General features: G+C 70.1%; 38 protein-coding genes and 2 tRNA genes. 26 read left to right on the top strand and 14 right to left on the bottom strand.

Annotated features, from left to right (window positions below):
* Positions 1-117 precede the first annotated feature (117 nt).
* From ACIQMX_RS08900 to pepN, 4 genes are all read right to left on the bottom strand, one after another.
* Positions 118-1,146 (bottom strand): aspartate-semialdehyde dehydrogenase, encoded by a 1,029-nt coding sequence (locus ACIQMX_RS08900; protein ID WP_363065835.1) that lies wholly within the window; start codon positions 1,144-1,146, stop codon positions 118-120.
* 178 nt (positions 1,147-1,324) lie between these two features.
* On the bottom strand, positions 1,325-4,636 hold the full coding sequence (locus tag ACIQMX_RS08895; protein WP_402475949.1) for a S8 family serine peptidase: 3,312 nt from the start codon (positions 4,634-4,636) through the stop codon (positions 1,325-1,327).
* 186 nt (positions 4,637-4,822) lie between these two features.
* Positions 4,823-5,890 carry a hypothetical protein gene (locus ACIQMX_RS08890; protein WP_402475947.1) on the bottom strand — a complete coding sequence of 356 codons (1,068 nt, stop codon included), beginning with the start codon at positions 5,888-5,890 and terminating at the stop codon, positions 4,823-4,825.
* A 283-nt stretch (positions 5,891-6,173) separates the two neighbouring features.
* Entirely contained in the window at positions 6,174-8,771 is a 2,598-nt protein-coding gene (gene pepN, locus ACIQMX_RS08885) for an aminopeptidase N (protein ID WP_402475945.1), read from the bottom strand.
* A gap of 134 nt (positions 8,772-8,905) precedes the next feature.
* Between pepN and ACIQMX_RS08880 the strand changes: the two genes are divergently transcribed.
* Entirely contained in the window at positions 8,906-9,556 is a 651-nt protein-coding gene (locus ACIQMX_RS08880; protein WP_363065843.1) for a DsbA family protein, read from the top strand.
* Between the two features lie 50 nt (positions 9,557-9,606).
* Here the strand turns inward: ACIQMX_RS08880 and ACIQMX_RS08875 are convergent, their stop codons facing one another.
* From ACIQMX_RS08875 to ACIQMX_RS08865, 3 genes are all read right to left on the bottom strand, one after another.
* A complete protein-coding gene (locus ACIQMX_RS08875) occupies positions 9,607-10,140 on the bottom strand; it encodes a DUF4240 domain-containing protein (RefSeq protein ID WP_363065845.1) in 534 nt (177 codons plus the stop codon).
* A 187-nt stretch (positions 10,141-10,327) separates the two neighbouring features.
* Positions 10,328-10,969 (bottom strand): superoxide dismutase, encoded by a 642-nt coding sequence (locus ACIQMX_RS08870; protein WP_363065847.1) that lies wholly within the window; start codon positions 10,967-10,969, stop codon positions 10,328-10,330.
* A 179-nt stretch (positions 10,970-11,148) separates the two neighbouring features.
* Positions 11,149-12,570: an amino acid permease gene (locus ACIQMX_RS08865; protein WP_363065849.1), complete on the bottom strand. Its 1,422-nt coding sequence runs from the start codon at positions 12,568-12,570 to the stop codon at positions 11,149-11,151.
* Positions 12,571-12,960: 390 nt separating this feature from the next.
* Between ACIQMX_RS08865 and ACIQMX_RS08860 the strand changes: the two genes are divergently transcribed.
* Entirely contained in the window at positions 12,961-13,557 is a 597-nt protein-coding gene (locus tag ACIQMX_RS08860) for a biotin transporter BioY (RefSeq protein WP_148018696.1), read from the top strand.
* Here the strand turns inward: ACIQMX_RS08860 and ACIQMX_RS08855 are convergent.
* Together ACIQMX_RS08855 and ACIQMX_RS08850 are read right to left on the bottom strand one after the other, a co-directional pair.
* Positions 13,538-14,836: an FAD-binding oxidoreductase gene (locus tag ACIQMX_RS08855; protein ID WP_402475943.1), complete on the bottom strand. Its 1,299-nt coding sequence runs from the start codon at positions 14,834-14,836 to the stop codon at positions 13,538-13,540. The two genes, ACIQMX_RS08860 and ACIQMX_RS08855, sit on opposite strands and share 20 nt — an antisense overlap.
* Positions 14,837-14,922: 86 nt before the next feature.
* Positions 14,923-16,383 (bottom strand): amino acid permease, encoded by a 1,461-nt coding sequence (locus ACIQMX_RS08850; protein ID WP_402475941.1) that lies wholly within the window; start codon positions 16,381-16,383, stop codon positions 14,923-14,925.
* A 232-nt stretch (positions 16,384-16,615) separates the two neighbouring features.
* On the opposite strand from ACIQMX_RS08850, the gene ACIQMX_RS08845 reads away from it, so the two are divergent.
* Positions 16,616-17,104: a ribose-5-phosphate isomerase gene (locus ACIQMX_RS08845; protein WP_148018694.1), complete on the top strand. Its 489-nt coding sequence runs from the start codon at positions 16,616-16,618 to the stop codon at positions 17,102-17,104.
* A gap of 85 nt (positions 17,105-17,189) precedes the next feature.
* Complete coding sequence (locus ACIQMX_RS08840) at positions 17,190-17,999, top strand: DNA-formamidopyrimidine glycosylase family protein (protein WP_363065855.1); 810 nt, start codon at positions 17,190-17,192, stop codon at positions 17,997-17,999.
* A 73-nt stretch (positions 18,000-18,072) separates the two neighbouring features.
* Here ACIQMX_RS08840 and ACIQMX_RS08835 read toward each other — a convergent pair whose 3' ends face one another.
* Positions 18,073-19,305 carry a GNAT family N-acetyltransferase gene (locus ACIQMX_RS08835; RefSeq protein ID WP_363065857.1) on the bottom strand — a complete coding sequence of 411 codons (1,233 nt, stop codon included), beginning with the start codon at positions 19,303-19,305 and terminating at the stop codon, positions 18,073-18,075.
* Between the two features lie 105 nt (positions 19,306-19,410).
* Here ACIQMX_RS08835 and ACIQMX_RS08830 point away from each other — a divergent pair, with 105 nt between their 5' ends.
* Positions 19,411-20,556 (top strand): PP2C family protein-serine/threonine phosphatase, encoded by a 1,146-nt coding sequence (locus ACIQMX_RS08830; RefSeq protein WP_402475938.1) that lies wholly within the window; start codon positions 19,411-19,413, stop codon positions 20,554-20,556.
* Between the two features lie 57 nt (positions 20,557-20,613).
* Here the strand turns inward: ACIQMX_RS08830 and ACIQMX_RS08825 are convergent, their stop codons facing one another.
* A complete protein-coding gene (locus ACIQMX_RS08825; RefSeq protein WP_363066143.1) occupies positions 20,614-21,777 on the bottom strand; it encodes a cation:proton antiporter in 1,164 nt (387 codons plus the stop codon).
* Between the two features lie 165 nt (positions 21,778-21,942).
* Between ACIQMX_RS08825 and ACIQMX_RS08820 the strand changes: the two genes are divergently transcribed.
* Positions 21,943-22,428 carry an HD domain-containing protein gene (locus tag ACIQMX_RS08820; protein WP_363065860.1) on the top strand — a complete coding sequence of 162 codons (486 nt, stop codon included), beginning with the start codon at positions 21,943-21,945 and terminating at the stop codon, positions 22,426-22,428.
* A 78-nt stretch (positions 22,429-22,506) separates the two neighbouring features.
* Here the strand turns inward: ACIQMX_RS08820 and ACIQMX_RS08815 are convergent, their stop codons facing one another.
* On the bottom strand, positions 22,507-23,679 hold the full coding sequence (locus ACIQMX_RS08815) for an acyltransferase family protein (protein ID WP_363065862.1): 1,173 nt from the start codon (positions 23,677-23,679) through the stop codon (positions 22,507-22,509).
* Between the two features lie 489 nt (positions 23,680-24,168).
* Here ACIQMX_RS08815 and ACIQMX_RS08810 point away from each other — a divergent pair, with 489 nt between their 5' ends.
* Positions 24,169-24,363, top strand: coding sequence for a hypothetical protein (locus ACIQMX_RS08810; protein WP_363065864.1), 195 nt, complete (start codon positions 24,169-24,171; stop codon positions 24,361-24,363).
* Between the two features lie 120 nt (positions 24,364-24,483).
* On the opposite strand, the gene ACIQMX_RS08805 is transcribed toward ACIQMX_RS08810, so the two are convergent.
* Positions 24,484-24,557, bottom strand: a tRNA-Gly gene (locus ACIQMX_RS08805).
* A gap of 166 nt (positions 24,558-24,723) precedes the next feature.
* Between ACIQMX_RS08805 and ACIQMX_RS08800 the strand changes: the two genes are divergently transcribed.
* The 5 genes from ACIQMX_RS08800 to clpX all read left to right on the top strand — a co-directional run bounded on the left by ACIQMX_RS08800 (position 24,724) and on the right by clpX (position 29,427).
* A tRNA-Pro gene (locus ACIQMX_RS08800) sits at positions 24,724-24,800 on the top strand.
* 151 nt (positions 24,801-24,951) lie between these two features.
* Positions 24,952-26,340: a trigger factor gene (tig, locus tag ACIQMX_RS08795; protein WP_363065866.1), complete on the top strand. Its 1,389-nt coding sequence runs from the start codon at positions 24,952-24,954 to the stop codon at positions 26,338-26,340.
* A gap of 264 nt (positions 26,341-26,604) precedes the next feature.
* Positions 26,605-27,210 (top strand): ATP-dependent Clp protease proteolytic subunit, encoded by a 606-nt coding sequence (locus ACIQMX_RS08790; RefSeq protein WP_018551584.1) that lies wholly within the window; start codon positions 26,605-26,607, stop codon positions 27,208-27,210.
* A 78-nt stretch (positions 27,211-27,288) separates the two neighbouring features.
* Positions 27,289-27,972, top strand: coding sequence for an ATP-dependent Clp protease proteolytic subunit (locus ACIQMX_RS08785; RefSeq protein WP_124717721.1), 684 nt, complete (start codon positions 27,289-27,291; stop codon positions 27,970-27,972).
* Positions 27,973-28,128: 156 nt separating this feature from the next.
* Positions 28,129-29,427: an ATP-dependent Clp protease ATP-binding subunit ClpX gene (gene clpX, locus ACIQMX_RS08780; RefSeq protein ID WP_363065868.1), complete on the top strand. Its 1,299-nt coding sequence runs from the start codon at positions 28,129-28,131 to the stop codon at positions 29,425-29,427.
* 74 nt (positions 29,428-29,501) lie between these two features.
* Here clpX and ACIQMX_RS08775 read toward each other — a convergent pair whose 3' ends face one another.
* Positions 29,502-30,518: a hypothetical protein gene (locus tag ACIQMX_RS08775; protein ID WP_363065870.1), complete on the bottom strand. Its 1,017-nt coding sequence runs from the start codon at positions 30,516-30,518 to the stop codon at positions 29,502-29,504.
* A gap of 139 nt (positions 30,519-30,657) precedes the next feature.
* Between ACIQMX_RS08775 and ACIQMX_RS08770 the strand changes: the two genes are divergently transcribed.
* The 14 genes from ACIQMX_RS08770 to ACIQMX_RS08705 form a co-directional block, all read left to right on the top strand.
* Positions 30,658-33,279 carry a valine--tRNA ligase gene (locus ACIQMX_RS08770; protein WP_363065872.1) on the top strand — a complete coding sequence of 874 codons (2,622 nt, stop codon included), beginning with the start codon at positions 30,658-30,660 and terminating at the stop codon, positions 33,277-33,279.
* A gap of 110 nt (positions 33,280-33,389) precedes the next feature.
* The gene (locus ACIQMX_RS08765) at positions 33,390-34,913 is read left to right on the top strand and encodes a folylpolyglutamate synthase/dihydrofolate synthase family protein (RefSeq protein ID WP_363065874.1); all 1,524 of its coding nucleotides are present in this window, start codon (positions 33,390-33,392) and stop codon (positions 34,911-34,913) included.
* Positions 34,914-34,918: 5 nt separating this feature from the next.
* Positions 34,919-35,275 (top strand): DUF4233 domain-containing protein, encoded by a 357-nt coding sequence (locus ACIQMX_RS08760; protein ID WP_363065876.1) that lies wholly within the window; start codon positions 34,919-34,921, stop codon positions 35,273-35,275.
* 96 nt (positions 35,276-35,371) lie between these two features.
* The gene (gene ndk / locus ACIQMX_RS08755) at positions 35,372-35,785 is read left to right on the top strand and encodes a nucleoside-diphosphate kinase (RefSeq protein WP_018103190.1); all 414 of its coding nucleotides are present in this window, start codon (positions 35,372-35,374) and stop codon (positions 35,783-35,785) included.
* Positions 35,786-36,075: 290 nt separating this feature from the next.
* Complete coding sequence (locus ACIQMX_RS08750; RefSeq protein ID WP_007448937.1) at positions 36,076-37,095, top strand: rod shape-determining protein; 1,020 nt, start codon at positions 36,076-36,078, stop codon at positions 37,093-37,095.
* A gap of 99 nt (positions 37,096-37,194) precedes the next feature.
* Complete coding sequence (gene mreC / locus ACIQMX_RS08745; protein WP_363065879.1) at positions 37,195-38,247, top strand: rod shape-determining protein MreC; 1,053 nt, start codon at positions 37,195-37,197, stop codon at positions 38,245-38,247.
* A gap of 11 nt (positions 38,248-38,258) precedes the next feature.
* Positions 38,259-38,924, top strand: a complete 666-nt coding sequence (gene mreD, locus ACIQMX_RS08740; RefSeq protein WP_363065881.1) for a rod shape-determining protein MreD — start codon at positions 38,259-38,261, stop codon at positions 38,922-38,924.
* Between the two features lie 58 nt (positions 38,925-38,982).
* Positions 38,983-41,148, top strand: a complete 2,166-nt coding sequence (gene mrdA, locus ACIQMX_RS08735) for a penicillin-binding protein 2 (RefSeq protein WP_363065883.1) — start codon at positions 38,983-38,985, stop codon at positions 41,146-41,148.
* On the top strand, positions 41,148-42,338 hold the full coding sequence (gene rodA, locus ACIQMX_RS08730; protein ID WP_402475931.1) for a rod shape-determining protein RodA: 1,191 nt from the start codon (positions 41,148-41,150) through the stop codon (positions 42,336-42,338). Before mrdA ends, rodA begins: the two co-directional genes overlap by 1 nt.
* Positions 42,339-42,387: 49 nt before the next feature.
* Positions 42,388-43,917 (top strand): CHAD domain-containing protein, encoded by a 1,530-nt coding sequence (locus ACIQMX_RS08725; RefSeq protein ID WP_402475929.1) that lies wholly within the window; start codon positions 42,388-42,390, stop codon positions 43,915-43,917.
* 50 nt (positions 43,918-43,967) lie between these two features.
* Positions 43,968-45,893: a TIGR03960 family B12-binding radical SAM protein gene (locus tag ACIQMX_RS08720; RefSeq protein WP_363065889.1), complete on the top strand. Its 1,926-nt coding sequence runs from the start codon at positions 43,968-43,970 to the stop codon at positions 45,891-45,893.
* A 105-nt stretch (positions 45,894-45,998) separates the two neighbouring features.
* Complete coding sequence (locus ACIQMX_RS08715; RefSeq protein ID WP_402476491.1) at positions 45,999-47,189, top strand: hypothetical protein; 1,191 nt, start codon at positions 45,999-46,001, stop codon at positions 47,187-47,189.
* Positions 47,190-47,312: 123 nt separating this feature from the next.
* Positions 47,313-48,095, top strand: a complete 783-nt coding sequence (locus ACIQMX_RS08710) for a TIGR03936 family radical SAM-associated protein (protein WP_219569606.1) — start codon at positions 47,313-47,315, stop codon at positions 48,093-48,095.
* A 232-nt stretch (positions 48,096-48,327) separates the two neighbouring features.
* Positions 48,328-48,706: hypothetical protein (locus tag ACIQMX_RS08705; protein ID WP_402475927.1), on the top strand; the 379-nt coding region annotated here is incomplete at its 3' end.

Genomic DNA, 48,706 nt, shown 5'->3' with positions numbered 1-48,706 from the left:
CGCACGCCGCCCGGTTGCGGCCGCGCGCCGGGGGGGGGGGGGGGCCGGGGTGGGGGGGGGGGGGGCGGGGGGGGCGGGCCCCCCCCCCCCCCCACCCCCGCTGAAGGGCTGAGCGCGTCAGCCCTTCAGCTCCGCCGCCACCAGCTCCGCGATCTGCACCGCGTTCAGCGCGGCGCCCTTGCGCAGGTTGTCGTTGGAGACGAACAGCGCGAGGCCGTGCTCCACGGTCTCGTCGACCCGGATCCGCCCGACGAAGGACGCGTCCTGCCCGGCCGCCTGGAGCGGGGTGGGGATCTCCGAGAGCTCGACGCCGGGCGCGTCCTTCAGCAGCTCGTACGCGCGCTCCACGCTGATCGGGCGGTCGAACCGGGCGTTGACCTGGAGCGAGTGGCCGGAGAAGACCGGGACGCGCACACAGGTGCCGGACACCTTCAGCTCCGGGATCTCCAGGATCTTGCGGGACTCGTTGCGGAGCTTCTGCTCCTCGTCCGTCTCGAAGGACCCGTCGTCGACGATGGATCCGGCCAGCGGCAGCACGTTGAAGGCGATGGGGCGCTTGTAGACACCCGGCTCGGGGAAGTCGACGGCGCCGCCGTCGTGGGTCAGCTTGTCGGCGTCGGCGACGACCTTGGACGCCTGGCCGTGCAGCTCGGCGACGCCGGCCACGCCGGAGCCGGACACGGCCTGGTACGTGGCGACGGTCAGCGTCCGCAGACCGGCCTCGTCGTGCAGCGGGCGCAGCACGGGCATGGCGGCCATGGTGGTGCAGTTCGGGTTGGCGATGATGCCCTTGGGACGGTTCGCGACCGCGTGCGCGTTGACCTCGGAGACGACCAGCGGGACCTCGGGGTCCTTGCGCCAGGCGGAGGAGTTGTCGATCACGACGGCGCCCTGCGAGGCCACCTTCTCGGCGAGCGCCTTCGACGTCGAGCCACCGGCCGAGAACAGCACGATGTCCAGGCCCGTGTAGTCGGCCGTGGAGGCGTCCTCGACGGTGATGTCGGTGCCCTCGTAGGTGATCGTGGAGCCCGCGGAGCGCGCGGAGGCGAAGAGCCGCAGTTCGGCGACCGGGAACTTCCGCTCGGCCAGGATGCTGCGCATGACTGTGCCGACCTGACCGGTGGCGCCGACGATTCCGACCTTCACAGGAACTCCCTCAGACGTACGAACGGGCATGTTTGCCGCTTCATGATGCGTCTGTCCACGGCTTCCTTGTCCAATCCATTGTCCGGCCTGCGGACAGGTGGCGCGCAGCACAGTGGGGCGGGCGCCCGTTGAGCGCCCGCCCCACTGTCGTACGGATCACATGGTCACCGCGATGCGGTTACGGCGCGACCTTCTCGATCACGACGCTGCCGGTGCCCGCGGCGGTGCCGCGCGCGTTCACCAGCTGGACCTCGCCGAAGAACTGCCGGCCCGCGGGGGCCGCCCCGGCGACCGCGACCTCGGCACTGACCTCGGCGGAGGCGCCGGGGGCCAGGTTGACCGCCTTCGACTCGTCGACCTTGATCGTGCCGAGCGACGGCGAGTAGTACACGTCGCGGTAGTCGTACTCGGTGGTGCCGGCCGGGACGTCGTACCCGTCGATGACGACCGTGTACGTGCCCGCGGCGGGCTTCAGCAGGCTGACGGCCTCCTCGGAGCCGGCCGTGGTGGAGGAGCCCACCTCGGTCGCGCCCTTGTAGACGTACAGGTCGAGGTCGGCGTTGGCGTCCGAGGTGGACCCGATGGCGACGTCCAGCTTCTCGACGCCCTCACCGATGGTCACCTCCTTGACGTACTGGCCGCCCGTGGAGATCGACGGCCGCTCGACGTCGGCCGAGCCCAGCGAACCGCCCTTGAGCTTGCCCGCGAGGTCACTGGCGTTGTTGGTGACCGTCCAGTCCACCGCTGCCGGGGTGCCGATCTTCGCCTCGGCGATGGTCTGCACCGCCGGGTCGAAGGTCGCGCCCAGCAGCGAGATGTCCAGCTTGTACGGGTTGTCCAGCAGCGGCGACGTACGCCGTGCCTCGACCTCGATCTCCCAGACACCGGCCTGCGGGTCGGTGTACGAGCGCACGTCGGGGCGGCAGGTGTTGGCCGGGTTCTCGTAGTTCGGGTAGCAGAACGGCGTCCCGCTGTCCTCGACCGCGACACCGTACGGGTGGATGGAGATGAAGCGGGTCTGGCTGCCCGAGCGCAGGGCGCTCATGGCGACCTCAAGGGTCTTGGCGCCCTCCGGCACGGTCACGAAGTACGACGTGGTGCCGTTGCGCTGCACCGAGCCGGAGGCCGTGTAGGCGTAAGCCGGCTTCACGAGCTCCTTGGAGACGACGACCGTGGCGAGGATCTGCTGGTCCACGCCGGAGGTCTTCGCGTCGTCGACCTGCAGGATCGCGCTGTGCACGCCCGCGCTGCCCGGCTTCGCCTGGACCTTGACCGTGACCGGCTTGCCGAGCGGCAGGGAGACGGTCTTCGAGCCGGTGAGCTTGAAGGTGCCGTCGTTGTACTTCCACGACAGCTTGTGCTTGACGTCCTTGTCCGGGCCCGTGGTGCGGGTGACCGTGACGTCGTACGTCTTCTTCTGGCCGGCCTTGAGGCCGCCCTCGCGGTCGTACAGACCGGTGCCGAAGCCCGGGGTCTTCAGCGCGAAGTCGATCGCGGTGTCGACCGGGGCCTTGACCGTGTACTCGTGCGCCGGGGCGCCCTGCTTCTCGATCTGCTTCCAGGCGCCGACGATGTTGATCAGACCGGCACCCTGGGCGTGCGCGGGCACTCCCTTGATCTGGGTGGCGGTGCTGGTCAGCGCGGTGCGCAGGTCGGCCGGGGGCAGCTCGATGTGCTTCTGCTTCGCGGCGGACAGCAGCAGCGCGGTCGCGCCGGCGGCCTGCGGGGAGGCCATCGACGTGCCCTGGAGCATGGAGTAGCCGGCCGGGAGCGAGTAGCCCGACTCCTTGACCGGGCCGCCGGGCAGCCAGGTCTGCGTCGAGTTGATCGCCGCGCCGGGGGCCGTCAGGGTCGGCGTGAAGCCGCCGTCCTCACGCGGACCGCGCGAGGAGAACGGGAGCATGTCGTACTTCTTGGTGACGGCCGAGCCGTAGTTCGCGGCCCAGGTCTCCTTGGAGATGGACGCGCCGACCGAGATCACGTGGTCGGCGAGGCCGGGGTCACCGATGGTGTTGACGCCCGGACCGTCGTTGCCGGCCGAGATGACCAGCTGGACGCCGTAGATGTCGATGAGGCGCTTGTACAGCTCCGAGCGGGCGTTGTTGCCGTCGTTCAGCGGCGGCAGGCCGCCGATCGACATGTTGACGACGTCGACGCCGCGGTTCACGACGAGGTCGATCATGCCCTCGGTGAGCGCGATGTTGGTGCAGCCGCCGGACCAGGTGCAGGCGCGCGAGGAGACGATCTTCGCGCCGGGCGCGGCACCGTTCATCTTGCCGCCGAACAGGCCGTTCGCGGCGGTGATGCCCGCGACGTGCGTGCCGTGCTCGGACTCGATGACGCCGATGTTGACGTAGTCCGCGGTGTTGCCCGCCGCGTTGTACACGACGTTCTTGCGGTTCTCCACGACGAACGGGATGCGCTCGACGACGTCGGTGCGCGGGTCGTCCGTGCCGAAGTAGGAGACCTGGTGCTTCTCCTTGTACGGCAGGAGGACGGCGTCGTCGGAGAAGTCCGCGTTGTTGTTCAGGTCCACTCGGGTGGTGCCGGTGACCGGGTCGTACAGGACGGCCCACGAGTCGGTGGTGTCACCGTCCCGGTTGAGGTCGCCCGCCATGTCGCCGCCCCTGGTGACGGCCTCCTTGAACACGCTGATCCGGTACGAGCCCGCCGGGGCCGAGTACGTACGGCCGCCGTAGGTGAACGTCGGGCCGGACACGGCGTCCGTCATCCGCAGCCAGGTGCCGTCGCCGTCACTGACCGGGTCGGTGGCCGTCACCCAGTCGGTGACCTTGCGCTCACCGGTGGTGGTCTTCTGCAGCGCCGGGTGGCCGAGGTCGACACCCGAGTCGAGGATGCCGATGGTCACGCCGCGGCCGTCGGCCTTCGGGTGCTGCTTGACGAAGTCGACCGCGCCCGTCTCGAAGGACGGGTTGTACGGGTTCTCCGCCGGGGTGTTCTTCCCGGGCGCCGGGTAGGTCCCCGTCGACTTCACCGCGGCCCGGCTGCCGGTCGCCCGGTCGGCCGACGGCGTCGGGTCGTCCAGCACGATCTCCTGCTTGAGATCGATGCCGTGCACCGAGGACAGCTTCGAGGCCGCCTTGATGGTGGCCTCGGCCGCCGCGATGGGCACGGTGGCCCGCACGTAGCCGAGCTTGTCGTACGCCTGCCCGAGCACGGAGCCCTTGACGGCGTCCAGCTGCTCGGCGACCTGCTCGGTCGCACCGGGAGCGGTGGCGACCATCATCGTGATGTTCTTCTCGCCCTTGGCCTTGGCCTTGGTGAGAACGTCGGCGTCGGCCTTGCCGAGCTTGTCCGGCGTGCTGTCGCCCGCGGCGGTCTTGACGGGGGCGGGGGCCGGAGCGTCGACCGCGAAGACGGGGGCGGCGCCGGTGGCGGCCAGGGCGGCCACCAGTCCGGCGGCGGCCGCGACCCGGGCCACGCGTCTCGCCCCGGGTATGGAGCTGGGGGATTCGGAGGTCATCAGCATCCCTGTATGTGAAAGAGAGAGTCCGGAAATCGGTACCGGATGATCGCTCACCCTTTCGTAAATGACAGGGGTTTGTGGAGACTTGTGAGGGGCGAGTTACGGACATGGCGGACTTCCGCCAATGGTGCCGAAGCGTCATGCGGGATGAAGCGGTGCATACGTGACGGATGGAAGGGGTCCCGCGGCTCACCGGGGCAGGATCATCACGTACGCCACGGGCTCGCGGTCGGCCGCCGCCATCAACGCGGTCCGGACCACGGTCGCCTGCTGCTCCCGGGCGTCCCGCAGTTTTCCCGGCGTGAGGTGGACGACGGTGACGCCCAGCCGCTCCAGGTGCTCGCGCCGCGCGGCGTACGCGGACCACTCGGCCTCGTGCTCCCGCCGGCGGTGGTCGTCGTCGATCCGGCTGTGGCGCGGGGCCCTGGTGTCCAGTTCCACGGCCACCGCCTCCTCGGGCCAGTAGGCGTCGACCGCGCCCAGATGCGGGCCGCCGGGCAGCCGGAGATCCACGTTCCACAGGGGTTCCGGCAGACCGTGCGTCCGCACCATGTCGTACAGCCGCTCCTCCGCCAGCGCCCGGCCCTCGGCGAGCAACGAGTCCACGGCGTTCACCACCTGGGGCCGGTCGAGCACCTTGGCGCGGTTCAGCTCGCCCACCAGGACCGCAGGTTCGCAATGCCCGCCGCGAACCGCCTCGGTGAGCAGCCGGCGTACGGCATGCGCGTCCCCGAGCCCGACCACGGCGTCCGCGAGCGCGCGGGCCACCGGCGCCACCGGCAGGCCGTCCAGCTGCTCCGGCCGCGGCAGGTCGGAGCAGCGCACCAGGCGGACGTACCGGGCCGAGCGCAGCCGCCGGCCGCGGGGCACCAGGACGTCGATGCGGTCCGTGGCGACGGCGGGCGGCGCGGCGGCGAAGCCGTACAGCGAGAGCGCGGCGAGGCCGGTGATCATCGCCTCGCCGTAGCCGGGGTCCGCGCCCGGGGCCTGCGCCGGTACGGTCCGCCGCCCGGTGGCCGGGGGCCGTCCCGCGTACAGCAGGGCCGACCGCAGCCGCTCGTGACCGCTGAGCGGACCCGGGTGCAGGACGAAGACGCCGGGCAGTGCCTGCTGCCACGGACCGCCGGTCCGGCACTGCTCGGCGACCTGTGCGGGGGACACTCCGTGGGCCTTTAACTGGGCGGTGGACAACACGCGTTGACGGGCGGAGGAGGCGATGCGGAGGTGACAGGCAGGGAGCGGGGTGTTCGGGTTCATGCTCCGGTGTATCCCGCCCGGGGCCGGGACCTTAACCCCTGTTACAGGCCCGTCGACAATCCAGGACAACGCCGTCCTGAAGTACGGATGTTCGACTGCCGAAAAGGGTGGACCCGCCGGGGTTTATGAGCCGGTCACGGGGGGCGCACCGCGGGCGCCGGGCGCCCGGCGCGTACGCCTTCGGGACTCCGGTCCCGGCCCGCCCGGCGTCATCCGGCCCGTCCGGCGCGAGAGGACGGACCCCTCGCCGAGGTGAACGGCACCCCGGCGAGGGCGGCACGTCTCAGACCGCGGCAGAGTCGCACGCCTGGGCCCGCAGCGCCCGGCCCAGGTCGTCCCCGGCCTCCAGGACCAGCCGCCGCAGCGCCGGTGCCGCGTCCGCGTGCTCCGCCAGCCACGCGTCGGTGGCCGCCAGGGTGGCGGGGTCGTCCTGGAGGTCCGGGAACAGGCCCTTCACCACGGCCATCCCGATCTGGATGGACCGCTCGGCCCACACCCGCTCGATCACCTCGAAGTACCGGGCCGCGTAGGGCGCCAGCAACTCCCGCTGCGAGGACTGCGAGAAGCCCAGGATCGTGGCCTCCACCAGTGCGTTGGACAGCGCGTCCGACTCCACGACGCCCGCCCATGCCTGGGCCTTCACCGCGGCCGACGGCCGCGAGGCCAGGCAGCGGACGTGGTGCCGCTTGCCGGACGCCGTGTCGTCGCGGGCCAGTTCGGCATCGACGGCCGCCTCGTCGGCCACGCCGTGCGAGACCAGCGGGGACAGGAACGCCCACCGGAGCTCCTGGTCCACGTCGAGCCCGTCGATCCGGGCCGTGCCGTCGAGCAGCCCGGACAGCAGCTGGAAGTCCGTGTCCGAGGCGGCGACCGCGGCGAAGAAGCGGGCCCAGGCCAGCTGGGGCTCACTGCCCGGCGCCGCGCGCCGCAGCTCGCGCAGCGCGCCTTCGGCCAGGGCCCGGCCGCCCTCCTCGCGCCACGACGGGGCGGCGTAGTGCGTCAGGGCCGTCCGGGTCCAGGTGTGCAGCATCTGGAGCACGCCGATGTCGGTCTCCCGGCCGGAGAAGGCCAGGACCAGCCCGACGAAGTCGCGGGCCGGCATCAGCCCGTCCCGGGTGAGGCTCCACAGCGCGGACCAGCACAGGGCGCGCGCGAGCGGGTCCGTGATGTCGCCGAGGTGCTCCCGGAGCGTGGCCAGCGACGCCTCGTCGAAGCGGACCTTGCAGTACGTCAGGTCGTCGTCGTTGACGAGGATCAGCTCGGGCCGCTCGGCCCCGGCCAGCTCCGCGATCACGGTGCGCGGTCCCGCCACATCCGCCTCGGCCCGGGCGTAGCGCACCAGTTCACCGGTGGCCGTACGCCGGTACAGGCCGACCGCGACCCGGTGCGGCCGCAGCTCGGGGTGGGACTCGGCCGCCTCCTGGAGGACGGCCAGCTCGGTGATCCGGCCCGCGGCGTCGTAGGTCGCCGCCGGGGTCAGCGAGTTGACGCCCGCGGTCTGCAGCCAGGAGCGCGACCACGAGGTCATGTCCCGGCCGGACGTCTCGGCCAGCACGGACAGCAGGTCGCCCAGCTGCGTGTTGCCGTACGCGTGCTTCTTGAAGTAGCGCCGCGCGCCTTCCAGGAACGCGTCCCGTCCCACGTAGGCCACCAGCTGCTTGAGAACCGAGGCGCCCTTGGCGTACGTGATGCCGTCGAAGTTCAGCTTGGCGTCCTCCAGGTCACGGATGTCCGCCGTGATCGGGTGGGTGGACGGCAGCTGGTCGGCGCGGTAGGCCCAGGACTTGCGGTTGTTGGCGAAGGTGATCCAGCCGTCCTCGAACCGGGTGGACTCCACCATCGCGAAGACGCCCATGAAGTCGGCGAACGACTCCTTCAGCCACAGGTCGTCCCACCACTGCATGGTGACGAGGTCGCCGAACCACATGTGCGCCATCTCGTGCAGGATGACGTTGGCCCGGCTCTCGTACGCCGCCCGCGTCACCTTGCCGCGGAAGATGTACTCCTCGCGGAACGTGACACAGCCCGGGTTCTCCATCGCGCCGAGGTTGTACTCGGGCACGAAGGCCTGGTCGTACTTGCCGAACGGGTACGGGTAGTCGAAGTTGTCGTGGAAGAAGTCCAGGCCCTGCTTGGTGATCAGGAAGACGTCGTCCGCGTCGAAGTGCCGGGCGAGCCCCTTGCGGCACATCGCGCCCAGCGGGATGTCCAGCGTCGTGCCGTCGTCGAGCGTACGGCTGTAGGAGTCGGTCACGTAGTGGTACGGACCGGCGACGACCGCCGTGATGTACGTCGAGATCGGCTTCGTCTCGGCGAACCGCCACACCCCGCCCTCGCGGGACTCCTCGGCCCCGTTGCTCCAGACCGTCCACTCCTCGGGGGCCGTCACCCGGAAGCGGAAGGGGGCCTTGAGGTCGGGCTGCTCGAAGTTGGCGAAGACGCGCCGTGCGTCCGCCGGCTCGTACTGGGTGTAGAGGTAGACCTCGCCGTCCTCCGGGTCGACGAAGCGGTGCATGCCCTCGCCGGTCCTGCTGTACGCGCACTGCGCGTCGACCACCAGGACGTGCTCGCCCTCCGACAGGTCCGCCAGCGTCACGCGGACCCCGTCGAAGACGACGGCCGGGTCGAGCGCCGTGCCGTCCAGGGTCACCGCGGTCACGGACGGGGCGATCAGATCGGCGAACGTCGTCGCACCGGCACGCGCCGAGCGGAACCGGATCGTCGTCACCGAACGGAAGGTCCGCGGACCGGACGTCTGCTCGCCCTCCCCGTCGGGTCCACCGACCGCGGAACGGACGTCGAGCACGACGTCGTAACCGTCGACGGTCAGCAGCTCGGCCCGCTCATGGGCCTCGTCGCGGGACAGGTTCACACCGGGCACGAGCACACTCCTTTGTGTCACGTTCGAATACTTTGATCCTCCCATGCCGTCTTCCGGCCCGGCATTCGGGAATGGCGGAAGCGTCCGGCGGTGTTCTCGGCCACAGGATGCGATAGGTCCTCATGAGGAGAGAGATGTCTGACAACAGCACGGTGACCGGCAAGACCCCCGCCGATTTCTGGTTCGACCCGCTCTGCCCCTGGGCCTGGATGACCTCCCGCTGGATGCTGGAGGTGGAGAAGGTCCGCGACGTCGAGGTCCGCTGGCACGTGATGAGCCTGGCCGTGCTCAACGAGAACCGGCTGGACGAGCTGCCCGACGAGTACCGCGACATGCTGGAGACCAAGGCCTGGGGCCCGGTCCGCGTGGTGATCGCCGCCCAGCAGAAGCACGGCGACGACATCGTCGGCCCGCTGTACACCGCGCTCGGCACCCGTTTCCACAACCAGGGCGAGGGCCCCACCCGTGAGGCGATCGAGGGCGCGCTGAAGGATGTCGGCCTGCCGGCCGAGCTCGCGGAGTACGCCGACTCCGACGCGTACGACACCGAACTGCGCGCCTCCCACCAGGAGGGCATCGACAAGGTCGGCCAGGACGTCGGCACCCCGGTCATCGCGGTGCCCGGCGCGGACGGCGAGCAGGTCGCCTTCTTCGGCCCGGTCGTCACCCCCGCCCCGAAGGGCGAGGACGCGGCGAAGCTGTGGGACGGCACGCTGCTGGTCGCGTCGATCCCCGGCTTCTACGAGATCAAGCGGACCCGCACGCAGGGCCCGGTCTTCGACTGATCGTGTGAGCCGCGGGGCCGGTCACCGGCCGGCCCCGCGGCCCGCGCCGCTCATCCGTACAGCGCGTCCAGCCCCGGCAGCCGCAGCGCCACCCGCTCCGTGTCGTCGAAGCTGAAGTTCCACTCCGGGTCCAGGTCGGGGTAGTCGATGGTGAACGCGTCCTGCGGCAGCTCCTCGCCCGTCGCCTCCCGGTACGCGTCCCACGCCACCCCGAGCACGTCCTCACCCTCCAGATCGGCGCCCTCGGCCGCCGCGGCCCTGACCGCCGGCAGTCCGGCCAGCGCGTCCGGGTCGGCGACCACCCGCTCGAACACCTCCCGGCCCTGCGCTATCAGCCAGCCCCGGAAGTAGTCGAAACCGTCGTCCGAGCAGCCGCCGTTGATCGTGTACGCCGCGGCCCAGAGCGGGGCCCGGTAGGAAGCCGCCATCAGGTCCCACAGCAGCTGCTGCGCGGCGAGGATGTCCTCGGCCGGCCGTTCGGCGAGCAGCGCCGTCACCCGCCCGGCCACGGCCTCGGCGTCGGCGGGGTCGACGACCAGGGCGCGCGCGTCGTCGATCAGCTTCCAGAAGTCCTTGGTGTCCATGGGACGAAGCATGCGGCAGGGGTCTGACATCGAGGTGAGGATGCCGTCGCCCGGCCGCCCGGCCGACCCGGACCGCGCACGGAAGGCCCCCGCGAGTCACGTCCTCGCGGGGGCCTTCCTTCATCCGCCTGCCCGGCGACAGTTGAGAAGACGATCACGAGGCAGGACGTTCTCGGTGCGGCGTCGTTCAGGGCGCGAGCAGCAGCACGTCCGCGCGCTCCTTGGCGGCCGCGTAGCGCTTGGCGACGTCCTGCCAGTTGACGACGCGCCACATCGCCTCGATGAAGTCGACCTTCTGGTTCTTGTACTGGAGGTAGAAGGCGTGCTCCCAGGCGTCGAAGACCAGGACCGGGACCGAGCCCTGGCCCACGTTGCCCTGGTGGTCGTAGACCTGCTCGACGATCAGGTTGCCGCTGAGCGGCTCGTACGCGAGGACGCCCCAGCCGGAGCCCTGCGTGGTGGCCGCGGCCTTCGTCAGCTGGGACTTGAAGCCCGCGAAGGAGCCGAACGAGTCGGTGATCGCGTCCGCGAGGTCGCCGACCCCGTCCGCGGCCAGGGGCTCGCCGCCGCCGTCGCCGCTCATGTTGTGCCAGTAGACCGAATGGAGGATGTGGCCGGAGAGATGGAACGCGAGGTTCTTCTGGAGCCCGTTGACCGCGCCCCAGGCCTCCTTGTCCCGCGCCTCCGCCAGCTGCTCCAGGGTGTCGTTGGCGCCCTTCACGTAGGCGGCGTGGTGCTTGTCGTGATGGAGCTCGATGATCTGCGGATTGATGACCGGTTCGAGCGCCGCGTAGTCGTACGGGAGTTCCGGGAGCGTGTACGTGGCCATGATCGAACCCTCCAGCTGCTGAACTGTTGTTGTTGCAACCTATATGCAAGAGCAGGCTAACAGCAGGAGCAGGTGAGGGGTCATCAGTCCTTCGGCGTAGGACCACGACCGCGGGTGCACGCCAGAACGCCGGGCGGGCCCGAGTGATCGGGCCCGCCCGGCGTTCCGGCGTATCCGGGTTACCTGTCCGTCGTGGCGGCGGAGCGCCGCTGCCGTACGACCCCGATCACGATCAGGACCGCCGTCAGCGCACCCGTCGCCAGCAGCTGGTCACGTGTGTCGGGCTGGCGGAGCATCAGGACGAAGATGCCGGCCATGGCGAGGAGCGCCACCACCGTCAGGCCCGGGAAGAGCCACATCCGCACGACCAGCTTCTCGGGCGCCTCGCGCTCCAGCCGGGCCCGCAGGATCAGCTGGGAGGCGGCGATGAAGATCCAGACGACCAGGATCACGGCGCCGATCATGTTGAGCAGCCACGGGAACACGTCGTCCGGGCGCCAGTAGCTCAGCAGCACGCACAGGAAGCCGAACACGGACGAGACCAGGACCGCCGTGCGCGGGACGCCGGAGGTGACCTTGCCGAGCCGCTTCGGGCCCTGGCCGCGGGCGACCAGCGAGCAGGCCATGCGCGAGGCGCCGTAGATGTTCGCGTTCATGGCCGAGAGCAGCGCCACCAGGATGACCACGTTCATGATCTCCGCCGCACCGCTGATGCCCAGGTGGTCCAGCGCCGCGTAGAACGGCCCCACCTCCACGACCTTCGCGTCGTCCCACGGGACCAGCGTGACGATGACCGCCATCGAGCCGACGTAGAACAGCGCGATCCGCCACATCGCCGTCCGCACGGCCTTCGCGACACCCTGCACCGGGTTCTCGGACTCCGCCGCGGCGATGGTGACCGTCTCCAGGCCGCCGTACGCGAAGACGGAGGCCAGCAGCCCGATGACCAGGCCCTCGGTGCCGTTCGGCATGAAGCCGCCCTCGCCGCTGAGGTTGGCCGTGCCCGGGGCGTCCGTGCCCGGCAGCACCCCCAGGATCGCCAGTACGCCCAGGACCAGGAAGAGCGTGATCGCCGCGACCTTGAGCGCGGCGAACCAGAACTCGAACTCGCCGAACTTCGTCACCGAGGCCAGGTTCGTCCCCAGGAACACCACCATGAACAGCGCCACCCAGGCCCACTCCGGGGTCCCGGGCAGCCAGCCGCCGATGATCTGCGCGGCGCCGATGCCCTCCAGGCCGACGGCGACGCAGAGCAGCACCCAGAACGCCCAGCCGGCCGTGAATCCCGCCCACGGCCCGATCGCCCGCTCGGCGTGGACGGAGAACGAACCGGAGGCCGGGTTGGCCGCCGACATCTCGCCGAGCATGCGCATCACGAGCATGACCAGCAGCCCGGAGACCGCGTAGGCGATGACGATCGAGGGCCCGGCGGCGGCGATGCCCGCGCCGGAGCCGACGAAGAGTCCGGCACCGATGACACCGCCGAGGGCGATCATCGACAGGTGGCGCTGCTTGAGTCCGTGGGTGAGGGCCGAGTCGCCTCCGGTGTCGGAGGCGAGGGCCGGGGAGCCTGTGGGGGGAGGCGCGGAGGTCCGAGGCATGGACGAGCTCTGTTCGGTCGGTGAGACGGGGGACGTGTACCCAGTCTGAACACGCGCCCCGTTCACGAGGAACCGCTGTCCGCTATACGGTCACCAGGCTCACACGCCGCGCACACCCGGCCGCGTGGGGCCGTGTGCGGCCATGAACCGTCGCTTTAGAGGGAATTCACAGTACGGATGCAGAAGGCCTTCCCGCTCGGTGGCTGCCATATCCGGTCCCACCTCAGTGACGAGCATCACGCCCCGACGCGATTGCCTGCCGCGCTTTGTGTGAACCCCACCAATCCCTCAACCGTCCCTTTGTGGGCCGCTGATGGTGATCCAGCCATGCTCCGTCGGCTAACGTCAGCCCCAGTCTGTCCCCACCTGCCCTCACCCCGCGGAGTCCCGATGAGCACTGCTGCCGCCGCCCCCGTCCGTACCGGAGCGGTCCTCGCCGATCTGCTGCCCGCCGCCCGGCACCGCTACGCCGTGGACACCGCCCTGGTGCTCGGCGGCGCCGCGCTGACCGGCATAGCGGCCCAGATCGCCGTCCCGGTCCCGGGCTCCCCGGTCCCGGTCACCGGCCAGACCTTCGCCGCGCTCCTGGTCGGCACCGCGCTCGGCGCCCGCCGCGGCTTCCTCGCGCTCGCCGTGTACGCGCTCGTCGGCATGGCCGGCATGCCGTGGTTCTCCGCCGGCAGCTCCGGCGCGGGCGGTGCCTCCTTCGGCTACGTGCTCGGCATGCTGCTCGCCGCCACCGTGGTCGGCGGCCTGGCCCGCCGCGGCGGCGACCGCTCCGTGCTGCGCACCGCGGGCACGATGGTGCTCGGCTCGGCGATCATCTACGCGGTCGGCGTGCCCTACCTGGCGCTGTCCACCGGCATGTCGGCGAGCGCCGCGATCGCGGCCGGCCTGACGCCGTTCCTGCTCGGCGACGCGCTGAAGGCCGCGCTCGCCATGGGCGCGCTGCCGGCGTCCTGGAAGCTCATCGGCCGTCGCGGCTGATCTCGTAGCTCCCACCGAAGAGGCTCGCCGGGTCGTGACGCGACACCAGACCGGCGAGCCTCTTCCGTGTCTGCGGGTCGTGGAACCCCTCCGTGCGGTCCCCGCCGCCGAAGGAGAAGTTCAGCGAGCGGCCGACCACCAGCGGTCCCAGGACCGCGGCCACCTCCTCGTACAGGGCCCGGACCGACGCCACGTCCGTACCGCCGAGCGGTGACAGCAGCCGCAGGAGACAGCCGGCGTCGCGGTAGGGGACCGCGTTGCCGGGGTCCGGGGCGGAGGCCAGGGCGCCGCCCAGATGGTTGAGCTGGACCACGGTCATCATCGGCGCCTTCCGCCCGGTCAGCTCCAGCACCCGCGCCGCCCGTTCGGGATCGATCCCGCTCAGCATCAGCCCGTCCCCGTAGTAGGCGTGCGGGAACGGCGGATCGCTGTGGATGGTGTGGCTGTCGGTGTACGGCATCTCCCGCAGCGAGTCGGCCAGCGCGGGGCCGATTGCCCGCAGTGGCGCGACGAGGCGTTCGCCCGCGTCCGTGGATCCGGTGTACGCGACCCGTACCGAGATCACGTACCGGCCCCGCAGCTCTTGCGGCACCTGCGGGAGGTCCGGGTACACGAGCGCGCCGACGGAGGACGTCAGCCGGGCGGGAACGGTCCGGGTCCACTCCAGGTAGCTCCTGAGCACCCGCGCGCCGGCCTCCTCGTCGCCGTCGAAGGCGAGCGAGCCGCCGTAGAGCCGGGCCACCGGGACCAGCCCGGTCTCCATCGCGGTCACCACGCCCAGCCGGTGCCCGCCGCCCCGCAGCCCCCAGAACAGCCCGGGCTCCTCCGCGGCGGTGGCATGGCGCAGCACCCCGTCGCCGGTCACCACGTCGAACGAGCGGACCAGGTCGGCGGCGTAGCCGAACTCCCGGGCCAGCACGCCCAGCCCGCCGCCGAGCGTGTACGAGACCGCGCCGACCCCGGGGGAGGAGCCGTTCAGCGGGGCGAGGCCGTGCGGGGCCGCGGCCTCGATCACCTGGCCCCAGGTGGCGCCCGCACCGATGCGGGCGGTGCGGCGCACCGGATCGACCAGGACCGAGTCCATGGCGCGGGTGACGACCAGGACGCCGCCCTCGACCGGCCCCGCCAGTCCGTGGCCGGTGGCGTGGACGCCCACCCGGAGCCCGTCCCGGGCGGCCCGGGACACGGCGGTGCGTACGTCGTCCGCGTCGGCGGCCTCGACGACGAGGTCGGGGCGGATCGCGAAACTGGTCTGGTAACCGGTGGGGACGGCAGTCATGGGGAGGCTCTCCAGTCGCTCGCTCGATGCGCTGACTAAGCAGAGCCTCCCCGCCATACCTGACAACGGCCGTCAGGTATGGATGATCACTTCCCGGCGGTCACGGCCGGCTCGCCGCTCCGGCGCCTGCGCGCCTCACGGACCAGGGACACCGCCACCACCAGGACCGCGACCAGCAGCGAGAGCAGCACCTGCTCGCGCCCGGCGTCATCGGTCAGCATGTAGACCAGCACGAACGAGATCATCGCGATGGTCGCCCAGGTCAGATACGGGAAGAGCCACATCCGCACGACCAGCTTCTCGGGCGACTCGCGCAGGATGATGCCGCGCATCCGCAGCTGGGTGAAGCAGATGACCAGCCAGACGAAGAGCGCGACCGCGCCGGACGAGTTCAGCAGGAACGCGAAGACGGTGTCCGGCCACTGGTAGTTGAAGAAGACGGCGACGAACCCGAAGACGACGGAGGACAGGATCGCCGCCTGCGGCACGCCCCGCTTGTTGGTCCGGGCGAACGCCTTCGGCGCGTCACCGCGCCCGCCGAGCGAGAACGCCATCCGGGAGGCCGTGTAGAGGCCGGAGTTCAGGCAGGAGAGCACGGCCGTCAGCACGATGACGTCCATCACCTGGCCGGCGTGCGGGATGCCGATGACGTCGAGCGCGGCGACGTAGCTGCCCTTGTCGATGATCGACGGGTCGTTCCACGGCAGCAGCGTCAGCACGACGAAGATCGAGCCGAGGTAGAAGACGGCGATCCGCCAGATCACGCTGTTGGTGGCCTTCTGGACGGCGCGTTGCGGGTTCTCCGACTCCCCGGCCGCCAGGGTCACGATCTCGCTGCCCATGAAGGAGAAGACGACCATCAGCACGCCGGTGAGGATCGCGCCCGGACCCTCGGGGAAGAAGCCGCCGGTGTCGGTGAGGTGGGCCAGTCCGGATCCGGCGTGGTCCGATCCCGGCAGCACTCCGAAGACGGCGAGCAGGCCGACGATCACGAACGCGCCGATCGCCACCACCTTGATCCCGGCGAACCAGAACTCGAACTCGCCGTACGAACCGACGGACACCAGGTTCGTCGCGGTCAGCACCAGCATCACGATCAGCGCCCAGCCCCACTGGGGCACGCCCGGCACCCAGTTCTCCAGGATCTTGGCACCCGCCGTGGCCTCGACGGCGAGCACCACGACCCAGAAGAACCAGTACAGCCAGCCGATCGAGAACCCGGCCCAGCGGCCCAGCGCCTGGTCGGCGTAGGTGGAGAAGGAGCCCGAGGCGGGGCGGGCGGCCGCCATCTCGCCGAGCATCCGCATCACGAAGACGACCATCAGGCCGACCAGCGCGTAGGACAGCAGGATCGCCGGTCCGGCGGCGGCGATGCCGGCGCCGGAGCCCACGAACAGGCCCGCGCCGATCACACCGCCGATCGCGATCATCGAGAGGTGACGGTTCTTGAGGCCGGCCTGGAGCCCGTCCCGGGACTCCGCCCGGTCCGAACGGTCCGGCCCGTCGGGCTGGTGGCCCGGCCCTGCCAGAGTCGTCTGCGACGTCATGGATCGAATCCTTACGTTTTCGGATCACTCGGTTGCGTGACTCGCCGCACCCACGGTGGTGGAGCGGCGAGCGATGCATTGAAGCCCGGTGAACCCCGAAAGCGGAACCCCTCCTTCCGATTCGTTGACCGGATCGTTGCCTCAGTGGCATCGCACACACGGGGCCCGCACATCGGGGCCACACCGCACCCCGTCGTCGGTTACCCGGCGTCGCTCGTGCCACACTCCTCCCATGCGCGTGTACCTCGGATCCGACCATGCCGGTTACGAACTCAAGAACCACCTCGTCGAGTGGCTCAAGGCACAGGGCCACGAAGTCGTCGACTGCGGTCCCCACATCTATGACGCCCAGGACGACTACCCGCCGTTCTGCCTCCGCGCCGCCGAGAAGACGGCCGCGGACCCGGACAGCCTCGGCATCGTGATCGGCGGCTCCGGCAACGGCGAGCAGATGGCCGCGAACAAGGTCAAGGGCGTCCGCGCCGCACTCGCCTGGAGCGAGCAGACCGCCGCGCTGGGCCGCGAGCACAACAACGCCAACGTGATCTCCATCGGCGGCCGGATGCACACCGCCGAGGAGTCCACCAAGTTCGTCGAGATCTTCCTCTCCACCCCGTACTCGGGCGAGGAGCGGCACACCCGCCGCATCGAGATGCTCACGGCGTACGAGAACACCGGCGAGCTCCCCCCGATCCCGGCCCACCACCCGCAGCAGGGCTGACCGCCCCCCTATCCTGGACCGTGCCGCCGGTATCCCCGGCGGCACAGCCATGTCCGCCCGCGCCTCACCGAGGAGAACCGCAGCCGTGCCCGAGGGACACACCATCCACCGCCTCGCGGACGACCACCGGGACCGGTTCGCCGGACGGCCCGCGCGGGTGAGCAGCCCGCAGGGAAAGTTCTCCGACAGTGCCGCCCTGCTCGACGGCCGCGTCCTGGACCGTGCGGAGGCCCACGGCAAGCACCTCTTCCTCGGCTTCGAGGACACCGGCTGGGTCCACATCCACCTCGGCCTGTTCGGCAAGCTCGGATTCGGTACGGTCCCGGCCCCGCCGCCCACCGACACGGTCCGCCTGCGCCTCCTGAACGACGCGCACCACGCGGACCTGCGCGGTCCGACCACCTGCGCCCTGATCACCGGCGCCGAGAAGCGCGCGATACACGACCGGCTGGGCCCCGACCCGCTGCGCCCCGGCGACGACGGCGAGCGCGCCTGGCAGCGGATCTCCCGCAGCCGGATCACCGTGGCCGCCCTGCTGATGGACCAGAAGGTCGTCGCGGGCGTGGGCAACGTGTACCGGGCCGAGGTGCTCTTCCGGCACGGCATCGACCCGTACCGGGCCGGCAAGGACCTCACCCGCCGCGAGTGGGACGCGATCTGGGCGGACCTGGGCGCGCTGATGCGCGAGGGCGTACGGAACAACCGTATCGACACCGTGCGCCCCGAGCACCTGCCCGAGGCGATGGGCCGCCCGCCGCGCGTGGACGACCACGGCGGCGAGGTCTACGTCTACCGGCGCGCCCGGCAGGCCTGCCACATCTGCGGCACGGAGATCCGCACGGCGGACCTGGCGGCCCGGAACCTGTTCTGGTGCCCGGGCTGCCAGCCCGCGTAGCGGCGACACCCGTCCGGCACTTCAAGCCCGCCCGGCGATTGAGGACGAGGTCGCCGGACGGACCCGCACCCGTCTAGAACCCCCGCGGCAGCCACGGCGCCACGTCGGACAGGAACGCCGACGACGCCTCCGCTACCGCACCGGCCCGCAGCTCCCGGACCAGCCCGGCCCCGGCCAGCGCGCCCAGTGCCTCGCCACCGAGGTACGCGCTGCCCAGTTCCCGTACGGACAGCGCCAGATCAGCCGCGTCCTCGGTGCGCTTGCACGACGCGCCGCCCTTCGCGTCCGTGGTCAGCCGCCACCGTCCGGCGTTCCAGGGGCAGAACGCGTCCTCGACCTCGAACACCACGTCCAGCGGCCCCCGGTAGGTCCGGGCCTCCAGCGCGGCGCCCACGTCCACCAGCCGCAGATGGAGCGAGTCCCGCTGCCGGATGTCGCACCGGCGCACGTCCGACACCAGGTGCAGCACCGCGTCGTCCGCCGGCCGGTTCCGTGCCTCGACCGTCGACGTCAGGTCGATCGCGAAGAGGAAACGCCACAGCGCCGCGTAGGCCGCCGGGTCGAGGGCCGCCAGGTCGCTCACCACGACGCGCCCCTTGGGGCCCGCATTGTCCCAGTCCGGCTTGATGTGGTAATTCGTGTAGCCGACGAGTTCGCCGTCACGTTCCGCCAGCAGGCACTGCAGCGCCGAGCCGCCCGCGCGTGAACTCGGCGGGTCGATCAGCGACTTGCGCTCCCAGCCGGGGCCGTGGGCCGGGGTGCCCGGCCGGCCCGGAACCAGCCGCGCGTACACGCTCTCGCACGCGTCGACCGCCTCGTCCTTGCGCGCGTACCGCAGCCGGACCTCGTCCGTGCCCTCGGGCACGCTCAGCCGCACCCGGTCCGTGTCGATCGCCAGGGACATCTGGCGGGTCGCCGCCCCGTACCCGAACCGGCCGTAGATCTCCGGCTCCGACGCCGTCAGCACCGCGATCGGCTCACCCAGGGCCCGTACGTCGTCGAGCTGGCGGCGCATCATCGAAGTCAGCAGACCGCGCCTGCGGTGCGTGGACGCGACGCTCACCATCGTGACCCCGGCCGTCGGGACCAGTGCTCCGCCGGGCACGGCCAGCCGGAACGAGAAGGCGCCCGCCGTCGCGACCACGTCGTCGCCGTCCCAGATCCCGATCGACCGCTCGTACTCGGTCACGGACCGGTACTGCTCCAGCTGCTCGGCGGGCTCCTCGGCCCCTCCGAAAGCGAGCTCCAGGGACGAGAACCACTTGTTCCATTCGGAAGGCCGCAAAACACGGAGCTCAGTTGTCATATGCCATCCCTACCAGGGCTTTCACAGCGAGGCGAGTCGTTTTCGAACACATTGTCACAGGGGTCCCCCTGCACCGGAGCCCGCCGGGTGGATAAGGTCCCCGCAATGGCCCGACGCGAAGGAGCAGAGACGTATCCGGCCCGATTGAGGAAATCGGCGCACCGGGTACGCACCGCGCTGCGCCGGTCCGGGGTCGACTACTTCCGCGGGGACGGCTCCGACTGGATCGCCCTGGCCGCGCTGCTGCTGACCATTCCGGCGATCACCTGCGCGACCCTGCTGAACCCGGTGTGGTGCTCGCCGACCCTGCTCGTGCTGCCGATCGTCGCGGGTGGCCTGCTGCTGCGGCCCGCCAGCCTGCTCGGCCTGTACGCGACCGCCGCCACGGCCCTGATCGTGGAGTCCCTCTGGCTCGGCCCGTACGAGGACGGCCCGGCCCGGGTCACCCCCGGCACCGTGCTGACGGTCGCCGCCTGCGGGTTCCTCGGCCTGATCCTCGCCCAGTTCCGGGCCAGGGTCGGCGTGCCGTGGCGACGCGGCGGCACCATGCTCTTCGACCTGCGCGAACGCATCCGGATCCAGAGCGCGCTGCCCCGCCTCCCGCAGGGCTGGCACCGTGAGATGTCGCTGCGCCCGGCCGGCGGCCAGTCCTTCTCCGGGGACTTCGTCGTCGCGGCCCGCACCAACGGCGGCCGCACCCTGGAGGCCGTGCTCACCGACGTCTCCGGCAAGGGCATGGACGCGGGCTCCCGCGCGCTGCTGCTCTCCGGCGCCTTCGGCGGCCTGCTCGGATCGCTGCCGCCGCACGGCTTCCTGCCCGCGGCCAACGGCTATCTGCTGCGCCAGGACTGGGACGAGGGCTTCGCCACCTCCATCCATCTGGTGCTGGACCTGGAAACGGGCGACTACGAACTTCTCTCGGCAGGCCACCCGCCGGCCCTCCAGCTCCACGCCGGCAGCGGCCAGTGGGAGGAGATGGCGGCGGAGGGCCCGCTGCTCGGGGTGTACGACGGGGCCGAGTTCGACGCCGTGAAGGGCCATCTGGCACCCGGCGACGTCCTGATGCTGTTCACCGACGGTCTGGTGGAGGCGTCCGACCGGGACATCGCGGAAGGCATCGACCGGCTGACGGGCGAGGCCGACCGCTATGTCACCACGGGGTTCGAGGGCGCGGCCTGGCATCTCATCGAGGCCTGCGCCAAGGACGTCAACGACGACCGGGCGCTGTTGCTGCTGTCGCGCCGGTCCTGAATCCACAACCGTGCGGAACCGGCAGGAAACGGGCGCACGTCAACGCGCCCCGGCCCATCACCGGATCGGGAGCGGAACCGCCTCGCGCCCGCCGGGCAGCAACCGGGCCAGCCAGTGCGAGCGTCCGGCGGCCAGGGGTGCCAGGACCGCGAGGACGAGCACATAGCCCGCGATGAACGGGGAGAGCCGTTCGTCCAGCCCCGCGCCCGCCGCCATCGTGGCGAGGATCAGGGCGAACTCGCCACGTGCCACCAGCGTCGTGGAGATGTTCGCCGTGGCCTGCGGGCCGAAGGCGTACACCTTGGCGGCGGCGATTCCCGCGACGACGTTCATGGCGAGGGTCACCGCGACGGCGGCCAGTACCGGCCACAGCACGGTCGGCAGGTCGCCGGGGTTGATGGAGAGGCCGAACGCGAAGAAGAAGATCGCTCCGAAGGCGTCGCGCAGCGGATGGACCAGCTTGAGGATGCGTTCCCCCGAGGTGGTGCTGCCGAGCATCAGGCCCACCATGAAGGCGCCGATGGCGTCCGCGACCCCGAACCACTCCGAGACGCCGGCCACGAGGACGGCGGCGCCGAGGAAGGAGATGACGAGGAGCTCGTCGTCCCGGGTGCTGATGAGTTTGCCGATGACCCTGGTGCCGAACCGGGCGGCCAGCGCGAGGACCAGCAGGAACCCGAAGGCCTTGCCGCCGTCGACCGCGGCCGACGCGAGGCTGTCGGCGCCCGAGAGGATGGGCTGGAGGGCCGCCAGGTACAGGGCGAGGAACACGTCCTCCACGACGATGATGCCGAGGATCGGCTTGGTCTCCGGGTTGCCGATGCGTCCGAGGTCCACCAGGACCTTGGTGACGATGGCCGACGACGAGATGCCCAGCACCCCGGCGAGGACCAGTGCCTCCGACGTGCCCCAGCCCAGGGCGAAGCCGAAGCCGAGTCCGGCACCGACGTTCAGGGCGAGATAGGTGCCGCCGGCGACCGCCATCTTGCGGCCGCCCGCTTTGAGGTCGTCGAGGTGGAACTCCAGGCCGAGGTAGAAGAGCAGCAGGACCAGGCCGAGTGCCGAGAGCATCTCCAGGTCGTGCGGGTCGGCGACGAGAACGATGCCGGGGGTGTGCGGGCCGAGGAGGATCCCGGCCAGGATGAACAGGGGGATGGTCGGGAGTCCGATGCGGCTGCCGACGCGGGCGAGGACGGCGGCGGCGAGGAAGGCGCCGCCCATGGCGATGAGCGTGTCTGCGTGTCCGATGAGCTTGATCCTTCGTTGGGTCAAGAGAGCGTCAAGGAATCGTCAGTAATTAGTTTACCGAACGATTGACGTTGCAACTATGGGTGCCCCGACGACCGTGCCGCGAAGGGGTGGCCCGGCCTCTCCTAGGCTCGGGCCATGACCCCATCTCCAGCGCAGCTGACCCTGGCCGAGGTAGAGGCGATCGCCCGCGCCGCCCATGCCGAGCAGCGGGACAAGGCGGGCAGGCCGTACGCCGAGCACCTCGCGGCCGTCGCCGAGGGGGTACGGGCCCGGGGCGGCAGCGACGCCCAGATCGCCGCGGCCTGGCTGCACGACGCGGTCGAGGACGATGCCCTGACGGAGCGGTGGCTGGCCGATGCCGCACTTCCGCAGCAGGTCAAGGACATGGTGCTCGCCGTCACGAAGCGGCACGGCGAGGATCTGGCGGCGTACGCCCGACGCATCCTGGACACGCCCGGCGCCCTGCTGGTCAAGGAGGCCGACCTCGCGCACAACGCCGACCCCGCCCGCCTCGCGGTGCTGGAGCCGGCGACCCGTACCCGGCTGAGCGAGAAGTATGCGCTGGTACGGGGTCTGCTCGGCCTCACCGCCCCGCAACCGCCCGCCGAGCAGCAGGATTGAGCCAACACGTCGAAGCCCGGCCCATGAGCGGGCCGGGCTCCGGTGTGTTCGGGTGTGCGGTGGTGCGATGTCCCGCTCTCAGAGCTTCGCGGACTCCCGCCGGAAGGCCCAGTTCATGTCCGGTTCGGTCACGCAGCGCAGGACGCGTCGCACCGGCGGCGTGCACAGCAGCGTCACCCCGGTCGCGGCGACGACGCTGACCAGGACCAGGCCGGTCGGGGAGATCAGCCACTCGTTCCGGTCGAAGAGACCGGCGTACGTGGCGCCCTTCACCATGAACCCGTGCAGCAGGTAGCCGCAGATCGTGCCTGCCCCGAGCACGGTGAACCACATGTGGCGCCGCGGGACCAGGGCCAGGAAGGCGCCGGTGAGCAGCGTCGCGCAGCCGAACAGCGCGAACGTCATCACCACGCCGGTCCACCACGGATTGCCCATGTCCTGGGCGGCCGAGTTGCGCAGGAACCAGCCCAGCTCCATCCGGGGCGCGGCCCAGTAGGCGAAGACCAGGGCGACCGCGAACAGCGGCAGGGCCAGCATCCGCGCCTCACGACGGCGGACCAACTGGAAGTGCTCGGGCTTGAGTTGGAGCCCGAGCACGAAGTACGGCAGGAACTGCAGGACGCGCGGCAGGTCGAGGTCGTTACCGATGCCGGGGGCGAGCGAGGCGAGGGACGCGATGACGAGCGAGACCGCCATCGGGTGGCGCAGGCTGCGCCACAGAGGTGTGGTGAGCCGCCAGATGAACAGGGCGGCCAGGAACCAGGTCAGGTACCAGGGCTCGGTCAGGGTGATCGCTGCGCCGGGGTCGTCCGCGTACCGCCGGAACAGCGAGTACGCCGTCTCGAACACCACGTACGGCACGGCGACTCCGGTGACCAGACGCTTCACCTTGGCCGGGCTCATGTCGAACGAGCGCGAGAAATAACCCGAGATGATGATGAAGGCCGGCATGTGGAAGGTGTACGTCACCATGTACAGCGCACGTGCGGCCCTGCTCCCGTCCATGACCGGCACCCACGAGTGGGCCACCGCGACCAGCACGATGGCCAGGTACTTGGCGTTGTCGAAGTAGGCGTCACGCCTCTTCGCGCCGGCCGCCCGCTCGGTGCCGGCCGGCTGTGCGGGCCGGGCCGGGGCCGGTGCGGGACCTCCGTCCGTCGCTGTCGCCGTCGGTGCGTGGCGTCTGGGCTCCGACTCCCGGGTCGCCGGTGGGATCGTGGCCCTCTGAAATACGTTCGGAGCGTGGAACATCTCAGGCACCCTAGACGCCTCGATTGCCATTCGTAAAACCGCCGTCGGATATTGCGTGTTCCCGTCGGATCAAATGTCAAACCATCAAGTTCCGTCCGTTATGAGCAGGTTAATCCCGCTTAAATGGTGCATATCGGCAGGCAGTTGATGAAGATGAATTACGTCTCTCCCGGACACGGGTAATGCGTGTGAATAAACTGTGTGGGTGCGGAAACGATGACCGTTGCAATGGTCGCGCGGTACGTGATTTCCGCTGCTGAGCGCTCCGGTGCCGCCCGTGCGGACGCCGGGCCGAAGCGGGGCCCGTGGGTGCCGGGCGACCGGCGCACGGGGGGCGCAGGGGGCGCAAGTTGGCGCGATATCGCCAGGTCGATTCGTCACCTGGCAGCGACCACGGGGGAGTTGGTGGCACGATGGACGGCAACGGAGGAGTGCACGGTCGCACACCTCCGGGCCGGCAAGGCGGACCGACCGAGGGTGTGAGCAGTCGTGGCCATTTCGCTGTCTGTGGTGCTTCTTTTCGCGATCATCCTGGTGGTCATGATCCGAGGCGGTTCCATCAAGCCCGGACCCGCGATCGTCGCGGTGCTCTTCGGCTTCTTCCTGGCATCGACCGGCATGGCGCCGTCGATCCAGAGGTTCATGGACTCGATAGCGCAGAGCATCAACCAGATCAGCTTCTGAGGCCTCCCGGGACGGCGCGGCCGCCCCGGCGGACGCGCCCCCGAGGGCGCGTCGCGAACATGCGAAGGGCCCGGTCCGGCGGAAATTCCCGAGGGAATCCGCCGGGCCGGGCCCGAAGCATGGAGCGGGCGACGGGAATCGAACCCGCGTAGCTAGTTTGGAAGACTAGGGCTCTACCATTGAGCTACGCCCGCATGCAGCGCACCGCAGGTCACCGGGACCGCGGCACGAGAAGCATCGTAGCGGGTCGCGGGCGCTGCCCGCACACCCGATGTCGACGCGCGGTGCCGAGTGCCGGCGAAGCCCGCGCAAAGCGTCCGACGCAACGCCTCTCTGCATGTACCCTACGTGTCGCACCGACGGGGTGTGGCGCAGCTTGGTAGCGCGTCCGCTTTGGGAGCGGAAGGTCGTCGGTTCGAATCCGGCCACCCCGACCACCGGCAAGATCGCATTGTGGGAGTTCTCCCCCTTGCCGTTACTATGCAAAATGCGTGCCCGTGTGTCTGATGTACCGGGCTCGGTCCGCGAAGCCGCCTCCTGTGCGGTGGAGCAGAACCCCAAGAAGTCAGCCACCAAGGAGACCGAACCGTGAAGAGCGCCGTGGAGACCCTGAACCCGACCCGGGTTCGGCTCAGCATCGAGGTGCCCTTCGAGGAGCTCAAGGACAGCCTCGACGCGGCGTACAAGAAGATCAACCAGCAGGTCACGGTGAAGGGGTTCCGCAAGGGCAAGATCCCCAACCGGGTCATCGACCAGCGGTTCGGCCGTGGCGCAGTGCTGGAGGAGGCCGTCAACGACGCGCTCCCGAAGTTCTACACCGAGGCCGTCAACGAGGGTGAGCTCAACGTCCTCGGCCAGCCGGAGGTCGACATCACGGAGCTGAAGGACGGCGAACTGCTCTCCTTCACCGCCGAGGTTGACGTACGCCCCGAGATCGAGATCCCGGACTACTCCGGCATCGAGGTCACCGTCGACGCCCTCGAGGTCAGCGACGAGGACGTCGAGAAGGCCGTGGAGCAGCTCCGTGAGCGCTTCGCCTCGACCAACCCGGTCGAGCGCGCCGCCGCCGAGGGTGACGTCGTGACCATCGACCTGCAGGCCAAGGTCGAGGGCGAGGTCCTCGAGGACGGCGTGGCCGAGGGTGTCTCGTACACCATCGGTTCCGGCGAGCTCCTCGAAGGCATCGACGACGCCGTCACCGGCCTGGAGGCGGGTGGCGAGGCCACCTTCACCTCTCAGCTGAAGGGCGGCTCCGCCGAGGGCAAGGACGCGGAGGTCACCGTCAAGGTCACCACCGTCGCCGCCCGCGAGCTCCCCGAGCTGGACGACGAGTTCGCCCAGATGGCCAGCGAGTTCGACACGCTGGACGAGCTGAAGGCGGACAGCCGCAAGCGCCTCGAGGAGACCAAGCAGTACGAGCAGGCCACCCAGGCCCAGGAGCGCGTCCTCGAGGAGCTGCTGAAGCTCGCCGAGGTCCCGATCCCGGAGAAGCTGCTCGCGGACGAGGTCCAGACCCGCAAGCACAACCTGGAGCACCACCAGCTCGGCCAGATGGGTCTCGACCTCGAGAAGTACCTGGAGATCCAGGGCAAGACCCTCGAGGAGTTCGAGGCCGAGACGTCCGAGCAGGCCGTCAAGGGCATCAAGACCCAGTTCATCCTTGACGAGCTCGTCAACAAGGAGAAGCTGAACGTCAACCAGGAGGAGCTCACCGAGCACCTCATGCGGCGTGCCGCTTCCTCCGGCATGAGCCCGGACCAGTTCGCCCAGGCCGTCGTCGAGGGTGGCCAGGTGCCGATGCTCGTCGGCGAGGTCGCCCGCGGCAAGGCGCTGGCCGTGGTCGTCGAGGCCGCCAAGGTCATCGACACCAACGGTGAGGTCGTCGAGCTGGAGGACGACGAGGAGGAGACCGTCGAGGGTGCCGAGGGCACCACCGAGGCCGCCGCCGACGCCGCCGAGGAGAAGACCGAGGCCTGAGCCTCGCGCTGAACCCGCACGACGGGCTCCGGACGCCACCGCGTCCGGAGCCCGTCGTCGTATCGGCGGACGCCCCCCACAACCCTTGTGCGGACTGCGGAGCTTGCGCTCCCAGCGAACAGTTGCGGAAGCGGGATGGCGTTGTCCCACCTGCGCGTTAGGGTCCATGAAGAGGAAGGGTCGGGGAGTCCCGGCCCACCGGTACGAAGACGCTGAGACGGCCGGAGCCGTCAGAGACGAGCAGGTGGATACGTGACGAATCTGATGCCCTACGCCGCCGGAGAGCCGTCCCTCGGTGGAGGCCTCGGTGACCAGGTCTACAGCCGACTGCTCGGCGAACGCATCATCTTCCTCGGTCAGCAGGTCGACGATGACATCGCCAACAAGATCACCGCGCAGCTGCTTCTCCTTGCCGCCGAGCCGGACAAGGACATCTACCTCTACATCAACAGCCCCGGTGGTTCGGTGACGGCCGGCATGGCGGTCTACGACACCATGCAGTACATCCCGAACGACGTCGTCACCATCGGCATGGGCATGGCGGCCTCGATGGGCCAGTTCCTGCTCACCGGCGGTACCGCCGGCAAGCGCTTCGCGCTCCCGAACACCGACATCCTCATGCACCAGGGCTCGGCCGGCATCGGCGGCACGGCCTCGGACATCAAGATCCAGGCCCAGTACCTGCTGCGCACCAAGCAGCGGATGGCGGAGATCACCGCCCGCCACTCCGGCCAGACCGTGGAGACGATCATCCGCGACGGCGACCGCGACCGCTGGTACACCGCGGAAGAGGCCAAGGACTACGGCCTCATCGACGAGATCATCACGATCGCATCGGGCGTTCCGGGCGGCGGCGGCACCGGCGCCTGATCCGGTTCCCACCGGATCGCGTCGCACCGCACCGCATCTCTCGTACGCCGAGACACCCAGCCACAGAACGCCACCAGGATGGTGAACACCCACATGAACAACTTCCCCGGCGCGTCCGCGAGCGGCCTCTACACCGGCCCGCAGGTGGACAACCGCTACATCGTCCCGCGCTTCGTGGAGCGCACCTCGCAGGGCGTGCGCGAGTACGACCCGTACGCGAAGCTCTTCGAGGAGCGCGTGATCTTCCTCGGCGTGCAGATCGACGACGCGTCCGCCAACGACGTCATGGCGCAGCTGCTGTGCCTGGAGTCGATGGACCCGGACCGGGACATCTCCATCTACATCAACAGCCCCGGCGGCTCGTTCACCGCGCTCACCGCGATCTACGACACGATGCAGTTCGTGAAGCCGGACATCCAGACGGTCTGCATGGGCCAGGCGGCCTCCGCCGCCGCGGTGCTGCTCGCCGCCGGCACCCCGGGCAAGCGCATGGCGCTGCCGAACGCGCGCGTCCTGATCCACCAGCCGTCCTCGCAGACCGGCCGGGAGCAGCTCTCCGACCTGGAGATCGCGGCCAACGAGATCCTGCGGATGCGGACCCAGCTGGAGGAGATGCTGGCCAAGCACTCCACCACGCCGATCGACAAGATCCGCGACGACATCGAGCGCGACAAGATCCTGACCGCCGAGGACGCCCTCGCCTACGGTCTGGTCGACCAGATCGTGTCGACCCGTAAGAGCGCGGCCGGAGCGGCCGCCTGACGTCGGCCTTTACCCCTTGGCGCGGCAGGGTCACCGGCCCCGGCCGTGTGAACCGTGCCAAGGGGGGCCCGAACGGGGGCCAAGGCAAGGTACCGTCGGATAGAGGCACCAGGAGCCGCTGAACCAGGCGTCTCCCAGGCGAAGGGGAAGCACCTCGTGGCACGCATCGGTGATGGCGGCGACCTGCTCAAGTGCTCGTTCTGCGGAAAGAGCCAGAAGCAGGTGAAGAAGCTCATCGCGGGACCCGGTGTGTACATCTGCGACGAGTGCATCGATCTCTGCAACGAGATCATCGAGGAGGAGCTCGCGGAGACGAGCGAGGTGCGCTGGGAGGAACTTCCCAAGCCCCGCGAGATCTACGAGTTCCTCGAGGGGTACGTCGTCGGGCAGGAGCCCGCGAAGAAGGCCCTCTCGGTCGCTGTGTACAACCACTACAAGCGGGTCCAGGCCGGGGAGAACGGCGGCGGTGCGAACCGCGACGACGCGATCGAACTCGCCAAGTCCAACATCCTGCTGCTCGGCCCCACGGGCTCGGGCAAGACCCTCCTCGCGCAGACGCTGGCGCGCATGCTCAACGTCCCGTTCGCCATCGCGGACGCGACGGCGCTGACGGAGGCCGGCTATGTCGGCGAGGACGTCGAGAACATCCTGCTGAAGCTGATCCAGGCCGCTGACTACGACGTCAAGAAGGCCGAGACCGGGATCATCTACATCGACGAGATCGACAAGGTCGCCCGCAAGAGCGAGAACCCGTCGATCACCCGCGATGTCTCCGGCGAGGGCGTCCAGCAGGCCCTGCTGAAGATCCTGGAGGGCACCACCGCCTCCGTGCCCCCGCAGGGCGGCCGGAAGCACCCGCACCAGGAGTTCATCCAGATCGACACGACGAACGTGCTGTTCATCGTGGGCGGTGCCTTCTCCGGCCTGGAGAAGATCATCGAGTCCCGGGCCGGCGCGAAGGGCATCGGCTTCGGCGCCACGATCCGCTCCAAGCGCGAGATCCAGGCGAGCGACCAGTTCCAGGAGGTCATGCCGGAGGACCTGGTGAAGTTCGGGATGATCCCCGAGTTCATCGGCCGCCTCCCCGTCCTGACCTCGGTCCACAACCTGGACCGCGAGGCGCTGCTCCAGATCCTCATCGAGCCGCGCAACGCCCTGGTGAAGCAGTACCAGCGGCTGTTCGAACTCGACGGCGTGGAGCTGGACTTCGAGCGCGAGGCACTGGAGGCCATCGCCGACCAGGCGATCCTGCGCCAGACCGGCGCACGCGGCCTGCGCGCCATCATGGAGGAGGTCCTCCAGTCGGTGATGTACGAGGTGCCGTCCCGCAAGGACGTCGCCCGGGTCGTCATCACGGCGGACGTGGTCCGCAACAACGTCAACCCGACGCTGGTCCCGCGCGAGCCGCGGACGATCGGCAAGGGTGACGAGGGACGGCACGAGAAGTCCGCGTAGCGGTGGCGTAGAGACGTACGCGAAGGGGCGCCCCGCCGGTTCGGCCGGCGGGGCGCCCCTTCGCGTCGTGCGGGTCAGATCTTGGTGCGGGAGGTGTTGTAGAGCTTGGCGGTCAGGTCCGCCACCTCGCCCTGATCCATTCCCTTGCCGGTCATGGAGAGAGCCACGTCCACGCCCATCACGGTGCCCACGGTGCCGTAGTCGGCCCAGACGCACACGGGGATGGTGAATTCCTTCGGCCCCTTGGCGGCGGTGCCGTCGCCGTCCTTGTTCAGTACCTTGAGGTCCTGGCACTTCATGAGGGCGCCCTTGAAGCCGTCCGGCGTGACGGACTTGGGGCTGCCGACACGCTCGACATTCACCCCGTCCTCGCCCTTCGCGAACTCGTTCTCCGCGTTGTTGAACGCGTTGTCGATGACCTTCGCCGGGTCGGTGACGTCGCCCCAGTAGCCCTCGAGCGTGATCGACTTGACCGCGAGGGGGTTCTCCTCGGAGCCGGACTGGTAATTGGCGCCCGCCTTCTGGGGGTTCTTGATCCCGAGTCCGTCGAGCTTGGTCTTCTCCGCCGCGGTCGGCGCTCCTGACTTCTCGGAACCGGCCTGCTTCTTGTAGCCGTCCAGCGTCGCCGACGGCGTCAGCTTGTACCCCTTGGTGGCGTCGTCGACGTCGCTGTTGCTGGCGCCGCCCGACGTCAGGAAGTACACCCCGCCCGCGATGACCGCCAGCGCCACGATCACGCCGCCCACGATCAGGCCGGTCTTCTTCTTCGGCGGGGCGGCCGGCGGGAAGCCGGGCTGCTGGCCGTAGCCGGGCTGCTGGCCGTAGGCCGGCTGGCCGCCGTACGGGGGAGTGGGGGGCTGCTGGCCGTACGGGCCGGGCTGCTGGGTCTGCGGGTAGCCGTAGCCCGGCTGCGGGGGCTGCTGCTGGGGCGGGACGCCCTGGGGGGCCTGCTGCGGGTAGCCGTAGCCGGGCTGACCCTGCGGCTGGCCCTGCGGCGGCTGACCGCCGTAAGGACCCGGCTGCTGGCCGTACGGTCCGGGCTGGCCCTGCGGCGGCTGGCCACCGTACGGGCCCGGCTGGTTGTAGCTCATCTGCGGTGTCCCCTGTTCGTGATGCTTATGCGTTCCGAACATCCTGACGGACGGCCCGCGGGCGTGGGGCACCGGGAGCCACACCGTTACTGAACAAACCGGTTTCAGTGCACGCTTGTGACGGCCCTAAACTGTGGGCGTGACCGAGAACGCAGCGCATCAGCCAGCCAGCATCCCCGAACTGCCGACCCAGTACACGCCGGCCGAGGTAGAGGGGAAGCTGTACGAGCGCTGGGTAGAACGCGGTTACTTCGAGGCGGACGAGCACAGCGACAAGCCGCCGTACTCCATCGTCATCCCGCCGCCCAACGTCACCGGATCCCTGCACCTGGGACACGCCTTCGAGCACACGCTGATCGACGCACTCGTCCGCCGCAAGCGGATGCAGGGCTTCGAGGCGCTCTACCAGCCGGGCATGGACCACGCCGGCATCGCCACCCAGAACGTCGTCGAGCGCGAGCTCGCCAAGGAGGGCAAGTCCCGCCACGACCTGGGCCGCGAGGCCTTCGTCGAGCGCGTCTGGAAGTGGAAGAACGAGTCCGGCGGCCAGATCTCCGGCCAGATGCGCCGCCTCGGCGAGGGCGTCGCCTGGTCCCGTGAGCGCTTCACCATGGACGAGGGCCTGTCCAAGGCCGTCCAGACCATCTTCAAGCGGATGTACGACGAGGGGCTGATCTACCGCGCCGAGCGCATCATCAACTGGTGCCCGCGCTGCCTCACCGCGATCTCGGACATCGAGGTCGAGTACCAGGAGGACGACGGCGAGCTCGTCTCCATGCAGTACGGCGAGGGCGACGAGACCATCGTCGTCGCCACCACCCGCGCCGAGACGATGCTCGGTGACACCGCCGTCGCCGTCCACCCCGACGACGAGCGCTACAAGCACCTGGTCGGCAAGCAGATCAAGCTGCCGCTGACCGACCGCACCATCCCGGTCGTCGCCGACCACCACGTCGACCCCGAGTTCGGCACCGGCGCCGTCAAGGTGACCCCGGCGCACGACCCGAACGACTTCGAGATCGGCAAGCGCCACGACCTGCCGTTCCTCACGGTCCTCGACGAGCGCGCCGTCATCACGGCCCCCGGCCCCTTCCAGGGCCTGGACCGCCTGGAGGCCCGCTCCGCCATCGTCGCAGCCCTGCGCGCCGAGGGCCGGATCGTCGCCGAGAAGCGGCCGTACGTCCACTCCGTCGGCCACTGCTCGCGCTGCAAGACCACCATCGAGCCGCGCCTGTCCCTCCAGTGGTGGGTCAAGGTCGCGCCGCTCGCCGAGGCGGCCGGTGACGCCGTCCGCGACGGCAAGGTCAAGATCCACCCGCAGGAGATGGAGAAGCGGTACTTCGACTGGGTCGACAACCTCCACGACTGGTGCATCTCGCGCCAGCTCTGGTGGGGCCACCGCATCCCCGTCTGGTACGGCCCGAACGGCGAGGTCGTCTGCGTCGGACCGGACGACGAGGCGCCCACCGGCGAGGGCTGGACCCAGGACAGCGATGTCCTGGACACCTGGTTCTCCTCCGGCCTGTGGCCGTTCTCCACGCTCGGCTGGCCCGAACAGACCGACAGCCTCGCGAAGTTCTACCCGAACTCCGTCCTGGTCACCGGCTACGACATCCTCTTCTTCTGGGTCGCCCGGATGATGATGTTCGGCCTGTACGTCAACGACGGCGTCCCGCCGTTCGGGACGATCGTCCTGCACGGCATGGTCCGCGACGAGCACGGCAAGAAGATGTCGAAGTCCTTCGGCAACGTGGTCAACCCGCTGGACTGGATGGACAAGTACGGCTCCGACGCGCTGCGTTTCACGCTCGCGCGCGGCGCCAACCCCGGCACCGACGTCCCGATCGGCGAGGAGTGGGTCCAGGGTTCCGCCAAGTTCTCCAACAAGATCTGGAACGCCACCCGCTTCGCCCTGATGAACGGCGCGACGATCGAGGGCGAGCTGCCGTCCGCCGACGAGATGTCGGTGACCGACCGCTGGATCCTGTCCCGCCTCAACAAGACGGTCGCCGAAGTCGACGCGTTCTACGACGACTTCCAGTTCTCCAAGCTCAGCGAGTCGCTCCGGCACTTCGCCTGGGACGAGGTCTTCGACTGGTACCTCGAACTGTCCAAGACCACGTTCTTCGGCGGCGGCCGCCCTGCCGAGATCTCCGGCCGGGTCCTCGGCGAGGTCCTCGACGTGATGCTGCGCCTGCTGCACCCCGTCGTCCCGTTCGTCACGGAGAGCCTGTGGACCGCGCTCACCGGCCGCGAGTCCGTCGTCATCGCCGACTGGCCGGCGGACAGCGGATTCCGTGACGACGCCGCCGAGCAGGAGATCGAGCTCGTCCAGCAGGTCGTCACCGAGGTCCGCCGCTTCCGCAACGACCAGGGCCTCCAGCCCGGCCAGAAGGTCCCGGCCGAGCTGACCCTGACCGGCACGCCGCTCGCCCCGCACGAGGCGGCCATCCGCCAGCTCGCGCGGCTCCAGCCGGCCGGCGACGGCTTCCACGCCACCGCGTCGCTGCCGGTCGCCGGAGCCACCGTCGCCCTCGACCTGTCCGGCACGATCGACGTCGGCGCCGAGCGCAAGCGCCTCACGAAGGACCTGGAGGCCGCGCAGAAGGAGAAGGCGCAGGCCACCGGCAAGCTCGGCAACGAGGCGTTCCTGGCCAAGGCCCCGGACAACGTGGTCGACAAGATCCGCGGCCGGCTCACCAAGGCCGAGGCCGACATCGAGCGGATCACCGGCCAGCTCGCGGCCCTGCCGCAGGCCTGACACCGCGACGGAGCCCCCGTACCCCTCCCGCGAGGGGTGCGGGGGCTTTCCCGTACCCGCGCCACCGGGCGGCTGCGCGCGATGTCCGTGCCGGTCCGTAGACTGGCCCCGTGAGTGAGCCCCGCCCTTCCGACCGGCACGACGCGTCCGACTCCGACGAGACCTTCGCGGAGATCGTCGACGAAGCGACCCAGCGCGACCCCGACCTGGCGGTGATCGAGGCCGGGAGCCGCACGCTGCGCGCCGCCTCCGGACCGCCCACGGGCGACGAGGTCCCCGCCCGCCCCGCCGACCCGGAGGTGGACAAGGCGCTGCGCGCGGTGGAGCAGGAGCTCGCCGGGCGCTGGGGCGAGACCAAGCTGGAGCCGTCCGTGACGCGCATCGCCGCGCTGATGGACGTGCTCGGCGACCCGCAGCGCGCCTACCCCTCCATCCACATCACGGGGACCAACGGCAAGACGAGCACGGCCCGCATGATCGAGGCCCTGCTCGGCGCCTTCGACCTGCGCACCGGCCGCTACACCTCGCCGCACGTCCAGTCGATCACCGAGCGGATCAGCCTGGACGGCGCCCCGATGGACCCCGAGCGGTTCATCTCCACGTACGAGGACATCAAGCCGTACGTCGAGATGGTCGACGCGCAGCAGCCCTACCGCCTCTCCTTCTTCGAGGTCCTCACCGGCATGGCGTACGCGGCCTTCGCCGACGCGCCGGTCGATGTCGCCGTCGTCGAGGTAGGCATGGGCGGCAGCTGGGACGCGACCAACGTGATCGACTCCACGGTCGCCGTCGTCACCCCCATCTCGCTGGACCACACCGACCGGCTGGGCTCCACACCCGGCGAGATCGCGGTGGAGAAGTCCGGGATCATCAAGCAGGACGCGACGGTCATCCTCGCCCAGCAGCCCGTCGACGCCGCTCAGGTGATGCTGAAGAAGGCCGTCGAGGTCGACGCCACCGTGGCCCGCGAGGGCATGGAGTTCGGCGTCGTCTCCCGCGAGATCGCGGTCGGCGGCCAGCTCCTGACACTGCGCGGCCTCGGCGGCGAGTACGACAACATCTTCCTTCCGCTGTACGGCGCGCACCAGGCGCGCAACGCGGTGGTGGCGCTCTGCGCGGTCGAGGCGTTCTTCGGTATCGGTGCCGAGCAGACCGGATCGCTCGACGCCGACATCATCCGCAAGGCCTTCGCCTCCGTGATCTCGCCGGGCCGCCTCGAAGTGGTCCGCTCCAGCCCGACCGTCGTCCTGGACGCCGCGCACAACCCGGCGGGCGCCCTGGCCACCGCCGAGGGCCTCTCCGAGGCGTTCGGCTTCTCCCGGCTGATCGGTGTGGTCGGAGCCAGCGGCGACAAGGACGTGCGGGGGCTCCTGGAAGCCTTCGAGCCGATCTTCGCCGAGGTCGTCGTCACCCAGAACTCCAGCGCCCGCGCCATGGACGCCGACGAGCTCGCCGCAGTGGCCGTCGAGGTCTTCGGCAACGACCGCGTCCAGGTCGAACCCCGGCTCGACGACGCGCTGGAGGCGGCGATCACCCTCGCCGAGGAAGAGGACGAGTACGCGGGCGCCGGGGTGCTGGTGACCGGATCCGTGATCACGGTCGGCGAGGCCCGGCTGCTTCTGGGAAGGCGCTGACCGACGTGCGTACGCTCTGTGCATCGACACTGATCGGTGAGTTCTTCGTGATCGGGTTCGCCGGACTCGTCGCGATGAAGTCCGACGACCTGACGTCCGCCACGGTCTGGACGGTCTGCGGCATCGGCATGCTGCTCTCCGTGCTGCTCTGCGGGATGCTCACCCGGCCCGGCGGCATACAGCTCGGCTGGGCGCTCCAGATCGCGCTGGTCGCCAGTGGCTTCGTCGTCCCGATGATGTTCGTCCTCGGCCTGGCCTTCGGCGGCCTGTGGTGGGCCTCCGTGCACTACGGCCGGAAGATCGACGAGGTGAAGGCCCGGTGGGCCGCACAGGAGGCGGCCCAGGCGCCCGCCGGCAGCTGACCCGGGCCCGCCCGGCCGCTAAACCCGGCCGCGGGCCCGTCACCGTACCCCTGTAACCTCGCCTCACCGCACCCGTATGCCTGCAAGGAGCCGCACATGACCCAGCGCACCCTCGTTCTTCTCAAGCCCGATGCCGTCCGTCGCGGTCTGGTCGGCGAGATCGTCGGCCGCATCGAGCGCAAGGCCGGCTGGAAGATCACGGCGCTGGAGCTCCGCACCCTCGACCGTGCCACGCTGGAACAGCACTACGCCGAGCACGTCGGCCGCCCGTTCTACGAGCCGCTCGTCGAGTTCATGCAGTCCGGGCCGATCGTCGCCCTGGTGGCCGAAGGCGAGCGGGTCATCGAGGGCGTCCGCGCCCTGGCCGGCCCCACCGACCCGATCGCCGCCGCGCCCGGCTCGATCCGTGGTGACTTCGGCACCATCACCCGGGAGAACCTCATCCACGCCTCGGACTCGGAGGAGTCCGCAGAGCGAGAAATGAAGCTGTTCTTTCCGGGACTTTCCTGACCTCCGATCAGCCGAACAGCGCTGTTGACCTGGGGCGACCGAAGTAATTCGGTCGCCCTTCGGCATAGGGTCCCCGATCGCGGGAACGCATCCCTCCGACGTAACGTCACCATGAGTGGAACGGCCACCCGTTCTGCTCAGCATGGCGAAGGACCCTCGCGCTGTGTCGGCCTGTCCGGCACTACGATGGAAGCTTCCACGCCCGCAGCGCTCACCTCGCCTACCAGAACAAGCCATCGCTTTCGACTGGGAAGGCCCGACGCATCCTCATGGGGAACAAGGGGAACTCAATGTCGTTCATCGGCCGTGACATGGCTATCGACCTCGGGACTGCCAACACGCTGGTGTACGTCAGGGGGCGCGGCATCGTTCTGAACGAGCCGTCCGTCGTGGCCATCAACACCAACACCGGCGGCATTCTCGCGGTCGGGTCCGAGGCCAAGAAGATGATCGGCCGTACACCGGGCAACATCGTTGCCGTACGGCCTCTGAAGGACGGTGTGATCGCCGACTTCGAGATCACGGAGCGGATGCTCCGCTACTTCATCCTGAAGATCCACAAGCGCCGCTACCTGGCCCGCCCACGGGTCGTCGTCTGCGTGCCCTCCGGTATCACCGGGGTCGAGCGACGCGCCGTGATCGAGGCGTCGACGCAGGCCGGCGCGCGCCAGGTGCACATCATCGAGGAGCCCATGGCGGCGGCCATCGGCTCCGGTCTGCCGGTCCACGAGGCCACCGGCAACATGGTCGTCGACATCGGTGGCGGCACCACCGAGGTCGCGGTCATCTCGCTCGGCGGAATCGTCACTGCCCAGTCGATCCGGACCGCCGGTGACGAACTGGACAACGCGATCATCCAGCACATCAAGAAGGAGTACTCGCTCCTGCTCGGTGAGCGCACCGCCGAACAGATCAAGATCACCATCGGTTCGGCGTTCGACCTGGAGAAGGACGAGCACACCGAGATCCGCGGCCGTGACCTCGTCTCGGGCCTGCCCAAGACCGTGGTCATCTCCGCCGCCGAGGTCCGCAAGGCGATCGAGGAGCCGGTCAACGCGATCGTCGACGCGGTCAAGACGACGCTGGACAAGTGCCCGCCGGAGCTCTCCGGCGACGTCATGGACCGCGGCATCGTCCTCACCGGCGGCGGCGCGCTGCTGCGCGGCCTGGACGAGCGGCTGCGCCACGAGACGGGCATGCCGATCCACATCGCCGAGGACCCGCTGGACTCCGTGGCGCTCGGCTCCGGCAAGTGCGTCGAGGAGTTCGAGGCGCTCCAGCAGGTGCTGGACGCCCAGCCCCGACGGTAGAAACCCAAACGGCCCTCCGCGCGGACGCTGCCGCTCCGCGCGGGGGATCGTTGATATACAGGCACGAACATTCCTACGAGGAAGGCACGGCCGCCGCACGTGAGGGACACACGAGAGAGCCGGCTGCTCCTGGTGCTGCTGATCGCCATCGCATTCGCACTGATCACGGTGGACATCCGCGGCGGCGAGGAGTCACCGGTGGACGGCGCCCGGCAGGCCGCCGCCACCGTCTTCGGACCGGTGGAGAACGGCATGGCGGCAGCGGTCGATCCGGTGGGCAACGCCATAGGGGCCGTACGCGCCTCCGGTACCCGCCACGACAAGATCGCCGCGCTGGAGCAGGAGAACGCCGCGCTCAAGGTGCGGCTGGGCAGCGACGACCGCAACCGCAACCGGGTCCGCGAGCTCGACAAGATGCTCAAGAAGTCGAACGCCGGCCAGTACGGCATCAAGGCCGCCGAGGTCATCGCCATAGGGCCGGCCCAGGGCTTCTCCTGGACGGTCACCATCGACGCCGGATCCAAGGACGGCCTCAAGCGCGACATGACCGTCCTCAACGGCGACGGACTCGTCGGCCGCGTCACCACCGTCGGCCCCGACACCGCCACGGTGCTCCTGGCCAACGACCCCGACTTCACCGTGGGCACCCGGATGGAGGCCACCGACGAACTCGGTTTCGCCACCGGTCAGGGCTCGCGCCCGCTGTCCGTCCAGTTCCTGAACGGCAAGGCCAAGGTCAAGAAGGGCGACCGCCTCGTCACCTTCGGCTCCAGCAAGGACAAGCCGTTCGTGCCCGGCGTCCCGGTCGGCGAAGTCGTCCGCGTCGACCCGTCCGGCGGCGACCTGACCCGTACCGTCTACGTCCGCCCGTACGTCGGCTTCACCAAGCTCGACATCGTCGGCATCGTCGTCCAGGCACCGCGCGAGGACCCGCGCGACGCGGTCCTGCCGAAGAAGGCCGCCAAGCCCGCCAAACCGAAGCCCACCCCGACCGTCACGGTCACCATCTCGCCCAACGGCGACATCGTCGACACCAACGGCAACGTCGTCGGGAACATCCACCAGAGCACGAGTCCCAGCGGCAGCCCGGACCCGAACCCCAGTGGGAACGCCACACCGAACGCCGACAACGCGGTAAACGAACAGAGGTAGAGCTGATCCCCATGCGCGTCAACCGGACTCTGCTCTCCATCGTTCTGGTCGTGGTCGCCCTCGTCGTCCAGGTATCCGTACTCGCCCGGCTCCAGCTCCCCGGCGCCGTACCCGATCTGCTGCTCATGGTCGTCCTCGGCCTGGCCTTCGTGTACGGACACGTCAGCGGGGCCCTCATCGGCTTCGGCGCGGGACTCCTCGCCGACCTCGCACCCCCCGCCGACCACGCCGCCGGACGCTACGCCCTGGTCCTCTGTGTCATCGGCTACCTCGCCGGACTGGCCAGGCCCGAGAACGGGCAGCTCAAGTCCGCCTTCCTCCCGATGGCCGTGGTCGTCGCGGCGGCGATCGGATCGACCCTGCTCTACGCGGGCGTCGGCGCTCTCGTCGGCGACACGGCGGCCCGCCATGTGGGCCTGGGCAGCCTGCTGTTCACCGCGGCTGTCTACGACCTGCTCCTCGCGCCGTTCACCGTCCCGCTGATCATGGCCGTCGCCAGACGTACGGTGAACGACCCGCTGACCGAGTCCTCCTCCGGCCGCGGCGACGTCGCGGCCGGCTGGCTCGCCGCCGGCACCGGACTGCGGATCGGCAGCCAGCGCGGCGGACTGCGCGTCAAGGCCGCCCGCAACCGCGCCGCACGCGCCGGACGGATCAAGGGAGTCAAGCGACTGTGAGGCCGCAATCCTCCGGGGGCAACGCCACCCCCCGCCCGACCACCACCGGGGGCGCCCCATGACCAACATCCCCGAGACGGGACGGACCCAGCGCGTCCAGATCCGCCTCATCGTCATCCAGGTCCTCGTCTTCTCCCTGCTGCTCACCCTCGGCGGCCGCCTCTGGTACCTCCAGATCCGCAACGGCCAGGAGTACTCCGACGAGGCGAAGAACAACCACGTCCAGCAGGTCGTCCAGCCCGCCGCCCGCGGCTCCATCCTCGACGCCCGCGGCGTACCGCTGGCCGACAACGAGACCCGCCTCGTTGTCTCCGCCAGCCGCACCGAACTGCTGAAGATGGACGACGACGGCGCAAGCGTCCTGACCCGGCTCGCCGGCGTCCTCGACATGAAGCCCAAGGACGTCATCGACAAGGTCCGGCTCTGCGACGCGAAGACCCCGCAGCCCTGCTGGAACGGCTCGCCCTACCAGCCGATCCCCGTCACCGACGAGGCCACCACCCAGCAGGCCCTGACGATCCGCGAGCGCGCCGAGGCCTTCCCCGGCATCACCGCCGAACCCACCGCCGTCCGCCGCTACGCCGCACCCGGCAAGGCCAACACCGCCCAGGTCCTCGGCTACCTCTCACCCGTCACCGACGACGAGATCACCAAGGCCCAGGACAGCGACTCGCCCTACCTCCGCTCCGACCAGGTCGGCCGCTCCGGCCTTGAGCGCACGTACGACAAGGAACTGCGCGGCAAGGCGGGCGTCACCCGCTACGAGGTCGACAACCTCGGCCGCGTCATCGGCCAGGCCAAGAACGACGAGGCGGAGGCCGGCGCTAGCGTCGTCACCTCCATCGACGCCCGCGTCCAGGCCGTCGCCGAGTACGAACTCAACCAGGCCATGAAGGTCGCCCGCACCGAGTTCGACACCAACACCGGCGAGAACTACAAGGCCGACTCCGGAGCCGTCGTCGTCATGGAGGCCAAGACCGGCCGCGTCGTCTCCATGGCCTCGCTGCCCAACTACGACCCCAACGCCTGGGTCGGCGGTATCTCCGCCAAGGACTACGCCAAGCTCACCGGCAAGAACTCCAACTTCCCGCTGCTGAACCGCGCCATCCAGGGCCAGGCCGCCCCGGGCTCCATCTTCAAGGTCATCTCCTCCACCGCCGCCGTCAACGCCGGATACCCCTTCGACGGCAACTACCCCTGCCCCAGCTCGTACTCCATCGGCGGACAGACCTTCAAGAACTTCGAGTCCCAGGGCTACGGGAACATCACCATCGGCCGCGCCCTCGAAGTCTCCTGCGACACCGTGTACTACGGCCTCGCGCACAAGGAGTGGCAGAAGGACGGCGGGAACAGCCCCAAGAAGAACCCCAACGACTGGTTCTACAAGACCGCCCACCAGTTCGGCCTCGGCAAGGAGACCGGCATCGACCTCCCCAACGAGGTCAGCGGCCGCGTCCCGGACCGCGAGTGGAAGAAGAACTTCGCCAAGGCCAACCACGACGCCTGGTGCAAGCAGGGCAAGAAGGGCGGCACGTACGTCGAACAGATCGCGTACGAGAACTGCCTCGAAGGCGACAGGATGCGCGCCGGTGACTCCGTCAACTACTCGATCGGCCAGGGTGACACCCTCGTCACCCCGATCCAGATGGCCACCATCTACGCGGCCATCTCCAACGGCGGCACCCTCTACGACCCCACCGTCGGCAAGGCCATCGTGAGCGGCGACGGCAAGACCGTCCAGGAGATCGAGCCGAAGTCGCACGGCAAGCTCCCCTTCACCAAGAAGACGCGCAACGAAATAGACGAAGCCCTCGCGGGTGTCGCGACCCGCGGCTCCGCCGCCTGGCGATTCGGCGGCTGGCCGCAGGACAAGATCCCGATGCACGCCAAGACGGGTACGGCCGAGGTCTACGGCAAGCAGACGACCTCTTGGTTCGCCACGTACACCAAGGACTACTCGATCGTCATGACGATCTCCCAGGGCGGTACGGGTTCCGGAGCATCCGGGCCCGCCGTCCGCAACATCTACAACGCCCTCTACGGCCTCGACGCCTCGGGCAAGCAGGACCTCAAGAAGGCCCTGCTGCCGACCCCGCAGAAGTCGCTGCCGAAGATCCAGACGGACGGCACCATCGACGCCCCGAAGATCAAGCCCTACGACCCCGCGTCGCAGAAGCCGGCCGACGAGCAGACGCTCGCCGCAGTGCTGGGGAGGCGTGACTGATGGCAGGCTTCTCCGTCCCGCGGTACGGCCCCGAACGCTCCGGCTGGGGCAGGCTCACCGCCCGCGACTCCCTCGTGCGCCGCCTCGACTGGCCGCTGCTCGGCTCGGCGATCGCCCTGTCCTTCATCGGATCGCTGCTCGTCTGGTCGGCGACCCGCGGACGTGACTCGCTCACCCACGGCGACCCGTACTACTTCCTCTTCCGCCACGCCCTCAACACCGGCATCGGCTTCGCCCTGATGATCGGCACGATCTGGCTCGGCCACCGGACGCTGCGCGGCGCGGTGCCGATCCTGTACGGGCTGTCCGTGCTCCTCGTGATGGCGGTCCTCACCCCGCTCGGCGCCACCGTCAACGGCGCCCACGCCTGGATCCTCCTGCCCGGCGGCTTCTCCCTCCAGCCCTCCGAGTTCACCAAGATCACCATCATCCTCGTCATGGCGATGCTGCTCGCCGAACGTGTCGACGCGGGCGACCAGCTGCACCCCGACCACCGGACCGTCGCCAAGGCCCTCGGCCTCGCCGCGCTCCCGATGGCCGTCGTCATGGGGATGCCGGACCTCGGCTCCGTGATGGTGATGGTCGTCATCGTGCTCGGCGTGCTGCTGGCCTCCGGGGCCTCGAACCGCTGGATCTTCGGAATCCTCGGCGCGGGCGTCGCCGGAGCCGTCGCCATCTGGCAGCTCGGGCTCCTCGACGACTACCAGATCGCCCGGTTCGCCGCCTTCGCCAACCCGGCCCTCGACCCGGCCGGAGTCGGCTACAACACCAACCAGGCCCGTATCGCGATCGGATCGGGCGGCCTCTCCGGCACCGGCCTCTTCCAGGGCACCCAGACCACCGGCCAGTTCGTCCCCGAGCAGCAGACCGACTTCGTCTTCACCGTCGCCGGTGAGGAACTCGGCTTCCTCGGCGCCGGACTGATCCTGGTCCTGCTCGGCATCGTCCTGTGGCGCGCCTGCCGCATCGCCCGCGAGACCACCGAGCTCTACGGCACGATCGTCGCCGCCGGAATCATCGCCTGGTTCGCCTTCCAGGCCTTCGAGAACATCGGCATGACGCTCGGCATCATGCCGGTCGCCGGACTGCCCCTGCCGTTCGTCTCCTACGGAGGCTCCTCGATGTTCGCCGTCTGGGTGGCCATCGGTCTGCTCCAGTCGATCAGGGTGCAGCGGCCGATAACGGCCTGATCCCGTACACACCCTGCATATCCGTCCCTTTCGCGGATAGGTTCGGTATATGGCGGACTCCAAGCGCGAGATCGAGCGGAAGTACGAAGCCGCGACCGAGACCCGGCTGCCCGACCTGACGAAGGTCGCCGGGGTCTCGGCCGTCGTCCACCGGGGCGTGAGCGAACTCGACGCCGTCTACTACGACACCCATGACTTCCGCCTCGCCGCCGACTCCCTGACCCTGCGGCGCAGGACCGGCGGGAGCGACCCCGGCTGGCACCTCAAGTTCCCCGTCGCCCCCGGCGTCCGCGACGAGATCCAGGCCCCGCCGGCCGGTACGCTCCCCGGCGAGCTGGCCGCGCTGCTCCGCTCCCGGGTCCGCGACGCGGAGATCGTCCCCGTCGTCCGGCTGCTCACCACCCGTGACGTCCACCACCTCGTCGACGGCGAGGGCGGGCTCCTCGCCGAGATCGGCGTCGACGAGGTCTGCGCCGAGCGGCTGCCGGAGAGCGGCGGCCCCACGGCGGCCTGGACGGAGATCGAGGTCGAGCTCGCCGACGACGGCGACCCCGCGCTCCTGGACGCCGTCGAGAAGCGGCTGCGCAGGAAGGGAGTGCGGCCCGCGGCCGCCGCCTCCAAGCTGGCCAGGGCCCTGGAGGAGACCGCACCGGGCTCCGAGCCCCCCGGGAAGAAGGAGCGGCGGGCCGCCCCCGTCACCGCCGGGGACCACGTCCTCGCCTACATACGCCGTCAGGCCGAGGCGATCGTCACCCTCGACCCGGCGGTACGGCGCGACCTGCCCGACTCCGTGCACCGGATGCGGGTCGCCACCCGTCGGCTGCGCAGCTCCTTCAAGACGTACCGCGCCCTCCTCGACCGGACCGTCACCGACCCGGTCGGCGACGAGCTGAAATGGCTCGCAGACGAACTCGGTGCCGGACGCGACCACGAGGTGCTCGACAAGCGCCTGCGCACCCGCCTCGGCGGCGTCCCGCAGACACTGCTCCTGGGCCCGGCCGCCGCCCGGCTGCGCATATGGTCCACCGCCCACGGCGTCGAATCCCGGGAGCGGATCCTCGCCGCGCTGGACGGCGAGCGCTATCTGGCGCTCCTGGAGAGCCTCGACGCACTTCTCGCGGACCCGCCGCTGCGCAGGTCCGCGGGCCACGCCCCCGGCAAGGCGCTGCCCCGGGCCGTCCTGAAGGACTACGAGCGCCTGGCGGCGCGTGTCGACCACGCCTTCGCGCAGCCGCCCGGTCACGGCCGGGACGTGGCCACGCACGAGGCCCGCAAGGCCGCCAAACGCGCCCGCTACGCGGCGGAGGCCGCCAGGCCCGCACTCGGGAAGCCCGCCAGGAAGTTCGCCAAACGGATGAAGGCCCTGCAGTCGGTGCTCGGCGGCCACCAGGACAGCGTCGTCGCCCGCGACACCCTGCGCACGCTGGCCTTCCAGGCGCACGCGGCGGGGGAGACCGCCTTCACCTGGGGGTTGCTGTACGGGGAGGAGGAGGCGTCCGCCGCAGGCCTGGAGCGCGAACTGCCACAGGTCTGGGCGAGAGCGTCGAAGCCCCGGCTGCGGGCGGAGCTGAAGGGCTGAGCAGCGAGGTACGCTGGATGGTCACCCCTGCCGGCTCTCGAAAGTTCGCGATGTCTGTCGATTCGGTCTTCCCACAGCTCGAAGCTCTGCTCCCGCATGTGCAGAAGCCCATCCAGTACGTCGGCGGTGAGCTCAACTCCACCGTCAAGCCGTGGGACGAATGCGACGTCCGCTGGGCTCTCATGTACCCGGACGCCTACGAGGTCGGGCTCCCCAACCAGGGCGTCATGATCCTGTACGAGGTGCTCAACGAGCGCCAGGGCGTCCTCGCCGAGCGCACGTACAGCGTCTGGCCGGACCTCGAAGCGCTGATGCGCGAGCACAAGGTGCCGCAGTTCACCGTGGACGGCCACCGCCCCGTCAAGGCGTTCGACGTCTTCGGGCTGAGCTTCTCCACCGAGCTCGGCTACACCAACATGCTCACCGCCCTGGACCTGGCCGGCATCCCGCTGTCCGCCAAGGACCGCGGCCTCGACGACCCGATCGTGCTCGCGGGCGGCCACGCCGCGTTCAACCCCGAGCCCATCGCGGAGTTCATCGACTGCGCGGTCATCGGCGACGGCGAGCAGGCCGTCCTGGAGATCACCGAGATCATCCGCGCCTGGAAGGCCGAGGGCCGCCCCGGCGGCCGCGAGGAGGTGCTCTTCCGGCTCGCGAGGACCGGCGGCGTCTACGTCCCCGGCTTCTACGACGTCGAGTACCTCCCGGACGGCCGCATCGGCCGCGTCGTACCGAACAAGTCGGGCGTGCCGTGGCGGGTGTCCAAGCACACGGTCATGGACCTCGACGAGTGGCCCTACCCCAAGCAGCCCCTCGTGCCGCTCGCCGAGACCGTCCACGAGCGGATGTCCGTGGAGATCTTCCGCGGCTGCACCCGCGGCTGCCGTTTCTGCCAGGCCGGCATGATCACGCGCCCCGTGCGGGAGCGAAGCATCACCGGCATCGGCGACATGGTGGAGAAGGGCCTCAAGGCGACGGGCTTCGAGGAGGTGGGCCTGCTCTCCCTCTCCTCCGCGGACCACACCGAGATCGGTGAGATCGCCAAGGGCCTCGCGGACCGCTACACCGAGGACAAGATCGGCCTCTCGCTGCCCTCCACCCGCGTCGACGCGTTCAACGTGGACCTGGCCAACGAGCTGACCCGCAACGGGCGCCGCTCCGGTCTCACCTTCGCCCCCGAGGGCGGCTCCGAGCGCATGCGCAAGGTCATCAACAAGATGGTCTCGGAGGAGGACCTGATCCGTACGGTCGCCACCGCGTACGGCAACGGCTGGCGTCAGGTGAAGCTGTACTTCATGTGCGGCCTGCCCACCGAGACCGACGACGACGTCCTGCAGATCGGCGACATGGCGGTCAACGTCATCGCCAAGGGCCGTGAGGTCTCCGGGCAGAACGACATCCGCTGCACCGTCTCCATCGGCGGCTTCGTCCCCAAGCCGCACACCCCCTTCCAGTGGGCCCCCCAGCTCAGCGCCGAGGAGACCGACGCGCGGCTCACCAAGCTCCGCGACAAGATCCGCGGCGACAAGAAGTACGGCCGCTCGATCGGCTTCCGCTACCACGACGGCAAGCCCGGCATCGTCGAGGGCCTGCTCTCCCGCGGCGACCGCCGCGTCGGCTCCGTCATCCGCGCCGTCTACGAGGCCGGCGGCCGGTTCGACGGCTGGCGCGAGTACTTCAGCTACGACCTGTGGATGAAGAGCGCCGAGAAGGCACTGCCCGACTTCGGCGTGGACGTCGACTGGTACACCACCCGTGAGCGGACCTACGAGGAGGTCCTGCCCTGGGACCACCTGGACTCCGGTCTCGACAAGGACTGGCTCTGGGAGGACTGGCAGGACTCGCTCGACGAGACCGAGGTCGAGGACTGCCGCTGGACGCCGTGCTTCGACTGCGGCGTCTGCCCGCAGATGGACACGAGCATCCAGATCGGCCCCACGGGCAAGAAGCTCCTCCCGCTGACGGTCGTGAAGTGAGGCACTGTCAGTGAGGCGACGCCGCCCGGCTTCTGACGGGTGACAGCTCGGTGACGAAGGTCCGGTCGGGGAAACCCCCGACCGGACCTTCGCGTCATGCCCTGCATGGAATACGGAAAGCACCAGGCACCCGCGCGGTACGAGAGCGGCGACGGCTGCCTCACCACGCTCGTCAGGATTCCGGTGAGGCTCGTCGTCCTCGTCCTCGTCCTGCCCGTGCGGATGGCCTGGGACGCTCTGGTCGTGGGCGTCCGTGCCGCCGACCGGACTCTGGTGCGCCCGCTGGGGCGCGCGCTGGCGTGGCTCGTCGAGACGCTGGTCGTGACTCCGGGCCGATGGCTGTACGCCCAGGTGCTGACCCCGCTCGGGCACGGGCTGCGGTGGCTGGCCGTGGCGGTGTTCGTGTGGCCGTGGGTCGCGCTGTGGCGGTACGTGGTCGTGCCCGGGGTCCGGTACGGGGTCGTGGTGCCGGTCACCTGGGTCTACGCGCACGTGCTGACCCCGCTCGGGCACGGGCTGCGCTGGGTGCGGCGGGCGCTTCTGGACCCGGGCGGACGGGCGATCGCCACCGCCGTGAAATGGTTGCTCACCGTCGTGCTCGTCATGCCGGTGGTCCTGCTGTGGCGCCATGTCCTCAAGCCGCTGGGACTGGCCGCCGCCTGGCTGGCGGAGCATCTGATCGTGCTGCCGCTGGTGTGGACGTACCGGGAACTGCTCACCCCGCTGGGCCACGGCATCGCCTGGCTCCTCGATCTGCTGGTCCGCGCCGTCGAGGCCGCCTGCCGGGGGCTGGGGGCCGCTGTTCGGTGGCTGGTCACGGTGCTGCTCGTCACTCCGGTGGTCTGGGTGTACCGGCGAATCCTGACCCCCGTCGGCCGGGAGACCGCCGCCGCCTTCGGCGTCGCCTGGCGGGTCGCCGGATTCCTCTCGCGGGCCGTCGGGCGGGCGCTGGCGTGGCTGGCCCGGCACCTGGTCGCAGCGCCGGTGGCCTGGGCCTACCGCACGGTGTGCACCCCGGTCGGCCACTTCCTGCGCGACGCCGTGTTCGCACCGGCCGGACGGGTCGCCCGTGCGGTGGGGCGGACGGCCCGGCAGACGCTCCGCACGGCCCGCGAGACCGTCCGGCAGGCCAGGCGCGACGCGTGGCGGGCGCTGGTCGGCGGGCCACGCGAACCCGAGCCCCGGGAACCTGGAAGCGTCCTTGCGCGTACTCTGGGTAGTACAACGACTGTGCCCAGCGTGGCGCCCGAACCAGAGATCTCCCTGCGGAAAGAGAAATCCGTCCCGCAGGGGTGAGCCGGACCGGGCACCCCGGGGCCACCCGTATTTCGAGGGCGGCGTGCCACCACGTCCGCTCCGCACCGAGGAGAAGAACCACTGGGCAAGCGACAGCCCGAAGGCCCGCCGCCCGCACCGGCAGTGCAGCGCATCCGACTGCGCTACACCAAGCGCGGCCGCCTCCGGTTCACCAGTCATCGAGACTTCCAGCGTGCCTTCGAGCGGGCGCTGCGCCGCTCCGAGGTGCCCATGGCCTACTCGGCGGGCTTCACCCCGCACCCCAAGGTGTCGTACGCCAACGCCGCACCCACCGGCACGGGCAGCGAGGCCGAGTTCCTGGAGATCGCTCTCACCGAGGCCCGTGACCCGGGCACGCTGCGCGAGCTCCTCAACGACTCGCTGCCGGACGGTCTGGACATCACCGACGCCGTCGAGGCCCGCACCTCGGGTCTCGCCGACCGGCTCACCGCCTCCATCTGGGAGATGCGGCTGAACGGGGTCGCCGTGGAGGACGCCGAGAAGGCCGTCGCCGCGTTCAACGCGGCCGAGACCGTCGAGGTCGAGCGCCGTACGAAGAACGGCATCCGGAGCTTCGACGCCCGGTCCGCCGTCGTCGACCTGCAGGCCCTTGATCATCAGCCTGATAGGCCCGGGGACAAGGCCTGTGCGATACTGCGGCTGGTTGTTCGGCACGTGACACCTGCCGTTCGGCCTGACGACGTCCTGTCCGGTCTCCGCGTTGTGGCCGACCTGGCGCCGCCGGTCCCCGCAGCGGTGACCAGGCTGGCGCAGGGGCTCTTCGACGAGGAGTCCGGCACGGTGACCGACCCGCTCGCGCCCGACCGCGAGGCAGCCCCGGCCGTTCTACCCACGGCCACCGGGACCGCCGTCGCGACGGCGCCTGAAGGTGCAGGTTCCGCGTAAGGCGGTCGTTGTAGCGCAGCCCTCGGACTCGGGAGCCACCTGGTCCGGGCCGCGCGCTGACCCATAAGACTTTCGCCAGGCCGTGCGCACACCGCGTAGGGAACCGGCGAGCCAGACATTCAGCCCCCGTGCGGCGACCGCGCCCCGGACGGCGGTACCGCGTACCTCATGCGGACCGTGCCGGACCGGAATCAGACGCGGCGCCCGGGAGCCCGACGGGAGAACCGCCCGCATGCCTCAGCCCACCGAACCCGGCACGGCCGGGAACGCAGAAGACAGCAACACCCCCGGGGACAAGCTGCCGCCGCGCCGCAGGCGCCGCGCGGCATCCCGCCCGGCGGGCCCGCCGACCACGGGCACCCAGGCCGGAGCCGACGCTTCGGCCATACCGGCCGTTGACGCCGGAGAGTCGGAGACCAGCACAGAGAACGCCGAGGCGGCCCCGCCCGTCCGTGCGCGCCGCCGCGCCGTCCGTAAGGCGACTTCTCCTGCGGGTGCGCCGCAGGCCGCCGAGGCCGTGGAGGTCGTGGAGCCGGTTGTCGCGGCTGCCGAGCCGGTCGGGGAAGAGGTCGTGGAGCCGGTCGAGGCGCCGCGTGCGCGTCGTCGTGCCT

Origin of the sequence: Streptomyces sp. NPDC091416 (genome assembly GCF_044756845.1) — a bacterium.
Lineage (GTDB): Bacteria > Actinomycetota > Actinomycetes > Streptomycetales > Streptomycetaceae > Streptomyces.
The sequence above is the reverse complement of the archived record's forward strand: the minus strand, read 5'-3'. Positions and strand labels throughout refer to the sequence as shown.

Coding starts and splice junctions, on each gene's coding strand:
- ACIQMX_RS08895 (WP_402475949.1), bottom strand. CDS start 4,636: ATGCTGATGACCTCCGAATCCCCCAGCTCCATACCCGGGGCGAGACGC.
- ACIQMX_RS08890 (WP_402475947.1), bottom strand. CDS start 5,890: ATGAACCCGAACACCCCGCTCCCTGCCTGTCACCTCCGCATCGCCTCC.
- ACIQMX_RS08880 (WP_363065843.1), top strand. CDS start 8,906: ATGTCTGACAACAGCACGGTGACCGGCAAGACCCCCGCCGATTTCTGG.
- ACIQMX_RS08875 (WP_363065845.1), bottom strand. CDS start 10,140: ATGGACACCAAGGACTTCTGGAAGCTGATCGACGACGCGCGCGCCCTG.
- ACIQMX_RS08870 (WP_363065847.1), bottom strand. CDS start 10,969: ATGGCCACGTACACGCTCCCGGAACTCCCGTACGACTACGCGGCGCTC.
- ACIQMX_RS08865 (WP_363065849.1), bottom strand. CDS start 12,570: ATGCCTCGGACCTCCGCGCCTCCCCCCACAGGCTCCCCGGCCCTCGCC.
- ACIQMX_RS08860 (WP_148018696.1), top strand. CDS start 12,961: ATGAGCACTGCTGCCGCCGCCCCCGTCCGTACCGGAGCGGTCCTCGCC.
- ACIQMX_RS08855 (WP_402475943.1), bottom strand. CDS start 14,836: ATGACTGCCGTCCCCACCGGTTACCAGACCAGTTTCGCGATCCGCCCC.
- ACIQMX_RS08850 (WP_402475941.1), bottom strand. CDS start 16,383: ATGACGTCGCAGACGACTCTGGCAGGGCCGGGCCACCAGCCCGACGGG.
- ACIQMX_RS08845 (WP_148018694.1), top strand. CDS start 16,616: ATGCGCGTGTACCTCGGATCCGACCATGCCGGTTACGAACTCAAGAAC.
- ACIQMX_RS08835 (WP_363065857.1), bottom strand. CDS start 19,305: ATGACAACTGAGCTCCGTGTTTTGCGGCCTTCCGAATGGAACAAGTGG.
- ACIQMX_RS08830 (WP_402475938.1), top strand. CDS start 19,411: ATGGCCCGACGCGAAGGAGCAGAGACGTATCCGGCCCGATTGAGGAAA.
- ACIQMX_RS08825 (WP_363066143.1), bottom strand. CDS start 21,777: ATGGGCGGCGCCTTCCTCGCCGCCGCCGTCCTCGCCCGCGTCGGCAGC.
- ACIQMX_RS08820 (WP_363065860.1), top strand. CDS start 21,943: ATGACCCCATCTCCAGCGCAGCTGACCCTGGCCGAGGTAGAGGCGATC.
- ACIQMX_RS08815 (WP_363065862.1), bottom strand. CDS start 23,679: ATGTTCCACGCTCCGAACGTATTTCAGAGGGCCACGATCCCACCGGCG.
- ACIQMX_RS08790 (WP_018551584.1), top strand. CDS start 26,605: ATGCCCTACGCCGCCGGAGAGCCGTCCCTCGGTGGAGGCCTCGGTGAC.
- ACIQMX_RS08785 (WP_124717721.1), top strand. CDS start 27,289: ATGGTGAACACCCACATGAACAACTTCCCCGGCGCGTCCGCGAGCGGC.
- ACIQMX_RS08775 (WP_363065870.1), bottom strand. CDS start 30,518: ATGAGCTACAACCAGCCGGGCCCGTACGGTGGCCAGCCGCCGCAGGGC.
- ndk (WP_018103190.1), top strand. CDS start 35,372: ATGACCCAGCGCACCCTCGTTCTTCTCAAGCCCGATGCCGTCCGTCGC.
- ACIQMX_RS08750 (WP_007448937.1), top strand. CDS start 36,076: ATGTCGTTCATCGGCCGTGACATGGCTATCGACCTCGGGACTGCCAAC.
- mreD (WP_363065881.1), top strand. CDS start 38,259: ATGCGCGTCAACCGGACTCTGCTCTCCATCGTTCTGGTCGTGGTCGCC.
- mrdA (WP_363065883.1), top strand. CDS start 38,983: ATGACCAACATCCCCGAGACGGGACGGACCCAGCGCGTCCAGATCCGC.
- rodA (WP_402475931.1), top strand. CDS start 41,148: ATGGCAGGCTTCTCCGTCCCGCGGTACGGCCCCGAACGCTCCGGCTGG.
- ACIQMX_RS08725 (WP_402475929.1), top strand. CDS start 42,388: ATGGCGGACTCCAAGCGCGAGATCGAGCGGAAGTACGAAGCCGCGACC.
- ACIQMX_RS08720 (WP_363065889.1), top strand. CDS start 43,968: ATGTCTGTCGATTCGGTCTTCCCACAGCTCGAAGCTCTGCTCCCGCAT.
- ACIQMX_RS08715 (WP_402476491.1), top strand. CDS start 45,999: ATGGAATACGGAAAGCACCAGGCACCCGCGCGGTACGAGAGCGGCGAC.